This window comes from Lacinutrix venerupis (assembly GCF_003663945.1).
In the GTDB taxonomy this organism is placed as follows: Bacteria; Bacteroidota; Bacteroidia; order Flavobacteriales; family Flavobacteriaceae; genus Lacinutrix; species Lacinutrix venerupis.
Genome location: NZ_RCCH01000005.1, coordinates 288,357 through 329,664, shown reverse-complemented (window position 1 = coordinate 329,664; position 41,308 = coordinate 288,357). Strand labels below are relative to the sequence as shown.

Genomic DNA, 41,308 nt, shown 5'->3' with positions numbered 1-41,308 from the left:
AAAGGAGAAACAGAATTAGCAATAGACTGTGGTAATAACTGCACAGAAGAGCAACACCAAATGAACAGACGTTCTCAGTTTAGAATCATGAGCGGTGGACCTAAAGCTAATTAAAAAACATCTAAACAAAAGTTTAACCAACTAATACAACCAACAAAAAAAGCCGCAACTTAGTTGCGGCTTTTTTATTTTTTAAAATTTATTTCCCTCCTAACATTAATAATTCATTACAAACAACTTCTGTTGTATAACGCTTTATACCATCTTTATCTTCCCATGCACGAGTTGTTAGTTTTCCATCTATAGCAACCTCTTTCCCTTTTACCATATATTTCTCAATAACATCTGCTGTTTTTCCCCAAGCAACTACTTGATGCCATTGGGTATCTATAATTTTTTCACCTTGCGAGTTTTTGTAACTTTCATTTGTTGCTAAAGTAAATTTCGCAAGTTTTTTACCGGATTCTAAATTAACAATTTCTGGATCTTTACCTAAATTACCAATTAACTGTACTCTGTTTCTTAACGTATTCATAAGATAAGTTTATTTTAATATTGAATGTCATTAGTTCGATTCAACACTGCAAAGATGCGATGCAGAGAAAGAATTAAACGGTATTTACACATTTAATGTCGGATGTAAACATTTGTAGTCGTTTGTAAACGAATAAATTGTATCTTACAAATCAACTATTTAGAAATAAATGATTATTAATATAGAAACCAAAAGGCTTATACTTAGAGATATAAGAACTGAAGATTTAAATGGTATGTTTGAATTAGATTCTAATCCAAATGTTCATAAATATTTAGGTAATAATCCTGTTAAAACTAAATCTGAATCTTTAAAATATATTGAAAAAAAAACCAAACAATTTATTGGTTGGTCTGGTATAAAATTTAATACAGGACCAAAAGAAGCTTTAGGAAGCAAAACAGATTTTTACGATATTGGATACCGCTTTATTGAGCGCTATTGGAATAAAGGTTACGCAACAGAAACTGCTATTGTAGCTCTTGATTACGGTTTTAAAGAATTAAAATTAAAAACTATTGTAGGTGCTGCAGAAATTGGAAATATAGCATCAAATAGAATTCTTGAAAAAATAGGTTTAAAATATAAAGAGCAATTTCCATTTGAAAATGAATTGATTAATTGGTACGAATTAAACACAGAAGACTATGCAAAAAAAATGTCCTGAATGTGGTGATAAAATTGTTGGGAGAATAGATAAAAAATTCTGCAGCGATGGATGCAGAAATGCACACAACAATAAAGTAAATAAAGATGGAAAAAATCTTATACGTAATATAAATAACCGACTACGTAAAAATTGGCGAATTTTAGAAAGTTTAAATCCAGAACAGAAAACAAAAACTACTAAAACGAAATTAGAAGCTAAAGGATTCGATTTTAATTATTTTACAAGCATTTACACAACAAAAGCAGGCAAAGTGTATTACTTTGTATACGACCAAGGTTATTTGCCTTTAGAAGGCGAATATTATGCTATAGTAAAGAGAAATTAAACTTATTTAATGTAAACAAATATTAAGGCTTCCAATTTTGTTGTTTTAATTGCATAGCAGCTTTTAAAATATCTTTTTGGCTTATTTGCCCAACTAATTTTCCGTTTTCAACAATAGGAAAACGTCTTCTTTTTGAGGTTAAAAAAACTTGTGCAGCATCAAATACATTTAGATTACCATCTATAGTTTCAACATTAGTTATCATATGTTTTTCAATAGAATTATTATCCATTGGCATGTTATGATACCTACTATCGCTAATTTGTTTGATACAATCACCTTCAGAAATAATTCCAATTAATTCATTATTATCATTTACAACTGGACCTCCAGAAATTTTATATTTAATTAATGCATCTACAACTTCTTCTACTGTTTGTGTAGCTTTAAAAGTTATTAAATCGCGTGTCATAAAATCACTCACTTTAAAATTTTCTTTTAAAATACTATTATTTTGCTGAGTCACTTTTCGTGCTCCTTGAAAGCTTTTAATTCCCATAATTTTAAGTTTTTTTGACATTAACAAACAACTTAAATCTACTCATTTTTAGACTTTTAACCTAATTATTTAATAAATTTTAGTATTTAAAGTTATGCGTAAATAGATATTAAAATAAAAAAGACCTCGTAAAAAACGAGGTCTTTTTAAATTATTTATTACAAAATTTTACTACCAAATTCTCACACGCTTCTCTGGCGCTATATACATTTTATCACCTTCTTTAATATTAAAAGCTTCGTAAAATGCATCTACGTTTAAAAGTGGTTGTACAGCTCTATTCATTCCAGGAGAATGTGGATCTGTTTTAATTTTAGTTTTTAAAGCATCGTCTCTCATTTTAGTTCTCCAAACTGTTGCCCAACTCATAAAGAAACGTTGCTCTGGTGTAAAACCATCAATATTTTCTGGTCTTCCAGATTCTTCATAACTTAACTGTAAAGCATCATAGGCAGCTAAAACACCTCCTAAATCACCTATGTTTTCACCTAGAGTAAATTTACCGTTTATGTTAACTTCTGGTAACACTTCAATAGCATCGTATTGTGCTGCTAAATCTGCTCCTAAGCCTTCAAATTTTGTTAAGTCTTCTTTAGTCCACCAATCGTTTAAGTTTCCATCTTTATCGTAACGTGATCCAGAATCGTCAAAACTATGAGAAATTTCATGACCTATTACTGCTCCAATCCCACCATAATTTACCGCGTCGTCTGCTGTATAATTATAGAAAGGTGGTTGTAATATTGCTGCAGGAAATACAATTTCGTTATATGATGGGTTAAAGTAAGCATTTACTACTTGAGGCGCCATATACCACTCGGTCTTATCTACTGGTTTTCCTAATTTATCGATATCTTTTTTAAAGTTCCAAGCTCTAGCATTTAAAGAGTTTTGAAGATATGATCCTCCTTCTTCGGTACTTTTTATCTCTAAAGCAGAGTAGTCTTTCCACTTGTCTGGATAAGCGATTTTAACTTGAGTAGCTTTTAATTTTTCTATAGCCTTTTCTTTAGTTTCTGGGCTCATCCACTCTAAATTATTAATTCTGTTTTCGAATGCTAAAATTACATTCTGAATCATTTTCTCTGCTTTTGCTTTTGCTTCTGGTGGAAATTTTCTTTCTACATAAAGTTTTCCTAAAGCTTCTCCTAAAGTTCCATTTACACTTCCTAATGCACGTTCATCTAAAGCACGTTGTTTTTTAGCTCCATTTAAAGTTTTACCATAAAACTCCCAATTTGCCTTGTCTAATTCTGTAGATAAACGACCTGCAGCATTATCAAATGTATGCCATCTTAAATAGGCTTTCCAATCGCTTACATTACCTTCTGCTAGAATTTCTTGTAAACGATTATAATATCCTAAATCCCCAACAATTACTGTGTCTAAGTTTTTTGCTCCAATACCATCAAAGAAATTTCTCCAATTTACAGCTGGCACCATTTTTTGTAATTCTTCAATTGATCTTGGATTGTAACGTTTACGAGCATCACGCCTATCTACTTTATCCATTTTAGCTTCTGCTATACGTGTTTCGAAGGCTAAAATTTTATTGGCTTGCTCTTTTGCTTCTTCTTCTGTATCTCCTAAATACTGTAACATTCTAGAAACATGTTCTAAATATTTTGCTCTTTTTTCTTTAGAATCTTCATCGTCTTTTACATAGTAATCTCTGTCTGGCAATCCTGTACTACCTCCTCCAACATAGGCAACATTTCTATTACTATCTTTTGGATCACTTCCTACACCAAAACCGTAAAGTCCGCCACCACCTTTAGGCTCCATCTCTATCATGTAAGCTTGCAAGTCTTCGATTGTTTTTATAGCTTCAATTTTAGCTAAATATGGCTCTAAAGGTTTTATACCTTGTTCGTCTCTACCCACAGTATCCATTATTGTTTGAAAATAATGTACTGCTTTTTCTTGGTCTGATCCTGGAAGAACTTTAATAGTTTCCATTTCTTCATTGGTATTCATAGCTGCTTTTAATATAGCTAAAGCATCTGCATCGGTATTTTTTCTAAGTTCAGAAAAACTTCCCCAAGTAGAACGATCGTCTGGAATTTCGTTTGTTTCCAACCACTTTCCGTTTACATATCTAAAGAAATCGTCGTTTGGCTTAACAGATTTATCCATAAAATCTAGGTTAATACCTGGTGTTTCTTCAAGTTTTACCATTTCTTTTTTAGGTTCTTCTTTACAAGCAACAACAGTTGCAATAGCAAAAGCACCTAATAATGATAATTTAGTGATTTTAGTTTTCATTTGTTTTAGTCTTTAGTTGATATTTAGCGTGTAATTTACACAGATATTTAGTAATTTTTATTTGATTTAACATAAAAAGAAGTTTTAACTAAAATATTGTAGACATTAATAAGTATATACTTACTTAAGTTTTAGCTTTTTAATATAAACACTATCAAAACTAGTTTTTAATTTTACAACTTCTGTTACATTTTCATTGGGAATAGTTATAGATAAAACGTAATGAGCCACTTTCCACTGGTTGTTTTCAAGTTTTAAAATACCAGATCCTCTACATAATTTCATTTGAGTGTCTAACAACTCATCAAACCAAGCTATTTTATGGTTGTCGTAAACATAAATATTTCTATCTACAGTAGTAAAACTCCAAGCTTTACCTTTATCGAAATATGGTTTTGAAAAAGATTTAAAGGCATCGTTTTGCCAATTTTCTGTAGCATCTGTACCAATAAAAACTCCATCATCTGTCATTAAATTAAAGTAGTTATCGAAATTTGCTTCTGTTGCTGCTTTATGCCAATTATCTAATGTTGTATTAATATTTGTTTCTATTTCTTTAATTGAGATAGTTTGATCTTTATCTGTATTTACTTTTACTTCTGTTTTACAAGATACTAAAAGTAATCCTGCTAAAAATGGTATAATTATTCTCATAACGAATCTGGTTTTATAATGTTTTGTGCTTCTTTTTCAAACTTTTTATTTATTTGAAGTGTAACGTATGAAAAAGATTGAAACAACTCTTTTACACCTATTAACTTTTCTTTTTTACTAGAAGTATTTAGGTTTATTATTTCTCTAAATTTTAAAAGTTTTGTTCTTAAAATTAAAATTCTTGCATTAATTGATTCACTATTAATAGCTTCTGGAATAGTAGTTTCTAAATCGTTTAATATTGTTATAAAAACCTGGTCGTCTGTTTTAAAAAACTTAAAATCACCTTGCTTTACTTCTTCTATAGCTCTATATACTATATTATAAGCTTCCCAAGAATCTAAAGTTACTCTTGCTTTATTGTCTATACCGTATTCAATAAAATTTATTTTAGAAATATCTTCTTTAGTTATTTTTGTTGAGTCGTTTACCTCTACACTAGTTTCTATTGAAGAATTTGACTTATTATTACAAGATGAAAGTATTATTAAAAAGGCTAATATAATTATGTGTTTCATTTTAAATTTATATTGTTTATTACAAATATATTGTATTCAAGCTTTTAAGTTCTTAGTTATATCATAAAAATAAAGTCTCTTTATTAATATTTTAGTTTTAACTAAATGTTGAATAAAATCTTATTATTTTTGGGACACATTTTACACCTTAATAGTTATGTCATCTAAAATTTTAATTATTGGAGCTTGTGGCCAAATAGGCTCTGAACTAACATATAAACTTAGAGAAATCCACGGAGACGACAATGTAATTGCTAGCGATATTAGCTATAATAACCTTGGCATTGTTAATTCTGGAATTTTTGAAATTATAGATGCTATGGATTATAAATCCATTCTTGTTTGTGTAGAGAAGCATAAAATTGATACTATTTATTTAATGGCTGCTATGTTAAGTGCAACTGGAGAAAAATACCCAATGAAAGCATGGGATTTAAATATGACTTCTCTATTTCATGTTCTTGATCTTGCAAAAGCTAAATTTATTAAAAAAGTATTTTGGCCTTCTAGTATTGCTGTTTTTGGACCTTCTACTCCTAAGGAAAATACACCACAATATACAACCATGGAACCAACAACTGTTTATGGTATTACTAAACAAGTTGGAGAACGTTGGTGTGAGTATTATAACGAAAAATACGATGTAGATGTAAGAAGTATTCGTTATCCTGGCATTATTAGCTGGAAAACTTTACCTGGTGGTGGTACTACAGATTATGCTGTTGAAATTTACCATAAAGCACTAGAAGAAAGCAAATACGAATGTTTTTTATCTGAAAAAACTGCGTTACCAATGTTATTTATGGACGATGCTATTAAAGCAACGGTAGATATTATGGAGGCTAAACCTGAAGCTATTAAAATAAGATCGTCTTATAATTTATCTGGAATTAGTTTTACACCAGAAGAAATTGCGTTATCAATACAAAAGCATATTCCAGACTTTAAAATGAGTTACAATCCAGATTTTAGACAAAAAATTGCAGATTCATGGCCAAAAAGTATTGACGATACTCAAGCTCGTGAGCAATGGAACTGGAAACATAGCTTTGACCTAGAAGCTATTACTAAAGAAATGTTGACGCAACTAAAAGCTACTAAAAAATAGCTTTTAATTACGCATAAATTATTAATACCCAACTTTAGCTCTAACACGCTTTAAAACAGCATCCGCAACAACTCGTGCTTTTTCTGCGCCTTTGGCTAATGCATCTTCTATTTTGTCTAAATTACTCATGTAATAATTGTAACGTTCTCTTTGTGTTTCGAACGTTTTTAATATTAATTCAAACAAGGCTTGTTTAGCATGACCATAACCGTAATTACCATTTTCGTAATTAGCTTTCATTGTTGCTATTTCTGCTTCAGAAGCCATTAAACTATAAATTGCAAAACAATTACATGTAGACCAATCTTTAGGGTCTTCTAATGCTGTACTATCGGTTTCAATACTCATTATTTGTTTACGCAGTTTCTTTTCTGGTAAAAAAATGTTTATTGTATTTCCTTTACTCTTACTCATTTTAGCACCATCTGTTCCTGGAATTATCTTACCATCTTCCTTTAATTCACTTTTAGGAATAACAAAAGTTTCTCCCATTTTTGCGTGAAAACGCGAAGCTACATCACGAGTCATTTCTATATGTTGCAATTGGTCTTTACCAACAGGAATAATTTCGGCATCATACAATAAAATATCTGCAGCCATAAGCATTGGGTATGTAAACAAACCAGAGTTTACATCCTCTAACCTATCTGCTTTATCCTTAAAACTATGTGCTAATGTTAAACGTTGGTACGGAAAAAAACAACTTAAATACCAAGACAATTCTGTTGTTTGTGGTATATCACTTTGTCTATAAAAAACTGTTTTTTCTATATCTAAACCTAAAGCTAACCATGTTGCTGCTGTAGAATACATGTTATTTCTAAGTGTTTCACCATCTTTTATTTGAGTTAAAGAGTGCATATCTGCAATAAATAAAAACGATTCGTTTGCTGTATCGTTTGCTAAATCCATTGCCGGTATTAAAGCTCCTAAAATGTTTCCTAAATGTGGTGTTCCTGTACATTGTATTCCTGTAAGTATTCTTGCCATGGTACTTTCTGCTAAATCTTAAATTTTTAATGCGAATTATTTAAAATTCGACGTAATTCTATTCTGAAAAAACAAAGGTATTTTTTTTCGTTTAAAATAGCTCAAAACAATTATGTATTTTTGGTGGCTATGATTGTATTTAAATACATTTTTTGGTTTTTATATCGTATTTGGTTTTACATATTGGTTGCATTACCAATTATAATTATGTTTCCATTACTTATTCTTTCTATTTTAAAAGAATCTTGGTATCCATTCTTTTTTAAGTTGGCTCGTATTTGGGCTCGCTTTATATTAATAGGCATGGGTTTTAAAACTAAAACTATTAAAGAGCAATATCCTGAAAAAAACAAGAGTTATATGTTTATAGCTAACCATACCTCTATGGCAGATATTATGCTAATGTTGGTTACTGTAAAAAATCCATTTGTATTTGTTGGTAAAGCAGAGTTAGCAAAAATTCCTTTATTTGGCTTTTTTTACAAGCGTACTTGTATTTTAGTAGATAGAAATAGCCCTAAAAGTAGACAAGCCGTTTTTTTAAGAGCTCAAAAACGCTTAAAGCAAGGTTTAAGTGTTTGTATTTTTCCTGAAGGTTTAGTGCCAGAAGAACATATTCTTTTAACAGATTTTAAAGATGGTGCTTTCCGTTTAGCCATTAATCACCAAATACCTATTGTACCTATTACTTTTGGAGATAATAAAGAACGTTTTTCTTATACTTTTTTTAGCGGAAGTCCTGGAAAAATGAGAGTGAAAATTCACAAATTTATAAAGACTGAAGGCTTAACTAAAGAAGATGCTAAGAACATAAACGAGCAGTCTAGAGCTGTTATTTACAATCAGTTATTGGCTTTTGGGAGTAAATAGGTTAACTGCTAACTAAATTTTAAAATCCACGCTCTTTTTGCAGCTGTTCGTAAGCTTTTTGTACTTGTTTAAATTTGTCTTCGGCTCCTTTTTTATGTTCCTCTCCTAAGTGCTCTACTTTATCTGGATGGTATTTTTTAGCCATTTTTCTATAGGCTTTTTTAATCTCGTCGTTAGTAGCAGATTTTGTAATTTCTAGAATTTTATAAGCATTATTACTGCTATTATAAAACATTGCTTTTATACTATTATAATCTCCTGAACTAATCCCTAAATAACCTGCAATAGTATAAATTTGGCGCTCTTCATCTTCGGTTACCATACCATCTGCTTTAGCAATATTAAATAAGAAATGCATAAGTTGTAAGCGAGAGGCATGATCCATCATTTGTTGTATTTGCATACAAACTTGACGTAGTGGTATGGTTTGCTGGCTTACTTTTTTAAATAATGAAAACGCTTTATTAGCCCTATCCTTACCATACATACTAACAAACTGAGAGCGCACATAATCCAACTCACGTTGATCTTGTTTACCATCTGCCTTTATAACTACGGTTGCCAAAATTAGTAAGCTTACCTCAAAATCTCCAGAAGTAGTTTGTGCTCTTCTTTGTTGCTGCGTTCTATAATTTGGTCGTCTTTGTCTACCTCTTGTTTGCTGGGTATCACTATCTCCTAATAAAAAACCTCCATTTCCAGAAGCAAAGGCATCACCAATACTGCCTAATGCTAATCCAATTATTGCCCCTATTGGTCCTCCAAAAGACCAGCCTAATGTGGCGCCAATCCATTTTAATCCACTCATTATTTTACCATTGTTTTTTAAGATTGTAAATATAATACTTTGTTAGTTGTCAATACTCTTGTTTTGTTACAACTATTATTTGATATGTACATTAAGAATTTTCACGTTTAAATAGCATAATCTAACTTTTTAAAGTTTTTGCTAAAAAGAGAATAATAATAGTCTGACCTTATGGCACCATAAAAGATATAAGGCAATGCCATATTAATTATTGCATGGTTTTTGATTAACTTTGCATAAGTAGATATAATAATATTAAAAAATAGAAGATATGTATCCAGCAGAAATGGTAAAACCTATGAGCGAAGATTTAACAAATGCAGGTTTTGAAGCATTACACACAGCAGAGTCTGTTGACGAAGCTATAAGAAGAGAAGGAACTACTTTAGTGGTGGTAAACTCGGTTTGTGGTTGTGCAGCAGCAAATGCACGTCCAGGTGCAAAAATGAGTTTAAATAACGATAAAAAACCTACCAATATTGTTACTGTATTTGCAGGTGTAGATAAAGAAGCAGTAAACCAAGCAAGAACACATATGGTACCTTTTCCTCCAAGTTCGCCAAGTATGGCTTTATTTAAAAATGGAGAATTGGTACATATGCTAGAACGTCATCACATTGAAGGTAGACCTGCAGAATTAATTGCAGAAAATTTAATGGATGCTTATAACGAACATTGTTAGAAAACATTAAGTTTTTATAGCAGCTTATTAATAGTATTTAGTACTAAGTATTATTTAAAAACCACGTTTTTTAAACGTGGTTTTTTTATTTTTGAAAGATAGATTTATTACTACATCATGAGAAAAATTCTAGCATACCCTTTAACATGTATTTATTTCCTATTTTTTGGGCTAACTCTACTAGTTTTTCACCCAATACAATGGTTTTGCTTTAATGTTTTTGGTTACACTGCACATAAAAAAAGTGTAGATATTTTACAGTTTTTTTTAATGCGTTGTATTAACCTCTTAGGTTCTACGCATCAATTTATTAATCCTTATAAGCTAGATAATTCTCAACCTGTAATAATAGTTTCCAACCATCAAAGTATGGCAGACATTCCACCATTAATGTGGTATTTTAGAAAGCATCATGTAAAGTTTGTTAGTAAGAAAGAGTTAGGCAAAGGTCTACCTAGTGTTTCTTATAATTTACGACATGGAGGCTCTGCTTTAATAGACCGTAAAAATCCTAGACAAGCTATTGCAGCTATTAGAAAATTTGCAGATTACATAGAAACTACAAACCGTGCAGCAGTTATTTTTCCTGAAGGCACTAGAAGTCGTGACGGTAAACCTAAAGCTTTCCACACAAAAGGTTTAGCAACATTAATAAAATATGTACCAAGTGCTATTATAGTTCCTGTTACTATTAACAACTCGTGGAAAAACTTACGTTATGGTAAATTTCCAATGGGAATTGGAAATCATTTAACCTTTACAGCGCATAAACCTGTTAAACCTAGTGATTTTGAAACTCAAGAGTTATTACTCAATCATATTGAAAATACAATTAAGAACAGTGTAATACTATAAAGTTATGTCAATAAAAAATGTAAGATTAGAAGTGATGAATTTTCTGGAAAAAGACATAGAATCACTTATAGAAAAATATTTAATTCCTGTTGAAACCATATGGCAACCATCGGACTTTTTACCAAACTCTGAAGGCCCAAACTTTTTTGAAGAAGTAAAAGAAATAAGAGAACTCTCTAAGGAATTGTCTTATGATTTTTGGGTAGTTTTAGTTGGAGATATGATTACCGAAGAAGCGTTACCAACCTACGAATCTTGGCTAATGGATGTTGAAGGTGTAAATCAAGTAGGTAGAAATGGATGGGCAAAATGGGTAAGACATTGGACGGCCGAAGAAAACCGTCATGGAGATGTTTTAAACAAATACCTATATCTTTCTGGACGTGTAAACATGAAAGAAATAGAACAAACTACACAGCACCTTATTGCAGATGGATTTGATATTGGCACAGCTCAAGATCCTTATAAAAACTTTGTTTATACTAGTTTTCAAGAATTAGCAACTTACGTATCTCACAATCGTGTTGCAAAATTAGCAAAGCAAAAAGGCAATAAGCAATTAGCTAAAATGTGTAAAATTATTTCTGGAGACGAAATGAGACATCACCATGCTTATAGTGAATTTGTAGAGCGTATTTTTGCTGTAGATCCAAGCCAAATGATGTTAGCATTTCAATATATGATGAAACAAAAAATTACTATGCCTGCTCATTTTTTAAGAGAATCTGGAGGAAAAATTAGTACTATTTTTGAAGAATTCTCTAATACAGCACAACGTATTGGTGTTTATACATCTATGGATTATATAGAAATTCTACAAAAATTAATTAAACGTTGGGAAATTGATAAAATCACAGACCTTACAGATGAAGCCGAAAAAGCTCGTGACTATTTAATGAAACTACCTTCTAGAATGATACGCTTAGCAGAACGCATGAAAATTCCAGAAAACTCTTATCAATTTAAATGGGTTGAACCAGCAAAACTATAATATGTTTAATCAAGATATAATTGAAGCTACCAAGGCGTTTGTAAAAAAAGAATTTGTTGGCGCCGAAGGTGGACACGATTGGTTTCATACTTTAAGAGTTTACAACAATAGTTTACTTATTGCAAAAACAGAAAATGCCAACGCTTTAGTAATTGCATTAGGCGCACTACTTCACGATATTGCAGACAGCAAGTTTTATAATGGAGACGATAGTGTTGGGCCTAAAAAAGCAAGAGAGTTTCTTTTTAAACTAAATGTAGATTCTGCAATAATAGAACACGTTGTTGCTATTATTGAAAACATCTCTTTTAGTTCTAATATTGGCAAAAAAACACTTTCAACTCTATAGAATTACAAGTGGTACAAGATGCAGATCGCCTAGACGCAATTGGAGCAATTGGTATTGCACGTACTTTTAATTATGGTGGTTTTAAAAATAGAGCGCTTTATAATCCAGATATTAAGCCAAATCTTAATATGACTAAAGCAGAATATAAAGCATCAACAGCGCCAACCATTAATCATTTTCATGAGAAACTATTACTTTTAAAAGACACTATGAATACCAAAACAGCCAAAAAAATTGCCAAACAACGCCATAATTATATGGTTGGTTTTTTAGACCAGTTTTATGGAGAGTGTAATGGAGATCGTTAATAAATTAAATAAAAGTGAAAACTACCAAACCAAGATTAATTTTATACGTGGTTTTAATTATAGCCGTTTTTACCAACTTTATTTTTAATGGCTTTTCACAAAATTTTATAGACTATAAAAGCTTATGCTTTGCAATATTGCTTTTAGCAATTGTTTTATTAAGTACATTCCGTATAAAAAAAGAATAATTGAAACCTAATAAGATTATTGTATAATCTGCTTCATTTCACCTCTATATTTAGATGCATTTTTTCCAGTAATTTCTTTAAACAACTTATTAAAGTGAGAAAAGTTATTAAAACCACATTCAAAACATACATCTGTAATACTCATTTGTGTTTCTACTAATAGTTTTGTGGCATGTACAACTCTATATTCGTTCACCAATTTTGTAAACGTTTTACCTGTTGCCTTTTTAAAATAACGACAAAAAGCTGGCACCGTCATACTCACTTGTTCAGCAATAGTATCTAAACTAATATGTTCTTTAAAATTACTATATACGTATTTATAAACAATATCTATTTTTGCATTGTCTTGTAAATGGGTTTCAAAAGCATAGCCGTCTGCATTTAATAATGTATAATCTTCTGCTTCTGCTAAAATATTAAGGATATCCAACAACTTTATAACACGTTTAAATCCTTCATATTTAGGAAGTTTTGTTATTTTATCGCCTACCTTTTTCTTTGTTTCTGGTTGAAAAAGCACTCCTTTTTTTGCGCGTTCTAATAATAAAGAAATACTTGCCATTTGTGGAAGGCTAAAAAAATCTTTACCTAAAAATTCTGGATGAAACTGTATTAAGGTTTCTTTACCTTTAGCCGTTAGCCTATTTTCGAATCCGTTATGTGGTAAATATGAACCTATTAATAAAAGTTGACTATTATTAAAGTAAGACATATGATTACCAATATGTCTTCTACCTTTACCTTTATTTACATAAACTAGTTCTATTTCTGGATGAAAATGCCAAAAAGCCTGGTCTCTTTTTCTCTTTTTTAATTTATTTACTGCTAAAATAGAGTTTCCAAATCCAGGAGAAATTTTTTCTAAAATGGGTTTGTTATTCAAATGAATGTATGTTTTAAAATTAATGTAAAATTAATACTTCTGTTTTTAAAAATATATACAAAATTATCTTTTATTTATCTTATTTTAACCTTAACACCCATTAAACACTTTAAAAGTGTTAATATAACATATATATTAGCAAAAATAGACGTTTTCTAGACTACCCATTACGCATACCTTTGTAGTGTTAATTATAAATAAATAACATTATGAAAAAAGCAATTAAAAAAAGTTTATTATTTGTTGCTGTATTGGTAACAATGGTGAATTACGCAAGTAACGTATCTCCATTAAATGAAGATGACAACGTTAAAAAAACAGTTTTAACATTAAACAATGTAAAAGAAGGTCAACAATTATTAATTAAAGATAATAATCAAGTTATACTTTATAAAGAAGCAATTTCAAAATCTGGAGAATATAAAAAAGGATTCGATTTAACAGCTTTACCTAATGGAGATTATTACTTTGAACTTAATAAAGATATTGTAATAGAGGTTATTCCTTTTAAAGTTAAAAACAACCTGGTTACTTTTAATAAAGAAGATAAAACGCAAATTTTTAAGCCTTTTGTAATTTTAAAAAACAATACTCTATTTGTATCTTCTCTTTCTTTAAACGCTTCTCCTATTGAGTTTGTTATATATTACAAAAACGCTTCAACAACCGAGCTAATTCACGAAGAGAATATTAAAGATAAAGTAAACATCCAAAAAGCATACACATTAGATGCTACAAAAAAAGGAGACTATGTATTTGTTACTAAAACACAAAACAGAGTCTTTACAAACAATATTAACCTTTAGGCTCTAAGATAAGAGAGAGTTTAAGACCATTTAGTTAGTTAGTAAAAAGTGAGCTTTAAAAGCTCACTTTTTTATTTAAATAAACTTAACTGCCCATCTTTAAATTCCTTGTATAATGTAGTATTGAGATGAGGCATAGCTTTATTTTTAAAATACTTTAATTTGGCAAGTTTTACTATGTCGTTAATTTGTTTAGCAATATTTCCTTCACCATGCATACGTGTACCATAACGACTGTTATTTAAACTACCTCCATGACAGTTTTCAATTTGATGTAAAACTTTTTCTGCTCTATCTGGAAGTGTTTTTCTTATCCAATCTGTAAAAATTTCTCCTATAGCTCCATTTAATCTTACAATTGTGTGTGCTATGTTTAATGCTCCAACTTCGGAAACAGCTTTTGCCAAAGGTAAAATTTCATGACTATTAATAGATGGAATAATAGGTGCTAGCATAACATTTACAGGAATACCATTTTCACTTAATATTTTAACTGTTTCCAACCTTTTTTTAGAAGTCGCGGTTCTTGGTTCTAAAATACGCCTTGTTTTTTCGCATAAAGAAGTAATAGAAATATTAACCGAAATTAGATTGTCTTTTGCCAGTGCTTTTAAAATATCTAGATCTCGAAGTATTAATGCGTTTTTTGTAATAATAGCTACAGGATGTTTATACTTTAAAAATACTTCTAAACATTGCCTTGTTATTTTATAGTCTTTTTCTGCTGGCTGATAACAATCTGTGTTACCAGACATAACAATTGTTTGCGCCTTCCAAGATTTCTTTTTAAGCAATGCTTCTAAAAGTTTAGAAGCATCTTTTTTTACTAGAATACGTCGTTAGAAATCTAAACCAGCACTGTATCCCCAAAACTCATGACTATTTCGGGCATAGCAATAAATGCATCCGTGTTCGCAACCTTGATACATATTCATAGAATATGCCATACCAACATCGGGACTTTTAACTTTATTAACTATTGTTTTGGGAAAAACAGGAAGATAAAGTGTTTTATTTTTATCTGGTTCTTCACCTTCTTTATGGCAAAATTCTAAAAAATCGTCACGCTGCTCGTGGCTTAATTCAAAAAAACGATTGTGTACATTGAGTTGTGCACCTCGTCCTTTTATAATAGACTTGGAGTTCATAATGCTAAAAATTAAAGGTGATTACTATTATTGTAGTTACCTAAAATTAGCTATTTTTTTAAAGCAAATATGTTAAAGTAACTGTGTATTATTAACAACTTCTACAACTACATTAAATTAACATAATTATACAAAATATTGACCTTTATGTTGTTTTAAATACCACATCGTGTTAATATACTATATAAACAAGCAAATATATAATCTAATAAATCTTACTATGTTATATAAATTTGCACTTTAAATTTAAATATAAAATGAAAAAAGCAATCAAGAAAAACATAGTATCTGTAATAAGCTCTTTTAACTATTATAGTTAAATATATAATTACATAATTTAGTATACACACTAACAAAAGAAAGCTTCAATTAAATTGAAGCTTTCTTTGTTTTAATAAAACTCAATTCAAGAGTTTTAAATATTATTTCCCAGGAAATTCTGCCTTACGTTTTTCTAAAAACGCTGTAGTTCCTTCTTTAAAATCTTCGGTTCCAAAACAATTTCCAAATTGTTCTATTTCTGTTTTATAACCATTTACACCATCTACATAATTAGCATTTACAGCAGTTATAGCTTTACTAATGGCTACAGAAGAATTTCTCATAATTTTACTTGCTATTTTTTCGGCTAGAGGTATTAATTCTTCTTGAGATACAACATGGTTTACTAAACCATAATCCTTAGCTGTATTAGCATCAATCATACCTGCTGTCATTATCATTTCCATAGCACGACCCTTACCAATTAATTGCGGCAAACGTTGTGTACCTCCATAACCAGGTATTACACCTAAAGAAACTTCTGGTAAACCCATTTTTGCATTATCACTTGCTATTCTAAAATGTGCTGCCATTGCCAATTCTAATCCTCCTCCAAGTGCAAAACCATTTACAGCTGCAATAACCGGTGTGCTTAAATTTTGTACAAAATCGAATAACAACTCTTGACCTTTTGCTGCTAATTTTCCTCCATTTTCTACGTTAAAATTTGCAAATTCACTTATATCTGCTCCAGCTACAAAAGCCTTTTCTCCAACTCCCGTAATTATTATCACTTTTACAGAAGCATCGTTATTTGCAGTTTTAAACGCATCATGAAGTTCTTCAATTGTCGCCTTATTTAATGCGTTTAATTTTGAAGGTCTATTAATTGCAATAGTAGTAATAGCGTTTTGAGATGTTGATATAATGTTTTCGTAATTCATAATAAATATGTTTATTTCTTTTAATTACTCAGCTTTATAACTGATACTTAATATTTTGTGAGTTTTAAAACTCTTATTTAACTCAAGGTTTATTTTTTAGGAAAAATTACGGTAAATGTTGTGCCTTGATCCTTAATAGATACAAAAGTAATAGTTCCATTGTAAGTTTCCACAATATTTTTAACCATTCCTAAACCTAATCCCATTCCACTAGACTTTGTGGTAAATTTAGGTTCGAAAATTTTTAATTTATTTTCTTCGGAAACACCAATTCCATTATCTGATACTGTTATTTTTATATTTTCATTATCATCGGAAACGTTAACAATTATTTGAGGCTGCCTATCTTCAGGAATTGCTTGAATACCATTTTTAATTAGGTTTGTAACCACTCTTATTAATTGGGTTCTATCAAACTTAGCTATAATTTCTTTTTTATCAGATTGAAATGTAATGTAGTTTTCATTGAAAATATCGAGTGTTAAATCTACTATTTCAACAACATTGAGTGTTTCGTTTTTTTGTGCCGGCATTTTTGCAAAATTAGAAAAAGCACCTGCAATAGAACTCATTGTGTCTATTTGCTGAATTAAAGTTTTAGAGTATTCATCTACTTTTTGATGAATATTTTCATCGTTTGGATCGAATTTTCTTTGAAAGCTTTGTACTGTTAATCGCATTGGTGTTAATGGATTTTTTATCTCGTGCGCCACTTGCTTTGCCATTTCCCTCCATGCTTGTTCTCGCTCGCTAGTTGCTAATTGCACAGCACTTTCTTCTAACTCATCAATCATATTATTATAAGAGTTTACTAGTGCAGAAATTTCTTCGCTATTATCTGTTACATCTATTTTAGAGTTTCGTTTTTCTAGCTTTGTAGCTCTCATTTTTTCACTTATAGTTTTAAGTGATTTTGTTATATATTTTGATAAGAAAAACGCCAATGAGATAGCAGCCAACATTACTAAAATAAAAGTATAGGCTAAACGTCTTAAAAATTCGTTTAGCTCTTTAGCAAGAAAATCGTCTTTTTCTAAATAAGGTAAGTTTAAAATTGCTAAAGGTTTAAATTTAGCGTCTGTTATATAGTTATAAGAAGATCTGTATGTAGCATCTTCGTCTTCTCTTTTTACTACTACACGATGCTCTGCTGTATTTAACAACCTATTTAATACTTCTGCATTAATACATTTAGTTGTTTGTTCTGGTTTTAAATCACTTTTAGAAGATATTAATAAAGAACCTTCTAAATCGTAAAGATTAATTTGAATATTATGTACCTCGGCAACCTCGTATATTTTAGATTTAAATATTACAGGTACTTTTTCCGTTATAACTTCAAAAGAGGTTTGTTTTATTACATAGTCTAAGCTTGTTATAATAGCTTTTTCTTTTCTAATTAAACGTTCTCTGTGATAGTCTTGAGTTTCTTCGTTATATTGATATATTACAACTACTGCTATTAAAATAGAAGATAATAATACCAGTAAAATCATTGCTATAAAAATTCTGGTTCGTAAAGACAGTTTTTTTAATTTCATATGTTTTTTCTGTTTCTACGTTTAGCTTTTTTAGCTTGTTTGGCTTTAAATTTTAGGTATTTATGGTGTGCTTTTATTGTTTTTTCATCTAAATAGCCGTTTGCATCTAGATTGTAACCCAGGTTTATAAGTTGGTTTTGGTACGAAATAAATTTTTCTTTCTCTTTACCCGTTTTCTTTACAGTAAAAACATTAGTTCCTGGTAATTTATTTTTTTCAGATTTGTTACATTCTACTTCTTTCCATTCCACAGGCTTATCATAATAGAAACAACGCTCATAACATTTTCCTTGCTTAAAATTTGAAGGCAAGCTTATATTTTGAGCATTTACACCACTAAATGTAAAAGATATTACTGCTAGAAAGAATGAAAACCTCATAAAATTAAATTTCAATAAATATAACAATAATCAAACCAAAGTTGTTGTGTATAAATTTGAAAAGCAATACTATTTTTTTCTAGGCTTCAGGATTTTTTTTCCGAATAGACTTATATAATTTAAAACCTAGCATTAACAAAATGCCTAAAATAAAAATACCTATTACTCCAAAAACCCAATTAAAAGCACTTTTTAAAAGCACCAAAAAGATTACTGCAAATAAAATAAATGTGGCTCCTTCATTCCACAAACGCATAAAATTAGATGTTTTTTTTACTATACCTTTTTGTAATTGTTTAAAAAAAACATGTGTTTGTAAATGGTATATAATTAGTAAAACTACAAAGCCTAGTTTTACTTGCATCCAATCTTGATATATTAAATATGGATTTAAATAAAATAAAGTTAGCCCAAAACAAAAAGCTAAAATAGCTGATGGCCATGTAATAATAGTCCATAATCGCTTTGCCATTAATGCTAATTGCTTACCTAAAATTTCCTTTTCTGGAGATGGTTTATGGGAAGCTTCTATTTGATAAACAAATAATCTTGGAATATAAAACAATCCAGCAAACCATGTTATTATAAAAATAAGGTGTAGCGCTTTTATGTAATTATAGTAATCTTCCATTAATTATGCTTCAACACCATTTTTAGACCAATTATTTATTTTATTTGCTAAAAAGGTTACCCAATCTTTATTAGTATTTAAGCATGGAATTGTTGTAAATTCTTTACCACCCATTTCATGAAAAATTTCTTCGCCTTCCATAGCAATTTCCTCTAAAGTTTCTAAACAATCACTTACAAATGCTGGTGTTGCAATCGCCATTGTTTTTATTCCTTTTTTTCCTAAACGCTCAATAGTTCTGTCTGTGTATGGTTGTAACCATGGATCGAATCCTAAACGCGATTGAAATGATGTTGAATATGTATCTGGTTTTAGTTCTAAATATTCTGCCACCAAACGTGTTACTTCTAAACATTGATGACGATAACAAAACTCGTGAGCTTTACTTGGTGTTGCACAACAAGACCCATCTATTTTACAGTGCGATTGTGTTACATCACTCTTTTTAATATGGCGTTCTGGAACACCGTGGTAAGAAAACAATAAATACTCATAATCTTTACCTTTTAACTCGCTTTTTATGCTGTTTGCTAAAATAGAAATATAGTCTGGATTGTTATAAAATGGTGGTAAAGAGTCTATTTTTAAATTTGGAAAAAATTCTTCGCGTAATTCTTCGGCTAAAACCAAAATAGTCTCTGTTGTTGCCATAGCAAACTGAGGATATAAGGGAATTAAAAATACCTCGTCACAACCTTTATCTACTAATTCTTGTAATCCTTTTTTAATGGTCATACTTCCATAACGCATTGCTAAAGCTACTGGCAAATTAGTTTCTTCTTGAACTTTGTCTTTTAATCTTTCAGACAATACAATTAATGGAGAACCTTCGTCCCACCAAATTTTCTTGTAAGCCGCCGCAGATGCTTTTGGTCTTGTATTTAAAATAATTCCTTTTACTAATGCTGTTCTAGCTACTAATGGAATATCTATTACACGTTCGTCCATTAAAAATTCGCCAAGATATTTTTTTACATCTTTAGGTTCTGGACTATCTGGTGATCCTAAATTTACAAGTAATGCTCCTTTCATATAATTTTTTAAGAAAAAAGAAATCTTTTTTATTGTTTATGCAAAAATACAACACAATAATATATTAAACCATATATTAAATCATTGCTTATGTTATAAACACGTTAAAATCCTATAATTTATAGTTAGTTACTACGAATTAAATATATTTATATTCGCTTAATATTAAATACATGCAAAAAACGCTAAAAACACTTTTCCTATTTATTGGTTTTGTATGCTTCTCTCAAACACAAGAACAAAGTTTACTTTGGGAAATATCGGGTAATGGTTTACAAAAACCATCTTATATATACGGCACCATGCATGTTAGCAAAAAAGTAGCATTTAGATTAGACGATGTTTTTTTTGAAGCATTAGCAAAAAGCGATGCTATTGCTCTTGAGAGCGATCCTTCTACTTGGTTAGACTACAGTTATGATTCTGCTATTTTAGCTCCTCAAAATATAAACACCAACTATAAAGAAGGCTTTTACTCCTCTAAATTTAGTTTAAAGCAACCAAACGAACTATTAATAAGAAGTGCGATTCGTCAAGATAACCGTATGTTAAATGGTTATTTGTACCGAAAAAACTCGAATACAGATAATTTTGAAGAAGAAACCTACCTCGATATGTTTATTTATCAAGCAGGTAAAAAGAAAAATAAGCCAATTATAAGTCTTGAAGACTTAGATGAAGCAGAGTTTTTAACCAGCAAGGCACGCACAAATGCTTACAAGAAAAAAATAGATCCATGGCTAACCGAAATTTATAAAAAAGAGCCTCCTTATTTATTACAAGAAAACACTTATCGTGAACGCAATTTAGCACTTTTAGACTCTATTGGAGAGGCTTCAAACACACAATATTTTAGAGAAAATATGCTTTACACTCGAAACGACAACATGGTTAAAGTTTTAGATAGTGTTATGCAAGAAAAATCAATTTTTGCCGGTGTTGGCGCTGCACATTTACCTGGAGAACGCGGGATGTTAAAATTGCTACAAGATAGAGGTTATACCGTAAAAGCATTACTTAGCACACAAACTAAAAACGGACAAATAAAAAAACAAAAATTAGAAAATTTAATAGTTCCTCCTGTTTTAAAAGAATATGCTACCTCAGATGGTTTTATAACCATGAAAAGTTTTAGTGATTTAAAAGAATATTTTTACAACGGTCAAAAATTTTCAATTTCTCCAGACATGACTAATGGTGCTTTTTTAACTGTTAGCAGGTTTAATATATTCGATTATTTACCAGTCGAAGAGAAAATTACTTTAGAGCGATTAGAAAATTTTTTATTTGAAGACATTCCTGGTGATATAGTTTCAAAAGAAAAAATAACGGCTCCTTTCACTGGTTTAAGCATTTTAAATAAAACCAAGAAAAACGACTATCAAAAATATCATATCTATAAAACACCTTTAGAAATTATTGTTATAAAATTTGGAGGACCTAAAAACTATGTTTTAGATTATGAAAAAGAACTTTTTGAATCTATAAAATTTAAAAAACCTTCTAATAAATTAGAAAATTTTAAATCTCCTTTTGGTAAATATGAAGTGCATTTGCCCAAATTTAACACACAAGACAACCTTAATAATGCTGGGGATAAACTTATTCAAGCCAATATTGGTGACGATTTTTATTTTATAAAAGAAGCTGTAAATCAAGACACCTATTACATTGAAGAAGATGCTTTTGAAGCTAAATACATAACAGAAAACTTTTTTAAAGATTTAAAAATCAAAAACAACATATCTGGCGAATTTAATAATGAAACCTACAAAAGCTACGAAGCTATTGGCGCTTTTGATTCGGTTTCAAACAGAAAAATTCATCTTAAAACTATTGTAAAAGATGGTAGTTATTATCTTTTAGGTTATTCAGGAAATGAAAAAACAAAAGCAGATGCCTTTTTTAAATCTTTTAAGTTTAAAAACACAAACTATAATGGTTTTAAAACTATTACAGATACTTCGCTGTATTTTACTGTATTAACAAATACAAAACCAGTAATTCCTAGATATAATCGTTATAAAAATAATAACAAAAAGGATTACGAAGAAAACACAAAACAAGCTACTTATTACTCTAAAGCTAACGAGCAAATATCGGTAATTAGAACTAAGTTTCACGATCTTGAAATGTATAACAACATTGATAGTTTATGGCAAGAAATAGAAGATTCTAGACTACCTAAATTTAAAAATGAGGATAATAAAGTACTTCAAATAAATAACAAAAAGAAAACACAAAAAAACAACATATATACCTATAGTTATACCTTAACCGATTCTCTAAGTGCAAAAGCAATACGCGTAAAGCACATTGTAAAAAAAGGCGTATTATTTACTATTAAATCTTTAAACGATTCAATAGATAAACCATCTGCTTTTATTACTAATTTTTACAAGACCTTTAAACCCATAGATACTATTATGGGAGAAACTATTTTTAAAGATAAAACACAACGTTTTTTTAATGCACTAAAAGAAGACGATAGCTTAGTGATAGATACTTATCATTTATTAAAATTCAATAAATCGCATACAAATACTATTATTGAATTAGTTAAAAATTTCGATTTTCCAGAAAATAAAGAAGACATAAAAATTAATTTTATAAGTGAATTAATAGAGTTAGACGCTGCAAAATCTTTACCTTTTTTAAAGACGCTTTATGTTAACTCATATTCTAATCCAAAAATTCAATCAACCATTTTAAAAGCGCTTTTAAACAAAAAAAATAAAAAATATTATAAAGAGGTACTAAACTTAATGCAAAAGGATTTACCATTAGAAAAATACGCAGTACAATCACTTTTTTATACGTATAAAGACTCTCTAGAACTTAAAAAAGAATTATTTCCGGAACTTTTAGAATACACAAGTATTCAAGAATACAAAGAACCTATTTATAATATTTTAGCCAAATTAAAAGATAGCAGTTTAATAAAAACTAAAGATTATAAAAAGTACAAAAAAACTATTATTAATGATGGTAAAATGGAAATAAAACGCAGTTTAAGCGAAAAATCTGGCTACCAATCTAGAAAAAGTGCATTATATAGTTATGTTAAATTAATTTTCCCTTTTAGAAAAGAATCTGCCGCAGAAAGCTTTTTCCAAAAACTACTAGACAGTGAAAATGCAGAAGCCTTAACAACATACTACGCATTATTAGAAAAAGCAAAAGAGCCTATTCCTGCAAAACTTAAAAACAAAACTTTAGACGAGTATAAAAATCAAGCCTTGTTAGTCGATAAGCTATATGCGTTAAGCTTAAAAAAACCTTATTTAACTAAAGAAATTTCGCAGCTTAAATATGCAAAATCTTACCTATTTAGCAATGTAAATATTGAAACCGGAATAGACTTTATTTCTTTTGTAACACAAAAAGATTTTGAAACAGATAAAGGCAAAAAAGGAACAATTTATTTCTTTAAGCTCGACTCTAAAAGTGAATATGGAGACTCTAAAAAAATGTATTACGTTGCTTTTTTAGAAACAAAAAAAGAAAACGAACTAGCCACAGAAGTTTATTTTCAATCTAATTACAATGGAACTTATATTAGTGAAAAAGAAGAAGAAGTTATTGAAAACGTTCTAAAATTAGTAAAATATAAAAATAGAAAAAGAATTAATTCAATTTATAATTAGTTTAAATCACTCAATAAATCTAGCCAACAGACTGCACATATTTTTTAGGCGTTGTTCCATATTTTTTCTTAAAAGCAGCAATAAAATGGCTCGACGTACTATAACCAACACGCAAACCAACCTCGTTAACATTATGTGTTCCAGATTCTAGTAGTTTTCTAGCTACCTCCATTTTATAATCTAACAAAAAACTAAAAACACTATCACCATAAATTTGCTTAAAGCCTTCCTTTAGTTTTTTAAGTGTTAAACCTATTTCGTCTGCCAACTCCTGTAAACTTGGCGGCTCTGCCATTCTGGAAATAACAATATCTTTTGCTTTTCTAATTTTTAAAACATTAGCTTCATCTACAAGAAAAGGACACTGTTCAATATCTGCATCTTCACTTCTATTAAAATATAAGCTCAATATTTCATAAGCTTTGGCTTTAAAATAAATATTTTTAATTGAAGCATTTAAATTATAATTAACCAATTGGTTTAACGCTATTGCCATAGATGGAGAAATTTTACCATCTTTATAATACTTTTTGTCGCGATTATCCTTACTTAAAAATGTAATATAGTCTGCTTCTTGAGAAAATAAACCATGAAATTTTTTAATAGAAATAATAACCGATACCAACCAAGAATTTGGTTTTACTTCTAAATGAATTGGTAAATCACGCTCAGGGTTATAAAGTAAAAGAGAAGTCTCCTCTGCAACATTTAAGGTGTAATTTCCATTATTAAATAAAAATAGACTCTCTCCTTTTAAGCAAAAATGAAACTGTATAAAACTACTATCTATTTCACGCTCTATTATTTTAACTTCCTGTGTATCATTTTGATGTGTTAAAATAAAAACACCATCATCGGCACGTGTTTCTACAAAAAAACCTTTAGCGATACTTTTACTATTTTTATTTTCCATATATATTATAACTCTATTTAGATTTGTTCTAAACTACAAAACAAATAACGCTCGTAATTATAGCAAATATAGTACTTTTCAAGATTTATCATTAAAAACAACGACAAAAAACCACTAGCGACACTATTAGTTCTTTTAGCGTTGTTTTATCACCTATTGAGATATTATTTTTGCTGTCGTTACATTATGAAGCAATATCACATTTCAAAAGGTTCTACATTTTACGCCATTGGCTTAAGCTACAAAAAAGCTGATGCCGAAATTCGTGGTCATTTTAGTTTAAGTGATGACGCTAAAATTAATTTGCTTAATCAAGCAAAAAATAATGGTATTGAAAGCCTAATAGTAACTTCTACTTGCAATAGAACCGAAATATTTGGTTTTGCAGAACATCCTTTTCAACTTATTCAATTACTTTGTGAAAACACAAAAGGAACTGTAGAAGAGTTTCAAAAAGTAGCATATGTTTATAAAAATAAAGATGCTATTTCTCATATGTTTCGTGTTGGATCCGGGTTAGATAGCCAGATTTTAGGCGACTTCGAGATTATAAGTCAATTAAAAACAGCTGCGAGAATATCTAGAAAACATCAATTATTAAATCATTTTATTGAGCGTTTAGTAAACTCTGTTATTCAAGCTAGTAAGCGTATAAAAAATGAAACCGATATTTCTTCTGGTGCAACATCTGTATCATTTGCATCGGTTCAATATATAATGAAACACGTTGAAAACGTTTCAAATAAAAACATTTTATTATTTGGAACTGGAAAAATAGGAAGAAACACCTGTGAAAATTTAGTAAAACATACTAAAAACGAGCAAATTACACTAATAAACAGAACTAAAGATAAAGCAGAAGCTGTTGCCGGTAAATTTAACTTAGTTGTTAAAGATTATGCAAATCTTCAAGAAGAAATCAATGCTTCAGATATATTAATTGTTGCAACAGGAGCTCAAAATCCAACAATAGATAAACATATTATTCAGTCTAAAAAAGACTTATTAATTTTAGATTTATCAATTCCTAAAAATGTAAATAATAACGTTCAAGAATTAGACAACGTTAAACTTATACATTTAGATGACTTATCGCAAATTACCGATGAAACTTTAGCTAACAGAAAGCAACACATTCCTTTAGCAGAAAGTATTATTGAAGAAGTAAAATTAGAATTCAACAATTGGCTTGAAACAAGAAAATTTGCACCTACAATTAAAGCTTTAAAAGTAAAGCTACACGATTTTAAAAAATCTGAATTAGATACACAACGCAAAAAAATTGCAGATTTTAACGAAGAACAAGCCGAATTAATTAGCAATAAATTAATTCAAAAAATAACAAATCACTTCGCTCATCATTTAAAAGACGAAGCCATATCCACAAACGATAGCCTGGAACTTATTCAAAAAGTATTTCAGTTAGAACCTATAAAAAATGTCTAAAATTATAAGAATTGGAACTCGCGAAAGTGAGTTAGCGCTATATCAAGCCAACGCTGTAAAACAACAATTAGAACATTTAGGACATAAAGCAGTAATTGTTCCAATAAAATCTACAGGTGATATTGTTTTAGACAAACCATTATACGAGCTTGGTATTACTGGAATTTTTACCAGAACTTTAGATATTGCAATGCTTAATGGAGATATAGACATTGCCGTACATTCTTTAAAAGATGTACCAACCGTTTTACCAAAAGGAATTGTACAAGCTGCAGTTATGAAACGAGGAAACGTTCGAGACACTTTAGTATTTAAAGGTACCGAAGAGTTTTTAGGCGCAAAAAATGCAGTATTAGCAACAAGTAGTTTACGCCGAAAAGCACAATGGTTAAACCGCTACCCTACACATACTATCGAAGATATTCGTGGAAATGTAGCAACTCGCTTACAGAAATTAGAAGAAACAAAACATTGGAATGGAGCCATTTTTGCAGCAGCTGGACTTGGCCGTTTAAATGTTCGTCCTGAAAATTCAGACAATTTAGAATGGATGGTTCCTGCTCCAGGACAAGGTGCTATAATAACTGTTGCTCTTGAAGAAGATGAAGAAACAAGAGCTATTTTAGCAGAAATTAATCATGAAGAAACACAAATTTGCGTACAAATAGAACGTGAATTTTTAAACCGATTAGAAGGTGGTTGCACAGCTCCTATTGGCGCTTTATGCTACATAAAAGACGACGAAGTAAATTTTGAAGGTGTTTTATTAAGCCCAAACGGAACTAAAAAAATAAGCGTTCAACGTGTTAAGCCATTAGGGCAGCATAGCGACATGGCACAATGGTGTGCAGATTATGTTATAGAAAAAGGCGGAAAACGTTTAATGGATAACATTAAACAATCTACCAAACCAATAAATGTTTATTCTACAAAATCATTTACAGAAGATCAACGCTTGTTGTTTAACGAAAAAGTAAATTCAGACAGCAGTGATTTTGTAAAAATAAGTTTAAACAGAATAGCTCCAAGACTATTAAAAAACGAAATAGAAAACGTAATAATTACAAGTAAAAATGCTGTTGAGGCACTACTTACTAACTTTTCTCCTATAGAATTACAATTTAAAAACATTTACTGTGTTGGACGTAGAACAAAACGCATGGTAGAAAAAAGAATTGGTAAGGTAAAACATAGCGAGAATAATGCTAAAAAATTAGCAGAATATTTAGTTGAGTTTATGGATGGTACAGAAGCTACGTATTTCTGTAGCGATTTAAGGTTAGACGATTTACCAAACATACTTAATGAAAACAATATTAATGTAAAAGAAATTGAAGCTTACCAAACAAAATTAGACAGTGTTAAAATTAGCGATTCTGTAGAAGGTGTAATGTTTTACAGTCCATCTACAATAAAAAGTTTTAAACAAGAAAACACAGTAAAAGATAACATGATTGCTTTTTGTATTGGAGACTCTACAGCAAAAGAAGCGAAGCTTTACTTTAAAGACGTTAGAGTAGCAAAAGTTCCAACCTTAGAAAGTGTTATTGAGTTGGTAAACGAATATTATATATAGAATTTAATAGAGAGTTGACAGAGTGGCCGATTGTGCTACCTTGGAAAGGTAGTGTACTTGCAAAGGTACCAAGGGTTCGAATCCCTTACTCTCTGCAAAAAAACCTAAATTAGGTTTAAAAGAAATAATACCATTAAAAATATTCCTGAATTCTCAGGAATGACAGAAGTATGATTAAAAACGATTTATTTTTAAGAGCATTAAAAGGAGAAACAGTAGAACGTCCACCAGTTTGGATGATGCGTCAAGCAGGACGTTATCTTCCAGAATTTATGGAAATTAAAGCTAAATACGATTTCTTTACACGTTGCCAGACACCAGAATTAGCAAGCGAAATCACCGTACAACCAATACGCAGATATGGTATGGATGCTGCAATATTATTTTGTGATATTTTAGTAATACCACAAGCAATGAATATTGAAGTACAAATGAAACCTAATTTTGGACCTTATTTACCAAATCCTGTTCGTACTCAAAAAGATGTTGACAATGTAATTGTACCAGACGTAAAAGAAAGCTTAAGCTACGTTTACGATGCTATTAAAATGACTAAAGAAAAACTAAACAACGAGATTCCGTTAATTGGTTTTGCAGGTTCACCATGGACAATTTTATGTTATTGCGTACAAGGCCAAGGCAGCAAAAACTTTGATAAAGCAAAAGAGTTTTGTTTTACAAATCCTGTAGCAGCACACCAATTACTTCAAAAAATAACAGACACAACCATTGCTTACTTAAAAGAAAAAGTAAAAGCAGGAGTTAACGCTGTACAAGTATTCGATTCTTGGGGAGGCATGTTATCGCCAGTAGATTATCAAGAATTCTCTTGGAAATATATACAACAAATTATCGATGCCTTAAAAGACGAAACACCAGTAATTGCTTTTGGTAAAGGTTGTTGGTTCGCACTTGGTGAAATGGCAAAATCTGGAGCATCGGCTTTAGGTGTAGACTGGACGTGTTCTGCACGTAACGCACGTTATTTAACCGGAGGAAACATTACATTACAAGGTAATTTTGATCCTACACGTTTATTTTCACCTCCAGCAGAAATAAAAAAACAAGTACACCAGATGATTAATGAATTTGGTAAAGATAAATACATAGTAAACCTTGGTCATGGTATTTTACCAAACATTCCATTAGAAAATGCTAAAGCGTTTATTGATGCTGTAAAAGAGTATAAAGCATAACATATAAATGCTTATTTTGGTTGTTCAATTTGTAACAGGTAAGTCAAATTTTCGTCTACTAAGTTATTCAACTTAAAACCAAAAATGATTAAAAATATAATTAAGGGTATTAAAGCATACACTGGAGCTTTCTCGTTAATTTCAAAATTAAAACTTTGGAAGTTTTTTTTAGTTCCCATTATTATAAGTGTTATTACAGCAACAATTATAGGTCTTACAGCATATAGTTTGTCTGACAATATTGGGAGATTTATAGCCAAAATATGGCCTTGGGAAAAAGGCATAGAAACCTTTACTTCTATTTCAAGCTTTCTTGGAGCTGCAATAATAATTATTTTAGGCTTTATACTTTATAAACATATTGTAATGGCGCTTTCTGCGCCATTTATGAGCCCGGTTTCAGAAAAAATTGAAACGCATCTTACGGGCAAACACAAGCATGAACATAGAATAACATCGTTTAAAGAACAATTATGGAGAGGCATTCGTATTAACGTTCGTAATCTATTTAAAGAAATCCTATTTACAATTCCTTTAATTTTAATAAGTTTTATTCCTGTAATTGGCTTTGTTTCTACCATTTTAATATTCTTAGTACAAGCTTTTTATGCCGGTTTTGGGAATATAGATTACACACTAGAGCGTCATTTTAAATACAACGAAAGTATTGCATTTGTAAGAAAAAACAGAGGCTTTGCCATAGGAAACGGCATAGTATTTATGTTGTTTCTATTAATCCCTTTTATTGGAATTATAATAGTTTTACCACTTTCGGTTACTGCAGCAACTACGCAAACAGTAGAACGTATTCGAAATGAAAACGAACTTATAAAAGCAGATAACGCATAATATGATTCAAGCATTTAATGGTTTCGAAATAAACCCAATTCACGAAGGTGATGCTTGGAAAATTTGTGATTTTATGGTTACAAATCAAGATCGTTTTAAACGTTATTTCCCAAAAACTTTAGAGCAAAACTTAAATCCTACATTATCGCAATTATTTGTAGAAACCAAAGTAAAACAGTTTAATAAAAAAGAGGAATTTTTATTTACGCTAAAACATACCGAAACCAGAAAGCTCGCAGCAATTATTTACATTAAAGAGTTGAATTGGATAAAAAAACAAGGCGAATTTGCTTACTGTATAGATTATAATTTTGAAGGACAAGGTTTAACCTCTAAAGCCATAGGTTATTTATCAAACCATGCATTCAACCATTTAGGCCTTGAAACACTTCAAATAATAGCTTATAAAGACAATAAATCTAGTATTAAAGTAGCTTTAAACAACGGATTTATTTGGCAAAAAACATTACCAAAAGAATACACTCCTATAGGTGAAAAACCTTTAGACATGGAGTTATTTGAATTATATAAAATATAGATATGAAAGATAAATTCTTTAACTACATACACGAATTACAAGACACTATTACTGCCGCTTTTGAAACCATAGACGGTAAAGCCAAATTTCAAGAAGATATTTGGAAACGTCCTGAAGGTGGTGGCGGAAGAACCAGAGTAATTGAAAACGGTAATGTTATAGAAAAAGGTGGTGTAAATATCTCTGGTGTACATGGTAAATTGCCAGACTCTATGCAAAAATATTTTGGTGTAGAAGATGCCAATTTTTTTGCCTGCGGATTAAGTTTAGTTATACACCCAAAAAATCCAATGGTTCCAACCGTTCATGCAAATTGGCGTTATTTCGAAATGTATGATCAAGACGGTAATATTGTAGACCAATGGTTTGGTGGCGGTCAAGATTTAACACCTTACTATCTGTTTGAAGAAGATGCGAAACACTTTCACCAAACCTGTAAAACAGCGTGCGACAAACACAATCCAGAATTCTACCCTAAATACAAAGCACGTTGCGACGAGTATTTTTATAATACTCATAGAAACGAAGGTCGCGGTGTTGGTGGTTTATTTTTCGATTATTGTAAAGCTTCAAATGATATGAACATGCAAAACTGGTACGATTTTGTAACAGAAGTTGGTAACAGTTTCATTTCGGCATATCTTCCTATAATGGAAAAAAGAAAAGATTTACCATTCACCAAATCACAACGCGACTGGCAAGAAATTCGTCGTGGTCGCTATGTAGAATTTAATTTGGTACACGACAAAGGCACGCTTTTCGGTTTAAAAACAAATGGTAGAATAGAAAGTATTTTAATGAGTTTGCCTCCGCACGTTCAATGGGTTTACGACCATAATCCAGAACCTGGTAGCGAAGAAGAAAAACTAATTAAAGTATTAAAAAATCCTGTAGATTGGGTGTAATATGAATTGCTACTGCGGAAATAATAAAAGCTATAAAGCTTGCTGCGAAGTATTTCATTTAAATAATGGAAAAACCGAAACTGCCGAACAATTAATGCGGTCTCGTTACAGTGCTTTTGTATTAGCAAATGGCGATTATTTAATGCAAACGCACCATAAATCTACAAGACCTATAAAAGAAAAGCAAGCCATTGTAAAATGGGCAAAATCTGTGCAATGGATTAAATTAGAAATTCTAGATACAACAACAGGTTTAAAAAGCCACAACAAAGGTACCGTTACCTTTAATGCTTATTTTTACGAAAATGGAAAAGTAGATGTTATACATGAAAAATCTGCTTTTGTAAAAGAAGATAAGCAATGGTATTACTTAGGTTTTGCTTAAAGCTACTTCCAAACTAAAACCTCTTTAGTTTTCTTAGTAAAAGCATTATAAACATTATACAATCTTGCTTTTAATAAGAGTTTTCTACCATCAAATCGTCTCGTGTAAATTAGCTTATTTCGACCTAGATATTTTCTCCAGTTTTTTTGAAATAATAATGCATTTTCTTTTTTATCTCCAAAAACATCTGGAACAGAATAAAAACTTTCTACATCTAATTTTTTTCTAAATAAATTTGTTTTCACAATTAAATAGCGTGGAGAATTTATAGGTTCTAATAGCTGAGTAAGTGCTTTATTAAAAATAGAATTTTCTAAAGCGTTTGCTCCTACTAAATTACAAACAACATCGCCTCTGCCATAAATCTGAGAGGTTACATAAACATTATTAATGTTAGTGTTAAGAAGTTTTAAATCGTTTAAAGTATCTAAAACCGTCTGTCCCATTTTTTTAATTTTTTTATATAGAAAACCATAACGTAAATACAACTTAAATGCTTTGTATAACTTATAGCCAAAGGTTAAAAAAAGAGCTACTAGTAGAGAATAAATAAAATAAAGAGCACCTTTTTGTAAAATAAGTTTAAAACTATAAACCACAAATTCTACATAAAACAACATAAATGCAATAATAATTTCTGCTATAAAAAAGCGTAATGCATCAAAATAATATATCTGTTTTTGCTTTTTAAAAGGCATTTTACCAAAATGAAATAATTTTAATTGTCTCGTTAATTTTGTGCCGCTTCCAATACTGTTTTCCCATTTAGCAATAACATTATTTCTTTGCTTTGCTTGATTTAGAGTATGCTTATTTAATCCATCAATCTGTTCTGGTAGAATATTGTCTGGAAAATATAAACGTTCAAAGCCATTAGAAATAAACGGAATATCGTTTTCTGTAACACCAACAAAGACTTCAAAACGGCGTTTTAATATTTCAACCTCTCTTCCTCCATCCGTTTGTGTGGGATCTATGCTTGCCAAATGCCATATATTTCCTGTTTTATTTGGCATATTAGCATTTGTTCTAATTGCTCTACCTCGCATTTGATTAGACGATACAAACGAGCCAACAAAAGATGCCAAAATTAAACTGTTTATAGAAGGCGCATCCCAACCTTCACCCAATAAAGATTTTGTTCCTACGAGTACTTTAATTTTACCATTTTCAAATAATTTGGTAATACTACTAACTATCGATTTTTTAGCACTTGTATTTGGTGTAATTTGCACAAAAGAATTATCGACCTCTAAAGGTTTTATTAAAAAATCTTCTCTTCTTTCTATTTCAAATAAACATTCTAAAACAGATTCATGAATTATAACAATGCTTCCAGAAAGCACTGCTAACGATTTATTATTTTCACAATAACAACGCACATATTGGAAAATAGATATCACTCCTATTTTATTTATAGTAGTGATATCTTTAGTTGTTAAAAATTCTTTTCTAATGTAATCTGTAAGAATAACACAGCTTAAATTTTCTTTTAAATAAGTGCTTTCAGAATTTATAATACTTACAATACTTTTTAGTTTTCTTGGACTATTGGCTAGTGACTTATAAATTAAATCTTTACCTACAAAGTCTACCTTTTTTTTATCGAAAACATGTAAAAGCCTAAGTTGCTTTTCTAGCTTTTTTAAATATGTTTCATGTTCGAATAATTGCTCTCTGTCTTCAACTAATATATTCTGAAACAAAATTTCTAACCAGTCTAATTCAAGATTTGGAAATTTAATCTCTTCATTTTTTTCGAAACCAAGAATCTCCAATTTCTTTTCATTAATAGTTAAACCATAAGCATTTAATGTTATAAATATAGATGATAAGTACTCGGTATTTGCGTACAACTCATCTAAATGCCAATTAGGGTTTTTATAATATCGGTGATTTTGTAGAAAGTTTATAAAATTGTCATCTTTTAAAAGCTGATCTTTAAAATCGGCTATTTTTTGTCTAAATTCAACTATAAAATTTATTTCAACAGCTTCTGGTTTAGAAAAATAAACATAATCTTGGTGCGCGCATAAATCGCCTTCTTTAACCAAATCCGGCACAGCAATTTCATCATCTACCTCGCCACAAAGTGTAAAATATTTAGAAACTTCTGCTCTACTACTATCGTAAGGCGGTGTTGCTGTTAACGATACCATATAGAAATCACTATTATTTTTTAAATCCATTAAGCACGTCCACCAAGCATTTTTTAAATGGTGTGCTTCGTCTAAAACAAGCGTTTCAATTTCATAGGTTTTAAAAAATTGGTAGTAATCTTTTTTATCTTCAAATGTTTTATAAAAAGCATGTAGCGATTGGTAGGTAGAAAATGTAACGTCACTTGGTGCTTTAATATCAAAAGAAAAACTATTAAATTTTTTGTTTTCAGAAAAAAAAGTTTGCAACCTATCTTTCCATTGATTTCTAATGGTTAATGTTGGTGCCAATACTAGTGTTTTCTTTCCTAAACGTTTAAAAATCTCAATTCCTAAAATAGTTTTTCCAGAGCCTGGAGGAGCAATTACATGAAAATGATTGTCTGCCATATGGCTTTCAAAATGCTTTAGCAGTTTTGCCTGGTAGCTTCTCCAAGGAAAAATAAATTTTAAAGCATCTAAGGATTCAATCAATTCTAAAAATGGGTTTTAATGTTTAACTTTGTATTCGATAAAAGTAATAAAAACTATGTATCCAATTAGAAGAAACAGACGCTTAAGAACAAATAAAGCTATTAGAAGTTTAGTCAGAGAAACTATTATTTCACCAAACGATTTTTTAGTACCACTTTTTGTGGTTGAAGGTAAAGGCATAAAAGAAGAAATTGCCTCTATGCCAAATTATTATCGCTATAGTTTAGATTTATTAGAAGCTGAAGTAAAAGAACTTTGGAAACTAGGTTTAAAATCGGTTTTATTGTTTGTAAAAGTTCCTGATAATTTAAAAGATAATAAAGGAACCGAAGCTTTAAATCCAGATGGATTAATGCAACGTGCTATTAAAACAGTTAAAAACGTATGTCCAGATATGTTGGTGATGACGGATGTTGCACTTGACCCATATTCATCTTTTGGGCATGATGGTATTATTGAAAATGGTAAAATTGTAAATGATGATACCGTTGAAGTTTTAGCCGAAATGAGCTTATCTCATGCTCAAGCTGGAGCAGATTTTGTTGCTCCAAGCGATATGATGGATGGGCGAATTCTTGCAATTAGAGAAACCTTAGAAGACGAAGGATTTATAGATACCGGCATCATGAGTTATTCGGCAAAATATGCATCAGCTTTTTATGGCCCATTTCGTGATGCGTTAGATTCTGCTCCTGTAGATGCACAAGAAATACCAAAAGACAAAAAAACGTATCAGATGGATTATGCTAACCGTTTTGAAGCCATTCGTGAAACCGAAATGGATATAGATGAAGGCGCAGACATCGTCATGGTTAAACCAGGTTTATGCTATTTAGATATTGTTCGAGAAATTAAAAACGAAGTCGATGTTCCTGTTGCAGTATATCAAGTTTCTGGAGAATATGCTATGCTAAAAGCAGCTGCCGAAAAAGGTTGGCTTAACCACGACGCTGTAATGATGGAACAGGTTACCGCTATTAAACGCGCCGGCGCAGATATAATTGCTAGTTATTTTGCTAAGGATGTTGTAAAATTAATATCGTAAATTAGCAACAACATTAATTTAAAAAGTCCATGGGATTATTAATATTTTACGGAGTTATCTCCATATTTTTCTCTTTTTTATGTTCTATTTTAGAAGCTGTACTTCTAAGTGTAACACCAACATTTATAAACGTTAAAAAACAGGAAGGCAAAAGCTATGCTTTAGCATTAGAAGCTTTAAAAAAAGATGTAGACAGACCTTTAATAGCTATACTTACCTTAAATACAATTGCGCACACTGTTGGTGCAATTTTAGTAGGTAAAGAAGCAGAAGGTTTATATGGAAATGGTGATGGTTACGGCGTGTTTATTGTTTCGGCAGTAATGACAATTTTAATTTTAGTAGCTTCAGAAATTATCCCAAAAACCATTGGTGCAACCTATTGGAAAAGCTTAGCTAATTTTACAACCAAAGCACTTAATATTTTAATTTTCCCTTTAAAATGGACAGGTTTGTTATGGCTAATGCAACTTACAACAAAACTAATTGGAGGTAAAGGTCATGGTAGTGTTTTAAGTAGAGAAGGCTTTTTAGTTATGGCAGATATGGCACATGAAGAAGGCGTTTTTGTTGATAATGAAAGTAAAATAATTAAAAACCTTTTAACATTTAAAGAAGTACTTGTTAAAGATATCATGACACCAAGAACTGTTATGAAAATAGAAAACGAAACTACAACAGTTGAAGATTTTTTTAATAAAAATATGAATGTGCGTTTTTCTCGTATTCCTGTTTTTCAAGATACCGAAGACAATATAAAAGGTCTTGTTTTAAAAGATGAAATATTTAAAGAAATGGCTTTAGGTAATGGTTCTAAAAAACTTTCCGAATTAAAAAGAAACATTGTACATGTAGATCGTGAAACACCTATTCCAACCTTATTCGAAAAACTTGTAGAAGGTAGAAATCACCTTGCCTCAGTAGTAGATGAGTATGGAACTGTTAGTGGTTTGGTAACTATGGAAGATGTTATAGAAACGCTTCTTGGTTTAGAAATAATGGACGAAAGCGATAATGTTAGCGACTTACAACATCAAGCCAGAAAAAACTGGGAGGCAAGAGCCAAAAAGCTGGGTATTATAGAAAACATAGAGGAAAATCAATAAATGGAACAAGAAACCTGCTATATCAATTCACCTTTAGGCATCACTAAAATTGTTGGTGATCAAGATGGTATTGCTTCGGTTTCTGTACTAAATAACAACGAAAAAGTATCCGATATTATTCCTGAAGTTTTAGAGGATTGTGTACTTCAATTAAAAGAATACTTTCAAGGAGAGCGCGAGATATTTAGCTTAAAATTAAATCCAAAAGGAACCATCTTTCAAGAACGCGTTTGGGCTGCTTTACAAACTATTCCTTACGGAAAAACAACATCATACTTACAATTATCAAGACAGCTAGGAGACGAAAAAGCCATTAGAGCCGTTGCAAATGCCAATGGTAAAAATCCACTTTGGATAATTGTGCCATGTCATCGTGTTATTGGTAGCGATGGTAGCTTAACAGGTTACGCTGGTGGCTTACATAGAAAACAATGGCTATTAGAACACGAAAGCCCTTATAAACAACAACGTTTATTTTAATGTACAAAATTATAACCAACTTTTTAAAACGTTTTTTTAAAACGTCTACTATTTATAAATACGGTTTTAATTGGTCTCCAATGTATAAACGAAGTACAGCAAAATTAATCCAGGTTAGTGATAATTTACAGTACGTAAAAATCAGGTTAAAACCCAGTTGGAAAAACCGTAATTATGCGGGCTCTATTTTTGGAGGCTCCATGCTAAGTGCAACAGATCCCATTTATATGATACAACTTATACAAATACTTGGTGATGACTTTGTTGTTTGGGATAAAGCAGCAAGTATAAAATATAAACGACCTGCAAAAGAAACTATTTATGCAGAGTTTATTTTTTTAGATGAAGAAATTGAAGCTATAAAAAGTGAGATAAAACTTAAAAACGAAGTTAATATCACCAAGAAATTAACTTTAAAAAATACAGACAACATAGTATTTGCTGAAATTGAAAAGACTATGTATGCCGCAACAAAGTCTCACTATAAACAAAAACTAAAACAAAGAAAACAAAAACAAAATACTGCGCAATAAAAAATTATTAGTATCTTATTTTCAAATTAAATTAACTAAATGAAATTTCTAAAAAACCTCTTAAAAGTACTTGTAGTACTATTTGGCTTACTTATTGCCATACTTTACATTACAGATACAGATTATTTAATAAAAGCCGTTCGCACCATTTATATGCGAGGTTACACAACAGCCTTCTTAGACGACTACAAAAAATTCGATAACCGCACCATAGATATTGGTACACCTCAACCTTGGCCAAACCATAAAAATTATAATACCGCTACAGAAACTGAAACTTTAAATAAAGCCAATAAAGATTGGGGAACTATAGCTTATGTAATTATTAAAAACGATAGTATTTGGTTTGAGAACTATTATGATGGTTACAATGAAAACTCAAAATCTAATTCGTTTTCAATGGCAAAAAGTTATGTATCTGGACTAATGGGAAAAGCAATAATGGAAGGCTACATAAAAAGTGAAGACCAACCAGTATGCGATTTTCTACCAGAATTTTGTGATGGCTTAGCGGCAAAAATGACGGTTGGAGATTTATCTACAATGAGTTCTGGTACTAATTGGGATGAAGCATACTACTCACCACTATCTATAACAACACGCGCTTATTTTGATGATGATTTAGCTAAAGTTATGAATGGTTTAAAAGTAGTAGAAGAACCAGGAAAAGCTTTTAAATACGCTAGTGGCGATACACAAATGTTAGCAATGGTAATTGAAAAAGCTACAGGTAAAAAATTATACACGTATTTAGAAGAAAGCTTTTGGAAACCTTTAGGTAGCGAAAACCAAACATTATGGCAGGTAGATAGTGACGATCATGATTTAGTAAAAGCGTATTGTTGCATTGCCAGCAATGCTAAAGATTTTGCGCGTTTTGGTAAACTATATAAAGATCATGGAAAATGGAATGGAAAACAGGTTTTAGACTCTGCTTTTGTTGCAAAATCTTTAACACCAAAATTTGATCCTGTTTATGGTTACGGTTGGTGGCTTAAAAACCATAATGGAAAAGATTTTAAAATGATGCGTGGACACTTAGGACAATACGTTATAGTGCAGCCAGAAGATAATATAATCATTGTTCGTTTAGGACACCAAAAATCTCCAGACGCTGGTATTGGACATTATACAAAAGATATTTCACTTTATATTGATGAGGCTTATAAGATGTTAAACCAAAATAAAAACTAATTTTAAAACATTTGTTTTTGTATAGTATGCTATGATTTCTAAACTCAACTTAGAAAATATTTTATTTTTAGATATTGAAACAGTTCCAGAAACTGAAAATTTTTCTGAATTAGACCAAACCAAGCAAGAGCTATGGGAAGCTAAGTCGCGATACCAACGTAAAGAAGAATTTTCTCCAGAAGAGTTTTACGACCGTGCTGGTATTTGGGCAGAGTTTGGTAAAATTATTTGCATTTCGGTAGGTTATTTTACAATTCAAGGAGATACACGACTGTTTCGTACAACTTCTTTTTATGGCGAAGAAGCTACACTTTTAAAAGAGTTTAAAAATTTAATAATTTCTCATTTTAGCCAAGCTAAACATTTATTGTGCGCTCACAATGGTAAGGAGTTTGATTTTCCATACATTGCCAGACGTATGATTATAAATAATATTGAGTTACCATATAAACTTAATCTCTTTGGAAAAAAACCTTGGGAAGTACCTCATCTCGATACTTTAGAATTATGGAAGTTTGGAGACTATAAAACATACACTTCGCTAAAATTAATGACAAACGTTTTAGGTATACCATCTCCAAAAGACGATATTGATGGTAGCGAAGTATATAAAACCTACTATAAAGACAAAGATATTGACCGTATAATTATCTATTGCGAAAAAGATACCATTGCAGTAGCTCAGATTTTTTTAAGGTTACGAGGTGAAAGCATTTTAAGCGATGATGAAATTATTCACGTATAATCTCAACTTAATTACCTCTTACAATCTTCAAGTCCCCAATTATCTAAACTTCTTAAAATAGCTTCCAGAGATTGACCTCTTTTACTCAAACTATATTCAACTTTAGGAGGAACTACAGGAAAAACTTTTCTATAAATAAGTCCGTCTTTTTCTAAATCTCTAACTGTTTGCGTAAACATTTTATTGGAAATACCAGGAATTTTCTTTTGTAATACTCCAGAACGTAAACTTCCTTCTAACAAATGAAATAAAATTAAAGGCTTCCATTTTGTACCTATTAAATTCATTGTATAATTTAATGGACAACTATTTTCTTTATTCAAATTTTAAACTTTATATTATTGATTATCATTATTTTACACGTTTAAGCAACTATAGTACTTTTAGGTAAGTTATTGCTAATAAGACAAATATAAATTAATTTTGTAATCTAAAATATAAATTATGACAACAAATAAAAATTATCCAAAATCATTTTCACATATTGGTTTAACTGTACCAAATATAGAAGAGGCTGTAAAATTCTATTCTGAAGTAATGGGTTGGTATGTAATTATGGAGCCATCAAAAGTAAAGAAGGAAACAGATACTGCTATTGGCCAAATGTGTATTGATGTTTTTGGTGATGATTGGACAGAATTTGAAATTGCTCATTTAGCAACCTCAGATGGTATTGGAATTGAATTATTTTCTTTTCCAAACGGAATTAAAGAAGCTCCTGAATTTAATCCTTTTAATACTGGACTTTTTCATTTCTGCATACAAGATCCTAATATTGAGTCGCTTATTGAAAAAATAATATCTTACGGAGGAAAACAGAGAATGCCAATTAGAGAATATTATCCAAATGATAAGCCATTTAAAATGTGCTATGTAGAAGATCCTTTTGGAATTGTTTTCGAGATTTATACACATAGTTATGAGTTAACCTATTCTTCTGGCGCTTATTCAAAATAATATTATAGCTTGATTTTATAAAAAATAAATAGTGTAAATTAAAAAAGCCCAAACATTAGTTTGGGCTTTTATTTTTAATAACAAGTCTTAAACTTATTGCTTAATAAACTTTCTTGTTTCGGTTGTATTGTTCACATTAAACTGAATCATGTACATTCCTGATTCAAGATTTGCAACATTAACACCTTGAGCCGAAGTTCCTTTTGCTACTTGTTGACCTAACATATTCACAATAGTAAATGGTAAGTTTTCTATATTAGATTTAACAAACAGTATGTTTCCTTTTACTGGATTTGGATAGACTGAAATATTAACTCCTAAATATTCTACAAAACCTTCGTCTGTTGTTCTTGCAGTTCCACAAGCACCTAAATTAATCCATCCAGATGAAGTTCTTTCGTATAAACTGCCTTGATAAGTTACTTGGTCTCCAACCGAGTATGATTGACCTGAAACATAAGGAGAAACACCAGCACATTTATCAGACGAGGCAGCTCCATTACTTAAACCAATAGCATCTATAGCCATGTCTCCTTGCCATGTTGTTCCTGTAGTTCCGTCAAATCTTAAACTAACATTATTACCTTCGTAAGAAGATAAATCTATACTAGCATCTTGCCAAGAATTCCCTTGGTTTCCAGATCTAGTCCAAATAGTACTCCAAGTTGAACCGTTATTTGTGCTTATTGCCACATTTAAGCTTCCCATTGATGACGCACCATACATGTGATATTTAAAACTAAATGTTGCTTGGTTTTGTCCTGTTAAATCAAAACATGGAGAAACTAAAATAGCTCGTTTAGTAGAATAATTAGGCGAAGAAGATTCCATATAAACATATTGAGAGCCTGCTGCTGCACTTGATGGCCCAGTATTGCTTGAAGGCGTAGACCCAGATTGTCTTGTCCAATTAAAA

At 30.5% G+C, this 41,308-nt stretch carries 40 protein-coding genes, 1 tRNA gene and 2 pseudogenes (1 of these 43 running past the window's edge); 25 read left to right on the top strand and 18 right to left on the bottom strand.

Going from position 1 to position 41,308, the window contains the following annotated elements:
• Positions 1–199: 199 nt before the first annotated feature.
• Positions 200–535 carry a single-stranded DNA-binding protein gene (locus tag CLV86_RS09730; RefSeq protein ID WP_121051955.1) on the bottom strand — a complete coding sequence of 112 codons (336 nt, stop codon included), beginning with the start codon at positions 533–535 and terminating at the stop codon, positions 200–202.
• Between the two features lie 169 nt (positions 536–704).
• Between CLV86_RS09730 and CLV86_RS09725 the strand changes: the two genes are divergently transcribed.
• The gene (locus CLV86_RS09725; protein ID WP_121051953.1) at positions 705–1,202 is read left to right on the top strand and encodes a GNAT family N-acetyltransferase; all 498 of its coding nucleotides are present in this window, start codon (positions 705–707) and stop codon (positions 1,200–1,202) included.
• Complete coding sequence (locus CLV86_RS09720) at positions 1,183–1,530, top strand: hypothetical protein (RefSeq protein ID WP_121051951.1); 348 nt, start codon at positions 1,183–1,185, stop codon at positions 1,528–1,530. Before CLV86_RS09725 ends, CLV86_RS09720 begins: the two co-directional genes overlap by 20 nt.
• A gap of 22 nt (positions 1,531–1,552) precedes the next feature.
• Here CLV86_RS09720 and CLV86_RS09715 read toward each other — a convergent pair whose 3' ends face one another.
• From CLV86_RS09715 to CLV86_RS09700, 4 genes are all read right to left on the bottom strand, one after another.
• Complete coding sequence (locus CLV86_RS09715) at positions 1,553–2,029, bottom strand: CBS domain-containing protein (RefSeq protein ID WP_076734334.1); 477 nt, start codon at positions 2,027–2,029, stop codon at positions 1,553–1,555.
• 171 nt (positions 2,030–2,200) lie between these two features.
• The gene (locus CLV86_RS09710; protein WP_121051949.1) at positions 2,201–4,294 is read right to left on the bottom strand and encodes a M13 family metallopeptidase; all 2,094 of its coding nucleotides are present in this window, start codon (positions 4,292–4,294) and stop codon (positions 2,201–2,203) included.
• Between the two features lie 120 nt (positions 4,295–4,414).
• Positions 4,415–4,948, bottom strand: coding sequence for a nuclear transport factor 2 family protein (locus CLV86_RS09705; protein ID WP_121051947.1), 534 nt, complete (start codon positions 4,946–4,948; stop codon positions 4,415–4,417).
• Entirely contained in the window at positions 4,945–5,466 is a 522-nt protein-coding gene (locus CLV86_RS09700; RefSeq protein WP_121051945.1) for a hypothetical protein, read from the bottom strand. Before CLV86_RS09700 ends, CLV86_RS09705 begins: the two co-directional genes overlap by 4 nt.
• Before the next feature lie 157 nt (positions 5,467–5,623).
• Between CLV86_RS09700 and CLV86_RS09695 the strand changes: the two genes are divergently transcribed.
• Complete coding sequence (locus tag CLV86_RS09695; protein ID WP_076731668.1) at positions 5,624–6,574, top strand: NAD-dependent epimerase/dehydratase family protein; 951 nt, start codon at positions 5,624–5,626, stop codon at positions 6,572–6,574.
• Between the two features lie 21 nt (positions 6,575–6,595).
• Here the strand turns inward: CLV86_RS09695 and trpS are convergent, their stop codons facing one another.
• A complete protein-coding gene (gene trpS / locus CLV86_RS09690; protein WP_121051943.1) occupies positions 6,596–7,564 on the bottom strand; it encodes a tryptophan--tRNA ligase in 969 nt (322 codons plus the stop codon).
• 129 nt (positions 7,565–7,693) lie between these two features.
• Here trpS and CLV86_RS09685 point away from each other — a divergent pair, with 129 nt between their 5' ends.
• On the top strand, positions 7,694–8,434 hold the full coding sequence (locus CLV86_RS09685; protein WP_121051941.1) for a lysophospholipid acyltransferase family protein: 741 nt from the start codon (positions 7,694–7,696) through the stop codon (positions 8,432–8,434).
• A 19-nt stretch (positions 8,435–8,453) separates the two neighbouring features.
• Here the strand turns inward: CLV86_RS09685 and CLV86_RS09680 are convergent, their stop codons facing one another.
• Positions 8,454–9,242 (bottom strand): TerB family tellurite resistance protein, encoded by a 789-nt coding sequence (locus CLV86_RS09680; RefSeq protein WP_198033383.1) that lies wholly within the window; start codon positions 9,240–9,242, stop codon positions 8,454–8,456.
• A gap of 271 nt (positions 9,243–9,513) precedes the next feature.
• Between CLV86_RS09680 and CLV86_RS09675 the strand changes: the two genes are divergently transcribed.
• The 4 genes and pseudogenes from CLV86_RS09675 (at position 9,514) to CLV86_RS09660 (ending at position 12,427) form a co-directional block, all read left to right on the top strand.
• Complete coding sequence (locus CLV86_RS09675) at positions 9,514–9,924, top strand: BrxA/BrxB family bacilliredoxin (RefSeq protein WP_121051939.1); 411 nt, start codon at positions 9,514–9,516, stop codon at positions 9,922–9,924.
• A 117-nt stretch (positions 9,925–10,041) separates the two neighbouring features.
• Positions 10,042–10,779, top strand: a complete 738-nt coding sequence (locus CLV86_RS09670) for a lysophospholipid acyltransferase family protein (RefSeq protein WP_076731663.1) — start codon at positions 10,042–10,044, stop codon at positions 10,777–10,779.
• A gap of 4 nt (positions 10,780–10,783) precedes the next feature.
• Complete coding sequence (locus CLV86_RS09665; protein WP_121051936.1) at positions 10,784–11,770, top strand: acyl-ACP desaturase; 987 nt, start codon at positions 10,784–10,786, stop codon at positions 11,768–11,770.
• 1 nt (position 11,771) lies between these two features.
• Positions 11,772–12,427: pseudogene (locus tag CLV86_RS09660) on the top strand (HD domain-containing protein).
• Positions 12,428–12,631: 204 nt separating this feature from the next.
• Here CLV86_RS09660 and CLV86_RS09655 read toward each other — a convergent pair.
• Positions 12,632–13,501, bottom strand: a complete 870-nt coding sequence (locus CLV86_RS09655; protein ID WP_076731660.1) for an AraC family transcriptional regulator — start codon at positions 13,499–13,501, stop codon at positions 12,632–12,634.
• A gap of 209 nt (positions 13,502–13,710) precedes the next feature.
• Between CLV86_RS09655 and CLV86_RS09650 the strand changes: the two genes are divergently transcribed.
• Complete coding sequence (locus CLV86_RS09650; protein ID WP_121051934.1) at positions 13,711–14,307, top strand: hypothetical protein; 597 nt, start codon at positions 13,711–13,713, stop codon at positions 14,305–14,307.
• Between the two features lie 71 nt (positions 14,308–14,378).
• Here the strand turns inward: CLV86_RS09650 and CLV86_RS09645 are convergent.
• The 6 genes and pseudogenes from CLV86_RS09645 to hemH form a co-directional block, all read right to left on the bottom strand.
• Positions 14,379–15,455 (bottom strand): annotated as a pseudogene (locus CLV86_RS09645) (PA0069 family radical SAM protein).
• Between the two features lie 422 nt (positions 15,456–15,877).
• Positions 15,878–16,660, bottom strand: coding sequence for an enoyl-CoA hydratase/isomerase family protein (locus CLV86_RS09640; protein WP_121051932.1), 783 nt, complete (start codon positions 16,658–16,660; stop codon positions 15,878–15,880).
• 89 nt (positions 16,661–16,749) lie between these two features.
• On the bottom strand, positions 16,750–18,201 hold the full coding sequence (locus CLV86_RS09635; protein WP_076731656.1) for a sensor histidine kinase: 1,452 nt from the start codon (positions 18,199–18,201) through the stop codon (positions 16,750–16,752).
• Entirely contained in the window at positions 18,198–18,581 is a 384-nt protein-coding gene (locus CLV86_RS09630; RefSeq protein WP_121051930.1) for a hypothetical protein, read from the bottom strand. The genes CLV86_RS09635 and CLV86_RS09630 overlap by 4 nt, the downstream gene beginning before the upstream one ends.
• A 79-nt stretch (positions 18,582–18,660) precedes the next feature.
• A complete protein-coding gene (locus tag CLV86_RS09625; RefSeq protein WP_121051928.1) occupies positions 18,661–19,212 on the bottom strand; it encodes a CopD family protein in 552 nt (183 codons plus the stop codon).
• Between the two features lie 3 nt (positions 19,213–19,215).
• Positions 19,216–20,244 carry a ferrochelatase gene (gene hemH, locus CLV86_RS09620; protein WP_121051926.1) on the bottom strand — a complete coding sequence of 343 codons (1,029 nt, stop codon included), beginning with the start codon at positions 20,242–20,244 and terminating at the stop codon, positions 19,216–19,218.
• 173 nt (positions 20,245–20,417) lie between these two features.
• Between hemH and CLV86_RS09615 the strand changes: the two genes are divergently transcribed.
• Entirely contained in the window at positions 20,418–23,891 is a 3,474-nt protein-coding gene (locus CLV86_RS09615) for a TraB/GumN family protein (protein ID WP_121051924.1), read from the top strand.
• A gap of 19 nt (positions 23,892–23,910) precedes the next feature.
• Here the strand turns inward: CLV86_RS09615 and CLV86_RS09610 are convergent, their stop codons facing one another.
• Positions 23,911–24,804, bottom strand: coding sequence for a helix-turn-helix transcriptional regulator (locus tag CLV86_RS09610; protein ID WP_076731651.1), 894 nt, complete (start codon positions 24,802–24,804; stop codon positions 23,911–23,913).
• A gap of 186 nt (positions 24,805–24,990) precedes the next feature.
• Between CLV86_RS09610 and hemA the strand changes: the two genes are divergently transcribed.
• The 8 genes from hemA (at position 24,991) to CLV86_RS09575 (ending at position 31,699) form a co-directional block, all read left to right on the top strand.
• Positions 24,991–26,250, top strand: coding sequence for a glutamyl-tRNA reductase (gene hemA, locus CLV86_RS09605; protein ID WP_121051922.1), 1,260 nt, complete (start codon positions 24,991–24,993; stop codon positions 26,248–26,250).
• Positions 26,243–27,826, top strand: coding sequence for a hydroxymethylbilane synthase (gene hemC / locus CLV86_RS09600; protein ID WP_121051921.1), 1,584 nt, complete (start codon positions 26,243–26,245; stop codon positions 27,824–27,826). Before hemA ends, hemC begins: the two co-directional genes overlap by 8 nt.
• 8 nt (positions 27,827–27,834) lie before the next feature.
• Positions 27,835–27,921, top strand: a tRNA-Ser gene (locus CLV86_RS14275).
• A gap of 75 nt (positions 27,922–27,996) precedes the next feature.
• Positions 27,997–29,022, top strand: coding sequence for a uroporphyrinogen decarboxylase (gene hemE / locus CLV86_RS09595; RefSeq protein WP_121051919.1), 1,026 nt, complete (start codon positions 27,997–27,999; stop codon positions 29,020–29,022).
• Between the two features lie 84 nt (positions 29,023–29,106).
• The gene (locus CLV86_RS09590; RefSeq protein ID WP_121051917.1) at positions 29,107–29,871 is read left to right on the top strand and encodes an EI24 domain-containing protein; all 765 of its coding nucleotides are present in this window, start codon (positions 29,107–29,109) and stop codon (positions 29,869–29,871) included.
• 1 nt (position 29,872) lies between these two features.
• Entirely contained in the window at positions 29,873–30,409 is a 537-nt protein-coding gene (locus tag CLV86_RS09585) for a GNAT family N-acetyltransferase (RefSeq protein WP_121051915.1), read from the top strand.
• A 2-nt stretch (positions 30,410–30,411) separates the two neighbouring features.
• Positions 30,412–31,314, top strand: a complete 903-nt coding sequence (gene hemF / locus CLV86_RS09580) for an oxygen-dependent coproporphyrinogen oxidase (RefSeq protein ID WP_121051913.1) — start codon at positions 30,412–30,414, stop codon at positions 31,312–31,314.
• Position 31,315: 1 nt separating this feature from the next.
• The gene (locus tag CLV86_RS09575) at positions 31,316–31,699 is read left to right on the top strand and encodes a YchJ family protein (RefSeq protein ID WP_121051911.1); all 384 of its coding nucleotides are present in this window, start codon (positions 31,316–31,318) and stop codon (positions 31,697–31,699) included.
• A gap of 2 nt (positions 31,700–31,701) precedes the next feature.
• Here CLV86_RS09575 and CLV86_RS09570 read toward each other — a convergent pair whose 3' ends face one another.
• Positions 31,702–34,332: a DEAD/DEAH box helicase family protein gene (locus CLV86_RS09570; RefSeq protein WP_121051909.1), complete on the bottom strand. Its 2,631-nt coding sequence runs from the start codon at positions 34,330–34,332 to the stop codon at positions 31,702–31,704.
• A 55-nt stretch (positions 34,333–34,387) separates the two neighbouring features.
• On the opposite strand from CLV86_RS09570, the gene hemB reads away from it, so the two are divergent.
• From hemB to CLV86_RS09540, 6 genes are read left to right on the top strand one after another with little or no spacing between them, the layout of a single operon-like run.
• Positions 34,388–35,377 carry a porphobilinogen synthase gene (gene hemB / locus CLV86_RS09565; RefSeq protein WP_121051907.1) on the top strand — a complete coding sequence of 330 codons (990 nt, stop codon included), beginning with the start codon at positions 34,388–34,390 and terminating at the stop codon, positions 35,375–35,377.
• Between the two features lie 29 nt (positions 35,378–35,406).
• The gene (locus tag CLV86_RS09560) at positions 35,407–36,483 is read left to right on the top strand and encodes a CNNM domain-containing protein (protein ID WP_121051905.1); all 1,077 of its coding nucleotides are present in this window, start codon (positions 35,407–35,409) and stop codon (positions 36,481–36,483) included.
• Positions 36,484–36,963, top strand: coding sequence for a methylated-DNA--[protein]-cysteine S-methyltransferase (locus CLV86_RS09555; protein WP_121051903.1), 480 nt, complete (start codon positions 36,484–36,486; stop codon positions 36,961–36,963).
• Entirely contained in the window at positions 36,963–37,496 is a 534-nt protein-coding gene (locus CLV86_RS09550; RefSeq protein WP_121051902.1) for a DUF4442 domain-containing protein, read from the top strand. The genes CLV86_RS09555 and CLV86_RS09550 overlap by 1 nt, the downstream gene beginning before the upstream one ends.
• Positions 37,497–37,535: 39 nt before the next feature.
• Positions 37,536–38,690 (top strand): serine hydrolase domain-containing protein, encoded by a 1,155-nt coding sequence (locus tag CLV86_RS09545; RefSeq protein ID WP_121051900.1) that lies wholly within the window; start codon positions 37,536–37,538, stop codon positions 38,688–38,690.
• 31 nt (positions 38,691–38,721) lie between these two features.
• Positions 38,722–39,435, top strand: coding sequence for a 3'-5' exonuclease (locus CLV86_RS09540; protein WP_076731637.1), 714 nt, complete (start codon positions 38,722–38,724; stop codon positions 39,433–39,435).
• Between the two features lie 11 nt (positions 39,436–39,446).
• Here the strand turns inward: CLV86_RS09540 and CLV86_RS09535 are convergent, their stop codons facing one another.
• Positions 39,447–39,722 carry a winged helix-turn-helix transcriptional regulator gene (locus tag CLV86_RS09535; RefSeq protein WP_198033400.1) on the bottom strand — a complete coding sequence of 92 codons (276 nt, stop codon included), beginning with the start codon at positions 39,720–39,722 and terminating at the stop codon, positions 39,447–39,449.
• A 157-nt stretch (positions 39,723–39,879) separates the two neighbouring features.
• Between CLV86_RS09535 and CLV86_RS09530 the strand changes: the two genes are divergently transcribed.
• The gene (locus tag CLV86_RS09530; RefSeq protein ID WP_076731635.1) at positions 39,880–40,392 is read left to right on the top strand and encodes a VOC family protein; all 513 of its coding nucleotides are present in this window, start codon (positions 39,880–39,882) and stop codon (positions 40,390–40,392) included.
• A gap of 93 nt (positions 40,393–40,485) precedes the next feature.
• Here the strand turns inward: CLV86_RS09530 and CLV86_RS14305 are convergent, their stop codons facing one another.
• Positions 40,486–41,308, bottom strand: partial view of a GEVED domain-containing protein gene (locus CLV86_RS14305; protein ID WP_121051898.1) — the final stretch only. 1,595 nt of this gene lie beyond the right edge of the window; the window shows 823 of its 2,418 coding nt (coding positions 1,596–2,418); its start codon lies beyond the right edge, outside the window; its stop codon occupies positions 40,486–40,488.

Excerpts from the sequence above, each read along its gene's own strand:
- CLV86_RS09730 (WP_121051955.1), bottom strand. The coding sequence starts at position 535 with ATGAATACGTTAAGAAACAGAGTACAGTTAATTGGTAATTTAGGTAAA.
- CLV86_RS09725 (WP_121051953.1), top strand. The coding sequence starts at position 705 with ATGATTATTAATATAGAAACCAAAAGGCTTATACTTAGAGATATAAGA.
- CLV86_RS09720 (WP_121051951.1), top strand. The coding sequence starts at position 1,183 with ATGCAAAAAAAATGTCCTGAATGTGGTGATAAAATTGTTGGGAGAATA.
- CLV86_RS09715 (WP_076734334.1), bottom strand. The coding sequence starts at position 2,029 with ATGGGAATTAAAAGCTTTCAAGGAGCACGAAAAGTGACTCAGCAAAAT.
- CLV86_RS09710 (WP_121051949.1), bottom strand. The coding sequence starts at position 4,294 with ATGAAAACTAAAATCACTAAATTATCATTATTAGGTGCTTTTGCTATT.
- CLV86_RS09705 (WP_121051947.1), bottom strand. The coding sequence starts at position 4,948 with ATGAGAATAATTATACCATTTTTAGCAGGATTACTTTTAGTATCTTGT.
- CLV86_RS09700 (WP_121051945.1), bottom strand. The coding sequence starts at position 5,466 with ATGAAACACATAATTATATTAGCCTTTTTAATAATACTTTCATCTTGT.
- CLV86_RS09695 (WP_076731668.1), top strand. The coding sequence starts at position 5,624 with ATGTCATCTAAAATTTTAATTATTGGAGCTTGTGGCCAAATAGGCTCT.
- trpS (WP_121051943.1), bottom strand. The coding sequence starts at position 7,564 with ATGGCAAGAATACTTACAGGAATACAATGTACAGGAACACCACATTTA.
- CLV86_RS09685 (WP_121051941.1), top strand. The coding sequence starts at position 7,694 with ATGATTGTATTTAAATACATTTTTTGGTTTTTATATCGTATTTGGTTT.
- CLV86_RS09680 (WP_198033383.1), bottom strand. The coding sequence starts at position 9,242 with ATGAGTGGATTAAAATGGATTGGCGCCACATTAGGCTGGTCTTTTGGA.
- CLV86_RS09675 (WP_121051939.1), top strand. The coding sequence starts at position 9,514 with ATGTATCCAGCAGAAATGGTAAAACCTATGAGCGAAGATTTAACAAAT.
- CLV86_RS09670 (WP_076731663.1), top strand. The coding sequence starts at position 10,042 with ATGAGAAAAATTCTAGCATACCCTTTAACATGTATTTATTTCCTATTT.
- CLV86_RS09665 (WP_121051936.1), top strand. The coding sequence starts at position 10,784 with ATGTCAATAAAAAATGTAAGATTAGAAGTGATGAATTTTCTGGAAAAA.
- CLV86_RS09650 (WP_121051934.1), top strand. The coding sequence starts at position 13,711 with ATGAAAAAAGCAATTAAAAAAAGTTTATTATTTGTTGCTGTATTGGTA.
- CLV86_RS09640 (WP_121051932.1), bottom strand. The coding sequence starts at position 16,660 with ATGAATTACGAAAACATTATATCAACATCTCAAAACGCTATTACTACT.
- CLV86_RS09635 (WP_076731656.1), bottom strand. The coding sequence starts at position 18,201 with ATGAAATTAAAAAAACTGTCTTTACGAACCAGAATTTTTATAGCAATG.
- CLV86_RS09630 (WP_121051930.1), bottom strand. The coding sequence starts at position 18,581 with ATGAGGTTTTCATTCTTTCTAGCAGTAATATCTTTTACATTTAGTGGT.
- CLV86_RS09625 (WP_121051928.1), bottom strand. The coding sequence starts at position 19,212 with ATGGAAGATTACTATAATTACATAAAAGCGCTACACCTTATTTTTATA.
- hemH (WP_121051926.1), bottom strand. The coding sequence starts at position 20,244 with ATGAAAGGAGCATTACTTGTAAATTTAGGATCACCAGATAGTCCAGAA.
- CLV86_RS09615 (WP_121051924.1), top strand. The coding sequence starts at position 20,418 with ATGCAAAAAACGCTAAAAACACTTTTCCTATTTATTGGTTTTGTATGC.
- CLV86_RS09610 (WP_076731651.1), bottom strand. The coding sequence starts at position 24,804 with ATGGAAAATAAAAATAGTAAAAGTATCGCTAAAGGTTTTTTTGTAGAA.
- hemA (WP_121051922.1), top strand. The coding sequence starts at position 24,991 with ATGAAGCAATATCACATTTCAAAAGGTTCTACATTTTACGCCATTGGC.
- hemC (WP_121051921.1), top strand. The coding sequence starts at position 26,243 with ATGTCTAAAATTATAAGAATTGGAACTCGCGAAAGTGAGTTAGCGCTA.
- hemE (WP_121051919.1), top strand. The coding sequence starts at position 27,997 with ATGATTAAAAACGATTTATTTTTAAGAGCATTAAAAGGAGAAACAGTA.
- CLV86_RS09590 (WP_121051917.1), top strand. The coding sequence starts at position 29,107 with ATGATTAAAAATATAATTAAGGGTATTAAAGCATACACTGGAGCTTTC.
- CLV86_RS09585 (WP_121051915.1), top strand. The coding sequence starts at position 29,873 with ATGATTCAAGCATTTAATGGTTTCGAAATAAACCCAATTCACGAAGGT.
- hemF (WP_121051913.1), top strand. The coding sequence starts at position 30,412 with ATGAAAGATAAATTCTTTAACTACATACACGAATTACAAGACACTATT.
- CLV86_RS09575 (WP_121051911.1), top strand. The coding sequence starts at position 31,316 with ATGAATTGCTACTGCGGAAATAATAAAAGCTATAAAGCTTGCTGCGAA.
- hemB (WP_121051907.1), top strand. The coding sequence starts at position 34,388 with ATGTATCCAATTAGAAGAAACAGACGCTTAAGAACAAATAAAGCTATT.
- CLV86_RS09560 (WP_121051905.1), top strand. The coding sequence starts at position 35,407 with ATGGGATTATTAATATTTTACGGAGTTATCTCCATATTTTTCTCTTTT.
- CLV86_RS09555 (WP_121051903.1), top strand. The coding sequence starts at position 36,484 with ATGGAACAAGAAACCTGCTATATCAATTCACCTTTAGGCATCACTAAA.
- CLV86_RS09550 (WP_121051902.1), top strand. The coding sequence starts at position 36,963 with ATGTACAAAATTATAACCAACTTTTTAAAACGTTTTTTTAAAACGTCT.
- CLV86_RS09545 (WP_121051900.1), top strand. The coding sequence starts at position 37,536 with ATGAAATTTCTAAAAAACCTCTTAAAAGTACTTGTAGTACTATTTGGC.
- CLV86_RS09540 (WP_076731637.1), top strand. The coding sequence starts at position 38,722 with ATGATTTCTAAACTCAACTTAGAAAATATTTTATTTTTAGATATTGAA.
- CLV86_RS09535 (WP_198033400.1), bottom strand. The coding sequence starts at position 39,722 with ATGAATTTAATAGGTACAAAATGGAAGCCTTTAATTTTATTTCATTTG.
- CLV86_RS09530 (WP_076731635.1), top strand. The coding sequence starts at position 39,880 with ATGACAACAAATAAAAATTATCCAAAATCATTTTCACATATTGGTTTA.